Raw genomic sequence first — 57,671 nt, forward strand, 5'->3', positions numbered from 1 at the left:
GGCCACCCGCCCACACCCCCCCCCCCCCCCCCCCCCGCGGCGGGGGGGGGGGGGGGGGGGGGGGCGCCCCCCCGGGGGGGGGGGCCCCCCCCCACCCCCCCCCCCCGGCCGCGCCGGCGGCTATTCGCCCTGGCCGCCCGGCCAGTTCGAGGACTGCGCCGCCCAGCCCCGATGCCGCAGTTCCTGCGCGAGCGCGTGTTCCGTACCGGCGGCCACCGCGAGACTCGCCCGCCCGAGCAGCTGCTTCGCCGAGTGGTCGATGCCGATGTCCTCGATGTTGGCCCCGGCCGCCGCCACATCGGTGAACAGCCGGGCCAGTTCTCCGGGGCTGTCCCCCACGGAGACCTCCACCGCCGTGAACGCGGCATCGGGAACCCCGTGCTTGCCGGGGATCCTGGCCCGCCCGTCCACCCCGCGCTGCAACGCCTCGGACAGTTCCGGCTCACCGCCACGTCCCTCGGCGGACCGCCGCAGCGCCGCCACCGCTTCGAGCACATCGCCGGCGAAGGCCTCCAGCACATCGGCGACCGGCCCCGCGTTCGCCGACAGGATGTCCGTCCACAGCGCCGGGCTGCCCCCCGCGATGCGGGTGACATCGCGCAGCCCCTGCCCGGCCAGGCGCAGCGCCGACTCGTTCCCGTCCAGGAGACGGGCCGCGGCAAGGCTCGCGATCAGATGGGGGGCGTGCGACACGAGCGCCACCGCACGGTCGTGGTCCTCGGCGTCGAACAGCACGGGCGTGGCCCCGCACAACGCCGTCAGTTCCAAGGCGCAGTTGAGCGCCGAATCACTGGTGACGGCGGACGGCACCAGCACCCAGGGGCGCCCCTCGAAGAGATCGGCGCGCGCGGCCAGCGGCCCCGACCGCTCACCCCCGGCCAGCGGATGCCCGCCCACCATGGACGTCATGTCACATCCCAGCGCCTCGATCCGCTCGCCCGGCAGGCCTTTGACGCTCGCGACATCCGTGTAGAACCGGGCCGTTCCCCGCTTCTGCAGCATCGCGAGCACCGGCGCCACCTGGACCGGAGGCACCGCGAGGATCGCGATGTCCGCCACCTCGCGCGGCTCCTCGGCCCGCCCGGCGCCGAGCGCCTCGGCGGTCTGCAGCGCGGCGGGATCGGCGTCGGCCAGATACGTGGTGATGCCCCGCTCGCGCAGAGCGAGGGCGATGGACGTGCCGATCAGGCCGGTTCCGGCTATGACTGCGGTGCGCATGGGAAACGGGACTCCACTTCGAGACGTCGGGAATGCGGCCGGTCAGCCGTTGGGACGGTCCGCCACCAGCGCGGCGAACCTTTCGAGCCCTTCGTCGATCTGTTCCGGAGTGACCAGGCTGTACGACAGCCGGATCTGCCGTTCCGCCGTGTCCTCCGTGCTGAAGTACCGCATGGGCGTCCACAGCACGCCGTAGTCACGGGCCGATGTTTCGAGCAGCTTCTCGTCGGCGGGGAACGGCACGTCCAGCACGAGGAAGAAGCCACCGCGCGGCGTGTTCCAGCGCACTCCCGAACCGCCGTCCGCCGGGAAGTGCCGGCGCAGCCCCGCGAGGAGCCGCTCCAGGTTGCCCCGGTACACCGCGATCTCCCGCTCGTTGGCCTTCAGGAGACTGTTCCCGTACGTGAGCAGCTTGCCGGCGATGACCGCCTGGGCGATGGGCGAGGTGTTGACCGTGACCATGCTCTTGATCTTCGAGAGCTGGTCGGCGAACAGCCCCACTTCGCCGTCCGCGCCCGTCACGCTCTGATCGGCCACCGCGAACCCGATGCGGGCGCCCGGCAGACCGGTCTTGGCGAACGACCCCAGATAGACGACCCGGCGGTGCGTGTCGAGGGCCTTCAGCGTGGGCAGCCGTACGCCGTCCGCACTGAAGTAGCCGTACGGGTTGTCCTCCAGGAGCAGCAGGTCCTCCTGGACCGCGAAGGCCAGGACGGCCTGCCGGGTCTCCAGGTCCATGCTCGTGCCGGCCGGATTGGAGAAGTCGGGCACCAGGTAGCAGGCGCGTGGCCGCAGCCCGTTCGCGCGCGCCTCACGGACCGTGGCCGCGAGGCTGTCCAGGTCGACCCCGTGCGGGCCGCCCGCAACTTCGAGCACTGGCATGTCGACCAGCCGGGCCGCGCCCTTCAGACCGACGTAGCTCGGCGAGACGGCCAGCACGACGTCGCGGTCGTCCCTGCGCAGGGCGCGCAGCACCAGGAACATCGCCTCCTGGCAGCCCACCGTGACGACCACGGACCCGGCGGGCACCGAGATGTCCTCGTCCGCCCGGAGGTGGTCGGCGATCAGCTCGTGGATGATGCCGTTGGTGCGCCCGTACTGGAAGAAGGTGCGCCGCACCTCCTCGTCGCCGTAGCCCTTCTCCTCCCTCAGGTACTGCTCGAAGCGGCGCAGGTAGTCGTGGACCTGCCCGGTCTCGAAGAAGCCCTCGAAGGGCCGGCCCGGCGCGAACGAGATCGCGCCGGGGTGGAGATGGGCGATTTCGTTCAGGAAGTTCATGGACCCCAGCGCGGGGTCCTCCAGCGAGCCGTGCAGGTGCGCGGTGCTCAGCCGGGCGGCGCCCGCGTCAGCGTATTCGGTCGTCACGGTCGGCAGCGTGGTCACCGCGGGATCCCTTCGTCATGTTTCGTCGCCCGGCCCACCGGCAACGGGCCTCTGCCGGTACGCAGCCGGCCCGCGTCGCTCACGTTCGCGCAGCCCGCCAGACCGAGGGCGTCGCGCAGCTCCGCCGCCAGCAGACCCAGTACCGCGCGCGCCCCGGCCTCGCCGCCCGCCGCGAGCCCCCACAGCAGCGGCCGGCCCACGAGGACTCCGCTCGCGCCGAGCGCCAGCGCCTTCAGCACATCGACGCCGCTGCGGAATCCGCTGTCCACCAGTACCTCGATGCGCCCGTCGATCGCGGCACACACCGCTTCGAGCGCGTCGACGGCCGGGATCGCGCCGTCCAGCTGGCGCCCGCCGTGGTTGGACACCACTACGGCGTCCGCACCGCATTCGGCGGCGCGCACGGCGTCGTCCGGATCGAGGATGCCCTTCACGATCAGGGGCAACTCCGTCCGGGACCGCAGCTCCCGCACGTCCGCCCAGCTCAGTGACGGCGCGAACGCCGTGCTGGTGTGCGAGGCGAGGGCCGATGCGCCAGGAACCGCACGGTGCGCCTCGGAAGCCGTGTCCACGGCGAAGTTGGCGGCCCGGACCTCGGGAGGCAGCGAGAAGCCGTTGCGTACGTCCCGCAGCCGCCGGCCCATCCACGGCACATCGACCGTGAGGACCAGGGCCGAGCAGCCGGCGTCCTCGGCCCTGCGCACGAGCTCGTACGCCAGGGCGCGGTCGCGCAGCCAGTAGAGCTGGAACCACGTGGTGGCGCCCACCGCGGCGACCTGTTCCAACGGGAAACTGCTCAACGTCCCCACGGTGAACGGGATTCCGGCGTCCTTCGCCGCACGGGCCGCCGCCAGCTCGCCCTCGGGGTGGACCAGCTGGTGGTATCCGATCGGTGCCGTGGCCACCGGCATCGCCACGTCACGGCCCAGGAGCGTCGAGGCAGTCGAGCACGCCGAGACGTCCCGCAGGGCACGCGGAACCAGCCGGACGCGGTCCAGAGCCGTACGGTTGGCCGCGAGTGTCAGTTCGGCACCACTGCCACCGGACACGAAGTCCCAGACCGGCCGGGGGAGCACGGCGGCAGCGGCCTGCTCCACCTCACCGATGCTCACCGCTGCCGGAACCGTGCCACCGCTCGCCGTGCCACCGCTCACCGCGTCAGCCCGATCTCGCGCTGCCGCTCCACCTCGACCGCCTCGTACAGCGCCTTGATGTTGGAGCTGCCGAAGGTCTCGGCGCCGATCCGCTCGATGACCTCGAAGAACAGGGTGCGCCGGGCGTGCGTCGAGCGCGTGAAGATCTGGAACAGCTGGCCGCCGTGGTCCTCGTCGACGAGGAGGTTCAGCTCACGCAGCTCGTCCAGCGAGTGCTTCTGGAGCGAGAGCCGTTGCCCCAGCAGCTCGTAGTACGCGGCGGGTGTCTTCAGGAAGCCGACCTCACGCTCCGACAGTGTGCGGACCGTGAGGGGCGCGTCGTCGCTGGAGAACGCGATGTGCTGGATGCCCGCACCGTCGTGGTTCTTGAGGAACTCGTCGATCTGGCCGGCGTCGGCCGACGGGTCGGGCTGGATGATGGTGAAGGTGATCTCGCCGGACGGGCTCTGCACCACCTTCGACAGCATGGCCTGCGTACCGACGGCGATCCTCTCCTCGAAGATCTCCGAGAAGCCCAGGACGTCCTGGTAGAAGCGGACCGTCGGATCCAGCTCCCCGATGTTCACGCACACGGCGAAGTGGTCGATCTCCAGCAGCCCCACGCCGCGGTCGGACGCCTCCGCGTGCTCCACCGGCCGGAAGCCGGCCGGCAGCCCGGCGGTGTCGGAGGCCTCCCGCTCGACCAGCGGGTGCGTCAGATCTCCGAACGCCCCCACGGTCGCGGTCGCGAGGACCCCGCCTCCCTGGTGGCCGGCCACCCCGGCCAACGACCGCGCACCCCGCCCGACGGCCTCCGCGTGGGCGGCCGCGACATCATCCGTACGCAGGGCGATGGCGGAGACACCGTCCCCGTGGCTGAGCACGTACAGGGACGCGGGGTGCTCGTCGCTGACTCCCTCGGTCAGGACCAAGGAGATCCGGCCCTGACGCAGCGCGGCACTGCGGAACCCCTCCTCGGGGGAGCCCGCGGTGCCCACCACCGTGAATCCGTAGCTGTCGACCCAGTGACCGACCTTGGCGTCGAGGTCCTTGACGTACAGCTCGACGTGGTCGAGGCGCAGACCGTCGAGGTGGCCGGTGCCTGCGGTGCCGGGCGCCGCGGGGGCGGTCGATATCGCGTCGGAGGTCGGTTCGGAGGTCGGTTCCGAGGCCGGTGCTGAGGACATGGTGATCCTGTTCTCGTGTAGGGGAGCGGGGAGCAGGGGGTTCAGCAAGCAGGTCCGTGGCGTTCCGGGCCGGGCCCGCCGGGCCGGGCCCGCCGGGCCGGGCCCGCCGGCGGCGCGGCGGGCACCCGGGCCGTCAGTCGGACATGGCGACCAGAATCCGGCGGGGACCGGTGAACGGCCGACGCCCGTGGCCCACCAGCACGTTGTCGATGAGCAGGAGGTCACCGGTGTGCCAGTCGACGTCGACCGCCGCGTCGAGCCCCTTGTCCCGCACCTCGATCACGTACTCGTCCGGGATCGCGCTCCCGTCGGCGAACCGCACGGACTGCGGCAGCTCCTCCTCGGGCAGGATCTGCGCGAGCTCGGCCGCCATCTCGTCACCGAGCGCGGCCGGGTGCCACTGATCGGACTGGTTGAACCACACCTCGACTCCCGTCACCGGGTGCCGCACGGTCGACGGGCGCAGCTGCGTGACCCGCAGCCCGCCGTCCCCGCGCCATTCCCACTCGGCCTCCGTGCCCTTGAGGAAGGCCTCGACCTCCGCCCGGTCATCGGTCTCGAAGGTGTCCTGCCAGCTCTTGCCCAGCCCTCGGCCGCCGTGCAGGTTCTGCGAGTAGCGGACACCGCCCGCGAAGGCCTCACGGATCGCCGGATCCAGCGACTCCAGCCACAGCGTGCCGTCCACCACCGGCGTGGCCCCGCCCGTCGTCGGCTCGTGCGCCGCGAAGAACAGCAGCCGGGACGGCCATGCGTGCGCGTACGACAGCTCGTTGTGCATGGAGATCGTCAGCTCGGGCGGGTACTCCGTCGAGGTGTAGATGTTGCTGCCCACCTTGCTGCGCGGCGAGTTGCCGTGCACGTAGGCGAGCCGGTTGGGCAGCAGAAGGTCCATCGCCGGTTCGAGTGTGCTCTCCGAGACCTGGAAACCGCGGAACACCAGCGCCTTCTCGGCGATGAGCATGCTGCTGATCTTGTCGGTGTCGGCCAGGAACTCGGCCAGACCCGCCGGAGTCGATTCGACACCGGCCTCATCCGCGGTGATCTCCAGCGGCTTCCAGCCGTGCTGCTTACTCATGGGGACCTCAATTGGCTCAGGGAAGGAAAATGCGAAACACGCCACCGGCCCCCGGACGGGCGACCGGCCCGAACGATGACCGGACCGAACGATGACCGGACCGAACGGCGATCAGCACCGAACCGGGATCAGTGCCGAACCGGGATCAGTGCCGAACGGCGGTCGGCGCCGGACGATGACCAGCGCCGACGGTGATCAGCGCCGGACGGTCAGTCGGTCCGAGACGGTCCGGAAGAACTCGATGATGCCCTTGTTCACCGAGTCCGGATCCTCCAGATATCCGTAGTGACCGCATCCGGGAATGACCTCGAAGGAGGCCCCCGGAATCGCCTCGGCCACCTCACGCCCCAGCTCGGGCGGCGTGACCAGGTCGTCCTGGAACGCGATGACATGACACGGGACGGTGATGCTCCGGTACGCGGGCAGGCGCGACGGAGTCGGATCGAGGCCCAGCTGCGCACGCTCCCCGGCGACGTTCCCGGACGTGGCCTCCAGAACCTCCAGCCAATCGCTCACCTCCACGTCGTTCAGGAGCGAGCGCGGCGACAGATTCCGCATCACCTGGACCACCGCGTCGAACTTCGGAGGAAGCCGCACCCCGGAGTCGTACAGCTCGATCTCCGCCCGCGTCAGCGCCCGGCGCATGGCATCCACCCGCCCCCGGGTGGCAAGGAGCACGGCGCTCTGCACGAGATCAGGACGCCGCAGGGCCAGTTCCTGGACGACGTACGAACCCAGAGAGGTCCCCACGAGCCGGCAGCCCTCCAGACGGAGGTGCCCGATCAGGCAGACGACGTCGTTCACCATGTCTTGGATGGTGAACCCGTCGGCGCAGGGGCCACTGGGGGCGATCCCGCGGTTCTCGAAAGTGATGACCCGATAGCCCGCGTCGACCAGCGCGGGAACCTGGTGCAGGTGCCACGCCCGGCCGGTGGCGCCCGACCCCATCACCATGACGACGGGCTCGCCGGTACCACCGGAGTCCTCGTAACTCAGACGAATTCCGTTGACCGGAACGATTGGCATGGCGATCTCTTTCGCTCTGGGATGCGTAGGTGGTTGGTGCTGCCGTGGGGGGTGAGGGGTGGGGCGCGGGACGGGCGTCAGGGGGTGGAGTTCATCGCCTGCACGAGGCTGTTCGGCCGCATGTCGGTCCACTGCTCATTGATGAAGTCGAGGCAGGCCTGCCTGCCGCTGTCCGCGAGAGCGACCGTCCAGCCCTCCGGCACGTCGGCGAACACCGGCCACAGCGAGTGCTGCAGCTCGTCGTTGACCAGTACGTGGTACGTACCCTCGGGGTCCTCGAAGGGGTTGGACATCTCTTCTGCTCCCTGTTGCTTCGGTGGCTGGGACTGCTTGTCGGGTGAAGGCTGCCGGGAGGTCTACGACTCCCACTCGGCCTGGAGGAGGTCCAGCTCGTCCTGGCTCAGCCCGGTGAGTGAGGCGTCGGCGTCGTAATCCGCCGCAGGCGCGCCGGGCAGGGCGCCCACCTGCGCGATGGATGCGAGTCCGGCCACGGTGCGCTGCTCGAACACGTCCTTCACCGTGAAGACGATGCCTTCGCGGATGGCGTGGGAGACGAGCTGGAGCGACCGGATGCTGTCGCCGCCGAGGTCGAAGAAGCTGTCATCGATTCCGACCTGGGGAACGCCGAGGACCTGGGCGAAGGTTGCGCAGAGCAGCTCCTCTTGGGGGGTGCGGGGGGCGCGGCTCTGCGTGGTGGTGGTGAACTCGGGGTCGGGCAGGGCCTTGCGGTCGAGCTTGCCGTTGGCGGTGAGGGGGAGTGTGTCGAGGGTGACGAAGGCGGCGGGGACCATGTAGTCGGGGACGGCCCTGGACAGTTCGGCGCGTACCGCTGCGACATCTGGGGTGCCGGTGAGGTAGGCGATGAGGCGGTCGTCGCGGACGATGACGGCTGCCTGGGTGATGCCGGTCAGGGTGGTGAGGACGGTTTCGATTTCGCCGAGTTCGATGCGGTGTCCGCGGATCTTGACCTGGTCGTCGGCGCGGCGGAGGTATTGGAGGTTGCCGTTGTCGGTCCAGCGGACGATGTCGCCGGTGCGGTACATGCGTGTTCCGGCGGGGCCGTGGGGGTCGGCGACGAAGCGCTCTGCGGTGAGGCCTGCGCGCTTGAGGTAGCCGCGGGCGATGCCGTCGCCGGCGATGTAGAGCTCGCCGGGGACCCCGGCTGGGACGGGGCCGAGGTGGTCGTCGAGGACGTACACCTGGGTGTTGTTGAGCGGGCGGCCGATGTCGGGTGTGTCCTGGCCGGTGATGGGGGCGGTGGTGGACCAGATGGTGGTTTCGGTGGGTCCGTAGACGTTGAGGACCGATGCGGCTGCGGTGGTGAGTTGTGTGGCGAGGTCGGTGGGCAGGGCTTCACCGCCGACCAGGACGCGTACTGCGCGCAGTGAGTCGCCCGCGTCGGACACCACGGCACGCCAGAGGCTGGGGGTCGCCTGCATGACGGTGACCCGCTCGGTGTCCAGGGTCCGTCGTAGGGCGGCGGGGTCGTGGACGAGGCCGGGGGGTGCGAGGACCACGGTGGAGCCGGACACGAGCGGCGTGAAGAGTTCGAGTCCGGCGATGTCGAAGCCGACGGTGGTGACCGCCAGCAGACGGTCGTCCGGCGTGAATCCGACGCGCTCGGCCATGTCGGTGAGCAGGTTGGTCAGGTTGGCGCGGGAGACGACGACGCCCTTGGGGCGGCCGGTGGATCCGGAGGTGTAGAGCACGTACGCGGCCGTGTCCCCGGTGGTGTGGGTCGGCAGTGACACCTGAGCGGAGGGTTCTTGGGCGTTGAGGGAGGTGAGGAGCGTCTGGTCCAGGAGGAGGACGGGGTCGGTTTCGGCCTGCATGAAGGCGATGCGGTCGGTGGGGAAGTCCAGGTCGATGGGCAGGTAGGCGCTGCCGGTCTTGAGGACGGCGAGGAGTGCGACGACGAGGTCCACGGAACGGGGCAGTGCCACCGCGACGAACGTCTCCGGCTTCGCTCCGTTTTCCGCGAGGGCGCGGGCCAGGCGGTCCGCGCGGGCGTTCAGTTCCCGGTAGGTCAGACGGGTGTCCTGGAATACCAGTGCCACTGCGTCCGGAGTTGCGGCTGCCTGGGCCTCGAACAGCCCGATCACATCGGCGTCGGCCGTGCCGACTGCCGGGACAGGGCCCGTTCCCCACTCCTCGACGACCCGTGCGCGTTCGGCCTCCTCCAGTACGTCGATCCGCGACACCTGCGTGTCCGGTGCGGCGACGACCGCGTCCAGCACTCGCACGAACCGCTCGCACAGCACCTCGGCCGTCCGCACATCGAACAGATCCGCACTGAACTCCAGAGCCGCACCGATTCCGCCGGCCTGCTCCAACTCCGCGTAGGACAGAGAGAGATCGAAGCGTGAAGCCCCTGTTCCTCCCGGCTGCTGCTCCACCTTGAGGCCGCCGAACTCCAGCTCACCCACGACCGACTGCGAGGTCACGTTCGGGTTGAGCATGATCTGGAAGAGAGGGTGGCGTGCGCTGGAGCGTTCGGGGTTGAGGACTTCGACGAGCCGCTCGAAGGGGACGTCCTGGTTGCTGTAGGCGGCGAGGTCGGTCTGCCGGACCCGCCCCAGGAGTTCGGTGAAGGTCGGGTTGCCGGAGAGGTCGGTGCGCAGGACGAGGGTGTTGACGAAGAAGCCGACGAGGTCTTCGACGGCGTCGTCGGTGCGGCCGGCGATGGGTGAGCCGATGGGGATGTCGGTGCCTGCGCCGTGGCGGTTGAGGAGGATGCCGAGTGCGGCTTGCAGGACCATGAAGACGCTGGCTTGTTGTTCGCGCGCCAGGCGGGTGATCCCGGTGTGGAGTTCCTTGGGGATGTGGAACTCGATGGTGCCGCCGTGGTGTGTGGGGGTGGTGGGGCGGGGTCGGTCGGTGGGCAGTTCGAGTTCGGCCGGGAGGTCGGCCAGGGTGTTCTGCCAGTGGGCGAGCTGTTGTGCGATGGGGCTGGTGGGGTCGGTTTCCGATCCGAGGATGTCGCGTTGCCAGAGGGTGAAGTCGGCGTACTGGACGGGCAGGGGTGTCCAGGTGGGTGTGTTGCCTGTGGTGCGGGCGGTGTAGGCGGTGGTGAGGTCGCGGGCGAGTGGGGTGAGGGACCAGCCGTCGGCGGCGATGTGATGGACCAGGATCAGCAGCACGTGCTCATCCGGGGAGAGCGCGAACAAGGTCGCACGCAGAGGTACCTCCGCCGTCAGGTCGAACCCGTGGCGTGCGGCGGCGACGAGGTCGTCGTCGAGCTGGGCGACGGAGGTCGGTACGACAGCGAATCCTGGCCGCGCGGACGCTCCGTCGAGGATGACCTGGTAGGCGCCCTGGTCGCTGCCCGCGAAGACGGTGCGCAGGGATTCGTGGCGTTCCACGACGTCGGCCAGCGCAGCTTCGAGAGCGGTGGTGTCCAGGGCTCCGGTCAGGCGCAGGGCGACCGGAATGTTGTAGAGCGAGCTGCCGGGCTCGTACTGGTGGAGGAACCAGAGCCGCTGCTGGGCGAACGACATGGGGATCTGATCGGGGCGGGGTCCTGCGGTGATCGCGGTGCGGGCGGTGGAAGCGCCGGTGAGGGCTTCGGCGAGGCCGAGGACGGTGGGGGTCTCGAAGAGCTGGCGTACGGAGAGCTCGGCGTCGAGCGCGGTGCGGATGCGGGAGACGAGGCGGGTGGCGAGCAGGGAGTGTCCGCCGACGTCGAAGAAGCTGTCGTCGATCCCGACCTGTTCCAGGCCGAGGATGTCGGCGAACAGTCCGCAGAGGATTTCTTCCTGGGGGGTGCGGGGGGCGCGGCTCTGGGTGGTGGTGCTGAACTCGGGCTCCGGCAGGGCCTTGCGGTCGAGCTTGCCGTTCGCGGTGAGGGGCAGGGTGTCGAGGGTGACGAAGGCGGCCGGGACCATGTAGTCGGGGACGGCCCTGGACAGTTCGGCGCGTACCGCTGCGATATCTGGGGTGCCGGTGACGTAGGCGATGAGGCGGTCGTCGCGGACGATGACGGCCGCCTGGGCGACGCCGTCCAGGGTGGTGAGGACGGTTTCGATCTCGCCGAGTTCGATGCGGAACCCGCGGATCTTGACCTGGTCGTCGGCGCGGCGGAGGTATTGGAGGTTGCCGTTGTCGGTCCAGCGGACGATGTCGCCGGTGCGGTACATGCGTGTTCCGGCGGGGCCGTGGGGGTCGGCGACGAAGCGCTCTGCGGTGAGGCCTGCGCGCTTGAGGTAGCCGCGGGCGATGCCGTCGCCGGCGATGTAGAGCTCGCCGGGGACCCCGGCTGGGACGGGGCCGAGGTGGTCGTCGAGGACGTACACCTGGGTGTTGTTGAGCGGGCGGCCGATGTCGGGTGTGTCCTGGCCGGTGATGGGGGCGGTGGTGGACCAGATGGTGGTTTCGGTGGGTCCGTAGACGTTGAGGACCGATGCGGCTGCGGTGGTGAGTTGTGTGGCGAGGTCGGTGGGCAGGGCTTCACCGCCGACCAGGACGCGTACTGCGCGCAGTGAGTCGCCCGCGTCGGACACCACCGCACGCCAGAGGCTGGGGGTCGCCTGCATCACGGTGACCCCTTCCTGATCCAGGGTCCGTCGTAGGGCGGCGGGGTCGTGGACGAGGCCGGGGGGTGCGAGGACGACGGTGGAGCCGGACACGAGCGGCGTGAAGAGTTCGAGTCCGGCGATGTCGAAGCCGACGGTGGTGACCGCCAGCAGACGGTCGTCCGGCGTGAATCCGACGCGCTCGGCCATGTCGGTGAGCAGGTTGGTCAGGTTGGCGCGGGAGACGACGACGCCCTTGGGGCGGCCGGTGGATCCGGAGGTGTAGAGCACGTACGCGGCTGTCGTGCCGGTGGTGTGGGTTGGCAGTGACACCTGTGCGGAGGGTTCTTGGGCGTTGAGGGAGGTGAGGAGTGTCTGGTCCAGGAGGAGGACGGGTTCGGTTTCGGCCTGCATGAAGGCGATGCGGTCGGTGGGGAAGTCCAGGTCGATGGGCAGGTAGGCGCTGCCGGTCTTGAGGACGGCGAGGAGTGCGACGACGAGGTCCACGGAACGGGGCAGTGCCACCGCGACGAACGTCTCCGGCTTCGCTCCGTTTTCCGCGAGGGCGCGGGCCAGGCGGTCCGCGCGGGCGTTCAGTTCCCGGTAGGTCAGACGGGTGTCCTGGAATACCAGTGCCACTGCGTCCGGAGTTGCGGCTGCCTGGGCCTCGAACAGCCCGATCACATCGGCGTCGGCCGTGCCGGCTGCCGGGACGGGTCCCGTTCCCCACTCCTCGACGACCCGTGCGCGTTCGGCCTCTTCCAGTACGTCGATCCGCGACACCTGCGTGTCCGGTGCGGCGACGACCGTGTCCAGCACTCGCACGAACCGCTCGCACAGCACCTCGGCCGTCCGCACATCGAACAGATCCGCACTGAACTCCAGGACCGCCCGCATCCCGCCCGCATCGGCCTGGTCGGCAGCGTGCAACTCCTGCACCGCCAGCAGCAGATCGAACTTCGCCACCGCGCTGTCGGCGTTCATGGCGCTCACGCGCAGATCCGCGAACCGCCCGTCCCCGGTCGTCGCGGTCGGGTCGACGTTCTGCAGGGAGAGCATGGTCTGGAAGAGGGGGTGGCGTGCGGTGGAGCGTTCGGGGTTGAGGATTTCGACGAGTCGTTCGAAGGGGACGTCCTGGTTGCTGTAGGCGGCGAGGTCGGTCTGCCGGACCCGCCCCAGGAGTTCGGTGAAGGTCGGGTCGCCGGAGAGGTCGGTGCGCAGGACGAGGGTGTTGACGAAGAAGCCGACGAGGTCTTCGACGGCGTCGTCGGTGCGCCCCGCGATGGGTGAGCCGATGGGGATGTCGGTGCCTGCGCCGTGGCGGTTGAGGAGGATGCCGAGTGCGGCTTGCAGGACCATGAAGACGCTGGCTTGTTGTTCGCGCGCCAGGCGGGTGATCCCGGTGTGGAGTTCCTTGGGGATGTGGAACTCGATGGTGCCGCCCTGGTGCGTGGGGGCGGTGGGCCGGGGTCGGTCGGTGGGCAGTTCGAGTTCGGCCGGGAGATCGGCCAGGGTGTTCTGCCAGTGGGCGAGCTGTTGTGCGATGGGGCTGGTGGGGTCGGTTTCCGATCCGAGGATGTCGCGTTGCCAGAGGGTGAAGTCGGCGTACTGGACGGGCAGGGGTGTCCAGGTGGGTGTGTTGCCTGTGGTGCGGGCGGTGTAGGCGGTGGTGAGGTCGCGGGCGAGTGGGGTCAGTGACCAGCCGTCGGCGGCGATGTGGTGGATGACCAGGAGCAGGACGTGGGTGTCCGGTGCGGTGGTCAGGAGGGTGGCGCGGAGGGGGGTTTGGGTGGCGAGGTCGAATCCGTGGGTGACGGCTTCGGCGAGTTCGGCGTCGAGGTGTTCGGGGCTGGTGGTGATGTGGTGGAGCTGGGGCCGGGCGTCCTTGAGGATGACCTGGTAGCCGCCTTCGTCGTCCTGGGGGAAGACGGTGCGCAGGGATTCGTGGCGTTCCACGACGTCGGCCAGCGCAGCTTCGAGGGCGGTGGTGTCCAGGTTTCCGGTCAGGCGCAGGGCGACCGGGATGTTGTAGAGGGAGCTTCCGGGCTCGTACTGCTGGAGGAACCACAGGCGTCGCTGGGCGAACGACAGCGGGACCCGCTCAGGACGCGGACCCGACACCAGGCCCTGACCCGAGCGGCCCGCCACCGTCATCAGCTTGGCCAGCCCGGACACCGTCGGGTGGTCGAACATGTCGCGGACCGACAGCTCCATGCCGAGCACCGAACGTGCCCGCGCGAGCAGTCGGATGGCGAGGAGCGAGTGGCCGCCGAGGTCGAAGAAGCTGTCGTCGACGCCGACCCGCTCCAGGCCGAGCACATCGGCGAACAGCCCGCCGATGGCTTCTTCCCACGGGTTGTGCGAGCCGTGTGCGGCGAGCAGGTCCGGCGCCTCGGAGTCGGCGCCGTGCACCGGTTCGGGCAGGGCGCGCCGGTCCAGCTTGCCGTTGGGCGTGAGGGGCAGCGCGTCCAGCGGCATGAAAGCCGACGGCACCATGTAGTCCGGGAGCTGCCGCTCGGCGTACGCACGCAGCAGTCCCGGCGCCACGTCGGCCCCGGCCGCAGCGACCACGTACGCGACGAGGCTCCGGTCGCCCGCAGGGTCCTCGTGGACCACCACGACGGCCTCCCGGACGCCCTCGGCGGCGAGCAGCACAGCCTCGATCTCACCGAGTTCGAGCCGGAACCCGCGCAGCTTGACCTGCTGGTCGGCGCGGCCCGCGTACTGCAACTGTCCTTCGACGGCCCACAGGGCGAGGTCGCCCGTGCGGTACATCCGGGAGCCGGCCGCTCCGTACGGGTTGGCCACGAAGCGCTCGCCGGTCAGGTCGGGGCGTCCCAGGTAGCCACGGGCGAGGCCGGTGCCGGCGATGTAGAGCTCGCCCGTCACTCCGGGGGCCACGGGCTGGAGGCCCGCGTCGAGGACGTACGCCTGGGTGTTCCAGAACGGGCGGCCGATGGGCACGGCACCGGACGGGGTCGGCGCGCCCGGGGCGAGCGTGAAGTCCGTGCAGTTGACGGTGGCTTCCGTCGGACCGTACGCGTTGACGACCGTCGCGCCGGGGTGTCGCTCCCGCCACTCGGCGAGCTTCTCGCCGAGGAGCTGTTCACCTCCGAGGATCAGCGTGCCGGACGGCGACGCCGTGTCGGGCAGCGTGTCGAGCAGCGGCAGGTGGCTCGGGGTCGCCTTCATGAAGGCCGGGCGGGAAGCGGCACCGGCCGGCTCCTCGCTGAGCTCGGCGAGTCGTACGCAGCCGCCCGAGACGAGCGGCGTGTACAGCGCGGTGACGGTCAGGTCGAAGGCGATCCGCGAATGCAGCAGCGAGCCGCCCGCCGCGTCCGGATAGGCGTGCCGGGCCCGCTGGAGGTAGGCGCCCACCGAGCGGTGCTCGACGACCACGCCCTTGGGCCGGCCCGTCGAGCCCGAGGTGTAGATGACGTACGCGGGGTTCCGCGGCGACACCGGACCGGTCGGCCCCGCACCGTCCGCCGCAGCGGCCGACGGTGCCAGGGCGGCCTGCGTCTGCGCCGCGTCGAGGAACAGCGCCTCGACACCCGGCACCAGGCCGGACCACTCGTCATTGGTCAGGGCGAGGACGGGCGCGGTGTCCGCCAGCATGTAGCGCAGCCGCTCCGCCGGGTACTCCAGGTCGAGCGGCAGATAGGCGCCGCCCGCCTTCAGGACCGCGAGCAGGCTCACGATCAGTTCGGTGGACCGGGGCAGCGCCACCGCCACGAACCGCTCGGGGCCGACGCCGCGTTCGGCCAGGAGCCGGGCGAGACGGTCGCTGCGTGCGTCGAGTTCGGCGTACGTCAGGGACGTGCCGGCGTGGACGACCGCGGGGGCGTCCGGAGTACGGGAGGCCTGGGCCGCGAAGAGTGACACCACGCTCGCGGGTGCCACGTCATGTGCCGTGTCGTTCCACTCGTGCAGGACCTGGTGCCGCTCGGCCGGGGTCAGCACGTCCATCCGGCCGATGCGTCGGTCCTGATCGGCCAGTGCCGCGTCGAGCACCAGCAGGAGGCGCTCGCCGAGCGTCCGGGCCGTGGGGGCGTCGAACAGGTCGGCGCTGTATTCGAGTACGCCGCCCATGCCGCCCGTGGGCTTGTCGTAGAGCCGGAACAACAGGTCGAACTTGGCGCCCGCGTCCTCGGTCGGCACGGCGGACGCGGTGAGCCCGGGCAGGGCCAGGGCGCCGCCCACGGAACCGAGCGGATCCGCGTTCTGCACCACCAGCCGCACCTGGAAGAGCGGGTGCCGGGCGGCGGAACGCTCCGGGTTCAGCAGCTCGACGAGCCGCTCGAAGGGGACGTCCTGGTTGCTGTAGGCGGCGAGGTCGGTCTGCCGGACCCGCTCCAGGACTTCGGCGAAGGTCGGGTCGCCGGACAGGTCCGTACGCAGGACGAGCGTGTTGACGAAGAAGCCGACGAGGTCCTCGACCGCATCGTCCGTCCGGCCCGCGACGGGGGAGCCGATGGGAATGTCGGTGCCCGCGCCGAGGCGGGACAGGAGCACGGCGAGTGCGGCCTGCACGACCATGAAGGTGCTCGCGCGGTGCTCACGGGCCGCCGTCTCGATGCGTGCGCGCAGCGCCTGCGACACCTCGAACCCGACGGACCCGCCCCGATGGGACGGCGTGACAGGCCTGGCCCGGTCGGCCGGCAGCTCCAGCTCGGTCGGGAGGTCGGCCAACGCCTCCTCCCAGTAGTCCAGTTGGCGACGGGTGAGGCTGTCGGCGTCGTCCTCGGAGCCGAGCGCCTCGCCCTGCCAGAGGGTGAAGTCCGCGTACTGGACGGGCAGCGGCGGCAAGGCCGGTGCGTTCCCTGCCGCGCGGGCCGCGTAGGCGGCGGTCAGATCCCGGGCCAGCGGGCCGAACGACCACTCGTCGGCCGCGATGTGATGGATCAGGAGCAGGAGTACGTGATCGTCCTGCCCGGTCTCGAACAGCGTCACCCGGATCGGGAACTCCGCCGTGAGGTCGAACGTGTGGCCCGCCGCAGTGCGCAGGGCGTCCCGCAGCGCGTCGGGGGCGACCCGCTCGACCGTCAGCGGCGGCTCGGCGGCGGCCAGAACCACCTGATGGGCGCCCTCGCCGTCCTCGGCGATGACGGTACGCAGCACCTCGTGCCGGTCCACGACGTCGGCGAGCGCGTCGCGCAGCGCCGCGTGGTCGAGGGGGCCCGTGAGACGCAGGGCGACCGGAAGGTTGTACGTGGCGTTGGGGCCTTCGAGGCGGTGCAGGAACCACTGCCCCCGCTGGGCGAAGGAGAGCGGGACACGCGCCGGGCGCGGTCCGGCGGTCACCGCGTCACGGGCCGCGTCCGCGCCCCGCAGTGCCGTGGCGATCCCGGCGACCGTGGGCGCCTCGAAGAGCCGGCGCACGGGCAGTTCGACACCGAGTGCGGTGCGGATGCGGGAGGCGAGCCGGGTGGCGAGCAGCGAGTGCCCGCCCAGCGTGAAGAAGCTGTCATCGATCCCGATGCCGGAGACCCCGAGAACCTCGGTGAACAGTCCGCAGAGGATTTCTTCCTGAGGGGTGCGGGGGGCGCGGCTCTGTGGGGCGGTGGTGAACTCGGGGTCGGGCAGGGCCTTGCGGTCGAGCTTGCCGTTGGCGGTGAGGGGGAGTGCGTCGAGGGTGACGAAGGCGGCGGGGACCATGTAGTCGGGGACGGCGTCGGCTACGTGGTTGCGGATGGTGGTGGTATTGGGGGAGTCGCCGGTGAGGTAGGCGATGAGGCGGTCGTCGCGGACGATGACGGCTGCCTGGGCGACGCCGTCCAGGGTGGTGAGGACGGTTTCGATCTCGCCGAGTTCGATGCGGTGTCCGCGGATCTTGACCTGGTCGTCGGCGCGGCGAAGGTAGGTGAGGTCGCCGTTGTCGGTCCAGCGGACGATGTCGCCGGTGCGGTACATCCGTGTTCCGGCGGGGCCGTAGGGGTCGGCGACGAAGCGCTCTGCGGTGAGGCCTGCGCGGTCGAGGTAGCCGCGGGCGACGCCGTCCCCGGCGATGTACAGCTCGCCGGGGACCCCGGCGGGGACCGGGCCGAGGCCGTCGTCGAGGACGTATACCCGGGTGTTGGAGAGTGGGCGGCCGATGGTGACCGGGGTGTCGGGGGTGATGGGGGCGGTGGTGGACCAGATGGTGGTTTCGGTGGGTCCGTAGACGTTGAGGACCGATGCGGCAGCCGAGGTGAGTTGTGCGGCGAGGTCGGTGGGCAGGGCTTCGCCGCCGACCAGGACGCGTACTGCGCGCAGCGAGTCGCCCGCGTCGGACACCACCGCACGCCAGAGGCTGGGGGTCGCCTGCATCACGGAGATGCCCTGCCCCGTGACCGCGTCACGCAGCCCGGCCGGGTCGAGGACGAGGTCACGGCTCGCGAGGACCACGGTGGCGCCGGACACCAGCGGCGTGAAGAGTTCGAGTCCGGCGATGTCGAAGCCGACGGTGGTGACCGCCAGCAGACGGTCGTCCGGCGTGAATCCGACGCGCTCGGCCATGTCGAGCAGCAGGTTGGCCAGGTTGGCTCGGGAGACGACGACGCCCTTGGGGCGGCCGGTGGATCCGGAGGTGTAGATGACGTACGCGGCAGCGCGGGGATCCGCCGGGACGCTCGGGGCGCGCTCACCGTCGAGCAGTGCGGGCAGCGTCTGCGCGTCCAGGGTGAGGACGGGCCGGGTCGTGCTCAGCATGTGGGCGACCCGGTCGGCCGGGTACCCCAGGTCGAGCGGCAGGTAGGCGCCACCGGTCTTGAGTACGGCGAGGAGCGCGACGACGAGGTCCACGGAACGGGGCAGGGCGACCGCGACGTACTGCTCGGGGCCGACCCCCCGCTCGATCAGGGAGCCTGCGAGCCGGGCGGCCCGCTCCTCCAGCTCCGCGTAGGTGACGGCGGTGTCCTCGAAGACGACGGCCACCGCGTCCGGGGCCGCCTCCGCCCTCGCCTCGAAGAGGGTGACCACGTCCGCGTCACCCGCGAAGGACCGGGCGGTGGCGTTCCGTTCCTCCAGCAGCAGCCGGCGTGTGCCGGGCGCGAGAAGGGACACCTGTCCGACACGCGTCCCGGGCTCGGCGATCACGGTGCTCAGCACGCGGACGAACCGTTCGCAGAACGCCTCGGCCGTTCCCGCGTCGAAGAGATCCAGGCTGAACTCCAGGACCGCTCCGATACCCGCCTCGACGCCGTCCGGCCCGTGCTGCTCGCCCAGGTTGAAGGCGAGGTCGAACCGGGCCGCGTCGGAACCCATGGTCTGGTCCGAAACGCTGACCCCCGGCCACTCGCCCAGCGACGTGGCCGCTTCGCCCTGATCCTGGTTGTGCAGGGAGAGCATGGTCTGGAAGAGGGGGTGGCGTGCGGTGGAGCGTTCGGGGTTGAGGATTTCGACGAGTCGTTCGAAGGGGACGTCCTGGTTGCTGTAGGCGGCGAGGTCGGTCTGCCGGACCCGCCCCAGGAGTTCGGTGAAGGTGGGGTTGCCGGTGAGGTCGGTGCGCAGGACGAGGGTGTTGACGAAGAAGCCGACGAGGTCTTCGACGGCGTCGTCGGTGCGGCCGGCGATGGGTGAGCCGATGGGGATGTCGGTGCCTGCGCCGTGGCGGTTGAGGAGGATGCCGAGTGCGGCTTGGAGGACCATGAAGACGCTGGCTTGTTGTTCGCGGGCCAGGTGGGTGATGCCGGTGTGGAGTTCCTTGGGGATGTGGAACTCGATGGTGCCGCCGTGGTGTGTGGGGGTGGTGGGGCGGGGTCGGTCGGTGGGCAGTTCGAGTTCGGCCGGGAGATCGGCCAGGGTGTTCTGCCAGTGGGCGAGCTGTTGTGCGATGGGGCTGGTGGGGTCGGTTTCCGATCCGAGGATGTCGCGTTGCCAGAGGGTGAAGTCGGCGTACTGGACGGGCAGGGGTGTCCAGGTGGGTGCGTTGCCTGTGGTGCGGGCGGTGTAGGCGGTGGTGAGGTCGCGGGCGAGCGGGGTGAGGGACCAGCCGTCGGCGGCGATGTGGTGGATGACCAGGAGCAGGACGTGGGTGTCCGGTGCGGTGGTCAGGAGGGTGGCGCGGAGGGGGGTTTGGGTGGCGAGGTCGAATCCGTGGGTGACGGCTTCGGCGAGTTCGGCGTCGAGGTGGTCGGGGCTGGTGGTGATGTGGTGGAGCTGGGGCCGGGCGTCCTTGAGGATGACCTGGTAGCCGCCTTCGTCGTCCTGGGGGAAGACGGTGCGCAGGGATTCGTGGCGTTCCACGAGGTCGGCGAGTGCTGTTTCGAGGGCGGTGGTGTCCAGGTTTCCGGTCAGGCGCAGGGCGACCGGGATGTTGTAGAGGGAGCTGCCGGGCTCGTACTGCTGGAGGAACCACAGGCGTCGCTGGGCGAATGACAACGGGACCCGCTCAGGACGCGGACCCGACACCAGACCGGCCCGTGCCGTGCCGGCGGACGTGAGGCCCTCGGCCAGCGCAGCCGGGCTCGGGGCCTCGAACAGCCGCCGGACCGGGAGTTCCACGCCGAGTGCGGTGCGGACGCGGGAGACGAGACGGGTGGCGAGGAGCGAGTGGCCGCCGAGGTCGAAGAAGCTGTCGTCGACGCCGACCCGCTCCAGGCCGAGCACATCGGCGAACAGCCCGCACAGGATCTCCTCCTGCGGGGTGCGGGGCCGGCGGGCGGCCGCCGTCGAGGCCGCGTAGTCGGGGACGGGCAGGGCACGCCGGTCCAGCTTGCCCGTGGGCGTCAGCGGAAGCCGGGTGAGCTCGACCACGGCCGCCGGAACCATGTGGTTCGGCAACCGGTCCGCGAGGAACGCCCGCAGTTCGGCGGCATCCGCTGCCGCATCGCCCGAGGGCGCCACATAGGCGACGAGCCGCTTGTCGCCGGGCTGGTCCTCGCGGACGATCACGGCACACTGCGCCACCGACGCGTGCGCCCCGAGCAGCGACTCGATCTCGCCGAGCTCGATACGGAAACCGCGCACCTTGACCTGGTTGTCGGCGCGGCCGATGAACTCGATCAGCCCGGCGGCCGTCCAGCGGACCACATCGCCGGTGCGGTACATACGGGAGCCCGCCGGTCCGAACGGGTTCGCGACGAAGCGCTCGGCGGTCAGCCCGGGACGCCCCAGATAGCCGCGGGCCACACCCGCGCCGGCGACGTACAGCTCACCCGGCACACCGGCCGGCACCGGGCGCAGCGCCGAGTCGAGCACATAGACCTGCGCGTTGGACACGGGCGTGCCGATCTCGGCCGGGCTGCCCTCGCGGACGACACCGGTGACGCTGTCGGCGGTGCACTCGGTCGGACCGTAGAAGTTGAACCCCGTCAGGCCCTCGGTCGACGTCAGCTGCCCGCGCAGTGCCTCGCCGATGGCCTCGCCGCCGAGGACGATCAGGGCAGGGTGGTGCCGGCCGTCGTCCAGCAGGCCCGCTGCGATCAGGTGCTGGCACTCGGAGGGCGTCATGTCGACGACATCGATGCGGTGTTCGTCCACCTGGCGCGCGAACGCCTCGGGGTCGTGCCGGCCCTCGTCGTCGATCAGATGGAGTTCGTGGCCGTGGGCCGCCATCCAGAGGAAGAGCCCCCAGGAGGCGTCGAAGGAGAACGACGCGGTGTGCGCCATGCGCAGGCGTCTGCCGCCGACGGACTCCACCACCGGCGCGAGTACCTCGGCCTGGTGGTGGTGGAGCAGGTTGGTGAGACTGGAGTGGTTGATCAGCGCGGCCTTGGGCCGGCCCGTGGAACCGGAGGTGTAGAGGATGTACGCGCCGTTGTCGCGGGTCGCCCGGACAACCGGCAGGTCGGTGGCCGGCCGCGCCGCGAGTGCCGCCCGGAGTTCCGGGTCGTCGAGGCGGAGCACCGGTACGCCGGAGCCGTCGAGGACGCTCACCCGGGAGGCGGCCTCGCCGGAGGTCACCACGAGGGCGGGTGCCGAGTCGGTCAGCATGAACGAGGTGCGCTCGGCCGGGTAGGTGGGGTCGACCGGAAGATAGACGGCTCCGGCCTTCATGGCGGCGAGGAGCGCGACGACGGAGTCCACCGAGCGCGGCAGCACCACGGCCACGATGTCCTCGGGGCCGACCCCGTGCTCGACGAGCAGCCGGGCCAGCCGGTTGACCCGGCCGTTGAGCTCACGGTAGGTCACGGTGGTGTTCTGGAAGACGACGGCCGTCTCGTCCGGGGTACGGGCCACCTGGGCCTCGAAGAGCTCGGGCAGGAGCCCGGCCGGCATGTCCAGCTCGGTGCGGTTCCAGTCGACGAGCATGCGCCGGGTCTGCTCGGCGTCGAGTACGTCGATGCGGCCGACCGGCGTCTGCGGAGCGGTGAGGAGCAGCCGCAGCGTACGCAGCAGCTGCTCGCCGAGCGCGACCGCCGCCGCGGTGTCGAAGACGTCCGGGCGGTGGTCGAGCTGGAAGCGCAGGGTCGTGTCGGGCATCGCCACGAGACCGAGCGGATAGTGCGTGGCGTCGTAACCGACGGTCCGCAGGACCTTGAGGCCGCCGGACGCCTGGTTCATGTCCCCGGCGTCCAGCGGGTAGTTCTCGAACACCATGGACGTGTCGAAGAGTTCGCCGAGCCCGGCGATCCGCTGGATCTCCGAGAGCCCCAGATGCTGGTGGGCCAGCAGCAGGGCCTGCTCCTCCTGGAGCCTGCCGAGGAGCGCCGAGAAGGGCTCGTCGGGACGCAGCCGCAGCCGCAGGGGAAGGGTGTTGATGAAGAGGCCGACCATGTCCTCGACACCGTCGAGCTCCGGCGGACGGCCCGACACGGTCACGCCGAACACCACGTCGTCCAGGCCCGTCATCCTGGACAGCAGCAGCGACCAGGCGCCCTGCACCAGGGTGTTGAGGGTGAGCCCGTGCTCGCGGGCGAAGGCCGTCAGCGCCGCGGTCTCCCGCTCGTCGAGGCCGAACAGCACGTGCTCGGGCACCATCGGCGGATGCTCCACACCCAGTGAGGCGACGCGGGTGGGCTCCTCCAGCCCTGCCAGCGCGTCGGCCCAGGCCGCGCGCGCCTCGGTGGTGTCCTGCGCGCCGAGCCAGGTCAGGTGGTCGCGGTACGGGCGTACCCGGGGCAGCTCCGACGCGTCACCCTTGGCGAGGTAGAGCCCGAACAGCTCCCGCATCACGATCTGCATCGACCAGCCGTCGAGCAGGATGTGATGGTTGGTGAGGAGGAAGCGGTAGCGCTGCTCGCCGAGGCGGAGCAGTGTGAAGCGGACCAGCGGGGCCTGCCCGAGGTCGAACCGCCGGTCGCGGTCCTCCAGGGCCGCCTGCTCGGCCAGCGCCGCGCGCTCCTCGGCCGGAGCCGACCGGAGGTCGAGGGTCCGCCACGGCGCGGTGACATCACGGAGCACCAGCTGGGCCCACTCACCGGACTTGCGCTGGCGGAACGCGACCCGCAGGTTCGGGTGGCGCAGGAGCAGCGCGTCGGCGGCCGCGTGCAGGGCGTCGGGGTCGAGCGCGCCCTCGAAGTCCGTCGCCACCTGAGCCACGTACACATCGGTGGCATCGTCCGCGTCCGGTCCCGTCCCCTCGTCGAGGACGTTGTGGAAGAGCATGCCTTCCTGGAGGGGAGACAGCGGGTAGATGTCTTCGATCTTACGTGGCTGTCGCGTCACTGCCATGTCTCCCACCGGACCGCAATTTGTCTTTTATGCCGCCACCGGTAATAGAGCAGGCAGCAATAGCGACGAGCAACGTATTGCGCTGCCCGTGTTCCGTGCAACCAAAAGACGGGGTCATTAACTCTCAGCTTAAGAGTCATTGAGGTCTCCGTGCCCCGTGGCTGCGGTGTCGTGGTGACCCATATTCAGCCCCAGCTTAAAGAGGGTGCTCGCGATTCGGACCCGCGTGACCGGGTGCTACGGTCGCAAACCTTGTGTCGGAACGGAGGGGGTACGGTGCAGCGGAGTATCGAGGAGGAACTTGTCTCCTGGATAAATGGCGATGCCTTCACCTGCCTGGGGGCGCGCGCGGCAGTTCGTCAGGACCTTCTGGTCACGCATGTATATGAAGAGCTGGATTCTGACGACTGCACGGGTAAATTGCATCAGAATCTCATTGAATTCATTGATGCGAATATCTCCGCGGAGCATGATTTCGCCTCGTTCGTCGCCATATTCCGTACGCCCAGGGAGTGCGGAGAGGAAGAGTTCGAAGAGGCGCTGTGGGGGCAGCTGGGCCGGCTCCACCGGCTGGACGCGAAGTCCTATTCCTGGAGCGAGGGTTACTCGAGCGACACGGAATCGTCCGCGTTCGGATTCAGCGTCGGGGGCCGGCCGTTCTTCGTCGCCGGACTCAATCCCGGTTCCTCGCGGATCTCCCGGCGGTTCTCGTACCCCGCGCTGGTCTTCAACTCCCATGAACAGTTCGGCAGGCTGAAGGCCGACGGAACGTACTTCGGACTGCAGCGCAAGATTCGTGCCAAGGAACTGCGGCTGCAGGGAAGCGTCAATCCCATGCTGGCCGATCACGGCACCTCGTCGGAGGCGCGGCAGTACTCGGGGCGGGCCGTACCGGCCGACTGGAAGTGCCCGTTCCACCCGGAACCCGGGATGCACGCGCCGGCCGGATGACCGTCGGGCCGCGGACATCGGCCCCGGCCTTGCAGGGCCGTCCCCGCAGCGCACGACTGCGGGGACGGCCCGCTCTCACTTCTCGCGCAACTCGTCCTTGGCCACGAGCTGACCGTCCGTGAAGCACAGCCGGTACACCCCGGGCCCCATGGAGAAGAAGCCGCCGCCGTCGGCTCGGTAGTACCGGCAGGAGGCCTGCTCCGGGATCGCCGGACCCCGCAGCGCATCCCGCGGATTCACCTGCTGGTCGGGGAGCTGGGAGCGCAGGTCCTCCCATTTCTGGCCCTGTCGCAGACCCCGGTAGACGTCCTTGTCGAGCGTCATGCTCTCGTACGTCCGGGAGAAGTAGCCGATCATCAGCACGGCCACCGCGGCCGTCGCCGCGACCGGCACGGCCACCACGGCCACCAGACTGCGGCGCACCCGGCGTTCGGCCCGCTGCCGGGCCCTGACCGAGACGGGCGCACCCAGCAGCCCGCCGGCATCCGGGCCCGGGGACCGGTCGGTGCCGGTGCCCGAATGCGGCAACTGCGCCGCCACCTCGAAGCCGCCGTGTTCGAGGGGGTTCGCGGCCAGGGTGCCGCCCAGGACCCGGACCCGCTCGGCGAGCCCGACCAGCCCCATCCCGCTGCCGCTGGTGTCGTGGGGCGGACTGTCCGGCGCCTCGTTGGTGACGGTCACCCGGGTGAGGTCCGTCAAGCGCTCCAGCAGCACCTGGATCTCGGCACCCGGGGCGTGCTTGGCCGCATTGGTCAGCGCCTCCTTCACGACGCGCTGCACGGCCTCCTCGACGCCCCGCGGCGCCGGGAGGTCGAGGCCTCGCCGCTTCAACTCGATGAGCATGCCGGCGGTACGCGCCCGGTCCACGGTGCTCATCACGTCCTCGCGCAGCGACGGCGCCGGTTCCTGGGAGGCGTCCACGCGCAGCACGCCGATGATGTCGCCGAGCCTGGTGATCGCCTGGGCCGAGTTGACGCGCAGTTCACTGGCGGTGGACCTGGCCGCCTCGTCCAGGCGCGGGGAGACCTCGAGCGCGGCGGCCAGCATGGCGATGAGGGTGAGGTCATGGCCGAGCTGATCGTGCATGTCCTGTGCGATGCTGGCCCGTTCACGGATCCTGGCCCGGTCGACGCTGAGCTGCTGCTCCCGCTCCAGATGCTGGGCGCGCTGCCAGCCGGCCATTTCGAGCTCGCGGCGTTGGTGCCGGTGCCGGCCGGCCAGCCAGGCCGTCACGGCGCCGACGAGCAGGGGGGCGGCATTCAGCCACGTGGTGAGATGGCCGGACTTCATTCCGGTGGTGAGGACGGTCGCGGCGACCACCCCCGCCGCGATGGCGATTTCCAGGGGCCGTTCGCGCATCTTGCGCCGGCCCACGAGATAACTCATCGCGAACAGGGCGGGCGAGTACCAGGGATTGACCACACTGAGCGCCGCGCCGGCACCCCAGGCCAGCGGAAGGTGGCGTTCCCGGAAAGCGACGACCGGCACGAGGAGGACGAGCCCGCCCAGTCTCCACCAGGCCGTCGACGACGTCAGATCGGTGGGGGAGCCGAGCAGTGGCGGCACGGAGAGCCCGCACCACAGCGCTACGCTCCAGATAGCCTTACGTCGTTCGGCGTAAGCGGCAAGGAAGCGGGAACGGCCGGACCGCCGCTCGGGTTCACCGCTCCTTCGGGGACCCTTGACGCCTTTCACAGGGATTCCTGGCTGTGAACCGACACGGCACCGGCCGGGGCGAAGAGAGAATGGGTAATCAGGTGATTCGAGTTCTGCTCGCTGACGACGAACCGATGATGAGGGCGGGAGCCCGGGCGATTCTCTCGGCCGACCAGGAGATCGAGGTGGTGGCCGAGGCCGCCGACGGCCGTCAGGCCGTGGAGATGGTCCACCGTCACCAGCCGGATGTCGCCCTGCTGGATGTCCAGATGCCGCTGCTGGACGGGCTGGACGCGACGTCCGAGATCCTGAGGTCCTCCTCGCGCACCGCCGTGATCATCTTCACGACCTTCAGCAACGACGACTACATCGCGCGCGCCCTGAGCAACGGTGCGAGCGGCTTCCTGCTGAAGTCGGGTGACCCGCGTGAACTGATCGCGGGTGTGCACGCGGTGGCCGACGGCGCCGCCTATCTCTCCCCCGAAGCGGCGCACCGGGTGATCCGGGGCCTGTCCCTGGAGAACATGTCGCGGAAATCGGCCGCCCGCGAGCAGGCCGCCCGGCTCAGCGGCCGCGAGCGCGTCGTGCTGGGGCTGCTCGGCGCGGGCCTGTCGAACGCGCAGATCGCCCGTCGCCTGGACCTCGTGGAGGGCACGGTGAAAACTCATGTCAGTTCCATCCTCAGGAGACTGGACGTCGGCAACCGGGTACAGGCCGCGATCATCGCCCATGAGGCGGATCTGATCACAGCGGCCGACTGAGGACAGGTCCCGTACCCCGCAGAGGCGTCCGGCCGGCACCCGACGGGTCAGCCATGGCTCAGGACGTTGACGACGCGCCCGTTCGGATCGCGTACGAAGAAGCGGCGCACGCCCCACTCCTCGTCGGCCGGGCCGTACACGATCTCCGCGCCGCTGCGCACCGCCGCCGCGTACACCGCGTCCACGTCCTCCACCTCCACGCTCAGATCGGGAGTGAGCGGCGCGGTCCTGTCCGCGGTCATGATGCTGACCTGGGCCGTGGGGTGGGAGGGCGAGGCGAGCGTCATGATCCAGCCCTGGTTCATGACCTCTTCGAGGCCCAGGAGCCCGTAGAAGGCGGCGTTGGCCCGCATGACTCCGGAGGCGTCCCCGGTTCCGTCACCCGTGCCGGTCACGATGTTGGGGACGACGCGGCGGACGGACATCGGCGGCTCCTGTCGGTGGATGGCGCTGAGCCACCGAGCTTACGACCCGACCCCGGCCACGGTGCGCTCACGCCGCCGCTTGCGGACCGCGCGGTCTGGTTACGGCGGTCACGGGGCGCGCGCAGGAGGTCAGTTGGGGGCGCCGGCCTGGCTCGGTACGGTTTCGAGGCTGCGGAGCAGACGCTCACCGCGATCTTCGGCCATGTCCAGAGTGGCCAGAACGGCCGGGGTCGAGATGCTCGGGAGCACATAGTGCAGCAGGACCGAGATCCGCCGGCCGAGATCCTCGCGGTTGGACAGGACCTGGGACATCACCTGGATGCCCGAGAAGGATCCCGCCAGCATCTCGGCGGCCTCGCCCGGATCGACGTGCGGCAGCAGCTCGCCCTGCCCCTTGGCGGCCACCAGGAGATGTTCGAGCCGGTCTATCCAGCCGCGAAAGGGCGTGCCGCGGTCGAGGCCCTCCACGGCCTGGTCCATGGCCAGGCCGACGCTGGCGCGGACCAGTGGCTCATGGCGCAGCCGGTAGGCGAGGAGCATGCCCTGGTCCACCAGCTCCTGGAGCTTCGTGAGCTGGGGCGGCAGCGGATCGCTGTGCAGCTGTATGTCCATCACCCCGAGGGCGAGATCCTCCTTCGAGGCGAAGTGGAAATACAGCGCGCCCTTGGTCACTCCCGCACGTGCCAGGATCTCGCTGATGGTCGCGCTGCTGTACCCGCGCTCGTCGAACACGTCGGCGGCCGCCACCAGGATCGACCGGCGGGTCTGGATCGCGCGCGCCTGCTGTGCCATCAGCTTCTCTCTGACTGGTGGCGTGGTTGGTGCCACAGGGGGTTGGCTGGAAAGGAAAACCGGGCTGTCAGTATCTTACTGCGGGGCGGCTCGGCCCTTTGACTCGGATCCTCCTGGGGGAACTTCATGGTTCAGCTCACCTCACGCAGCGCTTCGATGTCGGTGGAGAGCGTAGAGCGGGCCGGGCACTCCACGGATGCCGGCCGCGCCGAGGCCTCCTCCGCCGGCCCGGAAGAGACCGGCGCCCCGGCCGGGGAGGGACCCGGCCGCAGAGACGGTTCACCCGACCGGCTGAGACAGCTGGTCCACCGGACCGACCCGCGCGACGTCTTTCCCACCGGGCTCACCCAGCTCACCGACACCCAGTTCTCCGTGCCGGCCCACTGGCCACGGGCCCACCGCTTCTTCGCCCCGGTCGGGGGCAGTCATCAGGACCCCCTGCTCATAGCCGAGACCATGCGGCAGACGACGATGCTGATCGCCCACGCCCAGTTCGGTGTGCCGGTCGGCGACGCCTTCGTGATGTGGGAGCTGCGGTACACCTCCGCGTCGGAACGGCTGGAGCTGGGCGAGGACCCGTGGGACATCACGGTGGACGTGTCCTGCTCCCGGATCCGCCGCCGGGGCCGGAGCCTCGGCTCCATGCACATCGAACTCCTCCTGCACCGCCGCGGCACCGTGCTCGCCACCGGCGGCGGCCGGATCAGCTGCACCTCGGCCGCGGCCTACCAGCGGCTGCGCGGCCACCGCGGCGCCGTCCTCGACGCCCCGATACCCCTCCTGCCCGCCGTCGCACCCCGCACGGTCGGCAGGACCTCCGAGAACGACGTCGTCCTGGCGCCCGGTACGGACCCCGGCACCTGGCTCCTGCGGCTCGACACCCGGCATCCGACGCTCTTCGGCCGCCCCAATGACCACGTACCGGGCATCCTGCTGCTGGAGGCGGCCCGGCAGGCCGCGCACGCGGCCACCGGCTCGGCCTTCCTGCCGACGGCGCTGGAGGCCGACTTCCTCCAGTACGTCGAGCTGGACCGTCCCTGCCGGATCGAGGCCACGGTGCTCCCGGCCGACGGGGAGGACCCACTCGCGCCCGCCGGAGTGCTCATACGGGCCGTTCAGGACGGCAAACCGGCTTTCACCTGCACCCTCCGCTCGCCGGAACTCCACCCGGCCGGGCCCGGCGATGTCAGAACGGACCTCTCATGACCCCCCGCATCCTCATCACCGGCGCGACCGGTTTCATCGGCAGCCGGGTGGCCGCCGCCGCCCGCGCGACGCCCGGGATCCGGCCGCGTCTGATGACCCACCGGACCGCCCTCGACACCCCGGCGGACGGGCTCAGCTGCGAGACGGTGTACGGGGACCTCGCCGACCCCGGATCGCTGCGCGGCAGCTGCGACGGCGTCGACGCCGTGATCCACTGCGCCTCACGGGTCGGCTCCGACGAGCAGACCGCCCGGACCGTCAACGACCACGGCACCCGCGCGCTGGTCGACGAGGCCGTACGCGGCGGAGTGGGCCGGATCGTCCTGCTGAGCACCGCGTCCGTCTACGGCCGGGGCCCCTTCACCGCGCTGCTTCCCGGAGTGGCCGAGCCCGCCCCCGTCTCCGCCACCAGCCTGACCCGGGTCGCCGCCGAGCAGCACGTCCTGGCCGCCGGCGGAGCCGTCCTGCGCCCGCACATCGTGCACGGGGCGGGGGACCGGTGGGCGATCCCCGGACTGGTCGCCCTGCTGAGGTACCTGTCGGCGGCACCGGCCGGCTGCGACGCCCGTCACTCGCTGATCGACGTGGAGACGCTGGGCCGCGCACTGCTCGGGGCGGCACTGGCCCCGAAGCCGCCGTCCGGCATCTACCACGTCAACCACCCCGAGCCGGTGACCTGCTCGGACCTGCTGTCCACGGTGCTCGGCGAACTCGGGCTGCCCTGGGCGGGCACGGAGATCGCACTGGACGAGGCCCGTGCCCGGCTGGCGGGCGTCCCGTACGCCACGCACCACTTCGACATGCTCACCGTGGACCACTGGTTCGCCGACGAACGGCTGGGCGAGGACCTCGGCTGCGCCCCGGGCCCGGACTTCCGGACGTCCTTCGCGCAGCACGCTCCCTGGTACCGGGAGTTCCTCAGCCGCTGAAGCCGCTGAAGCCGCTGAAGCCGGCCGGGCCGCTGAGGCCGCCACGGCCGCCGAGGCCGGGCCTCACGCGCCCGCCGGGTCCGGGATGCGGGTCCCCGTCCCGCTCACCCGCACCCGCGCGTCGCCCGCCCGCAGGGTCACCGTCAGCGTGCCGGGGCGGCCCATGTCCTCGCCCTGGTGCAGGGTCAGCACGGCGGCCTCCGGGACCAGCGACAGGGTGCGCAGGTACGCGCCGAACGCGGCGGCCGCCGCGCCCGTCGCCGGGTCCTCGACCACCCCGCCGACCGGGAACGGGTCGCGGACGTGGAAGACGGTGTCCGAAGCGCGCCACACCAGCTGGACCGTGGTGAGGTCCAGCCGGTGCATCAGCGCTTCGAGGCGCGCGAAGTCGTAGGAGAGCGCCGCCAGCCGCTCACGGCTCGCGGCCGCCAGCACCAGATGACGGGCGCCCGCGTACGCGATCCGGGGCGGCAGGGCCGGGTCGAGATCGGCGGCCGGCCACGCCAGCGCGGCCAGCGCCTCCGCGACGTCCTCGGCGGCGGCGTCCGTGACGTGCGGCTCCACGCTGGTGAGGGTCGCCCGCAGCGCGGTCCCCTCGCGGACGACGGCGACCGGCACCGGGCCCGCCGCCGTGGCGAACTCCAGGTCCCCGGGGCCGTCCCGCTCGGCGAGCGCCAGGGCCGTGGCCACGGTGGCGTGACCGCAGAACGGGACCTCGGCCTTCGGGCTGAAGTAGCGGATCGCGTAGCCGCGGGCACCGGTCTCCGACGCCTCGGTCCGGCCGGTCAGGAACGCCGACTCGCTGTACCCGAGCTCCGCCGCGACGGCGAGCATGCCCGCCTCGTCCATGCCGGAGGCGTCCAGCACGACGCCGGCGGGATTTCCGCCCGCGGGGTCGGCGGAGAAGGCGGTGTAGCGCAGGACGGCGGACTGCGGAAGATCGCTCATGCGCACGACAACCGCGCCGGGCCCGGGACCATTCCCGGGCCGCGGCACGGTGTGCGCCCCGCTCCCCGCTCCCGTCAGCCCCGGCCCACGTACGGCATCCCCGTCGCCATCACGGTGACGGACTGGACGTTCGCCTCCAGCGGCAGCTCCGCCATGTGGAGCACCGTCCGCGCCACGTCCGAGGCGGCCATCACGGGCTCCACGGCCAGCTCGCCGTTGGCCTGGAGGATCCCGGTCCGCATCCGTTCGGTCATCTCGGTCGCGGCGTTGCCGATGTCGATCTGCCCGCAGGCGATCCGGTACGGGCGGCCGTCCAGCGACAGCGACTTCGTCAGGCCGGTCATCGCGTGCTTGGTCGCGGTGTAGGCGACCGAGTGCGGGCGCGGCGCGTGCGCGGAGATCGAGCCGTTGTTGATGATCCGGCCGCCCTGCGGGTCCTGGTCCTTCATCTGGCGGTACGCCGCCTGCGCGCACAGGAACGCCCCCGTCAGGTTCACGTCGACCACCGTGCGCCAGTCGTCGTACGCGATGTCCTCGACCGGCACGGCGCGCGGCCCGAAGGTGCCCGCGTTGTTGAAGAGCAGATCGAGGCGGCCGAAGCACTCCCGTACGGAGGAGAACAGGGCGTCCACGTCGTCCGGGCGCGACACGTCGGCGGGCACGGTGATCACCCGGGCGTCCGGCCCGGCCAGCGCGGCTGTCTCGGCCAGGGGTTCCGGGCGGCGGCCCGCGAGCGCCACCGACCAGCCGGCGCCGCACAGTGCCAGCGCCACCGCGCGGCCGATTCCGGAGCCCGCGCCCGTGACCACGGCCGTCCTCGTCGTGGAGTTCAACAGTTTGTTGCTCATGGTGCGGCAGCGTACGCCGCCCGTTCCGCGGGACGCGGCCGGGGGCAAACGGCGCGTCCGGGTGGGGTGTTCGCCTCCCGTGGGTGATTCCCGCGCGCCGTCCCGGCGATTTCCCGGCCGCCGCGGCCGAAGTTAATGATCATGGTTTTGCCGCGAACGCGGAGTTTGCCCCCGGGGATCCATTCCTGCCGCGTTCCTCATCCGGGCGACGCCCGTGCGACGCGAGCACGACAACCGCCCGATGTGTCGGGCCGGTGGACTTCCCCCACATCACCAGTCAGGGGAGGGACAGATGACGCTCTCATCGCACCAGCAGGAGCTGCGCGACGCGGTCCGGAACACCGGCCGCCGCCGCTTCCTCACCGTCACCGGAGCCGCCGCCGCACTCGCGTTCTCCGTCGGGCTGCCGGCCGCGGGAGCGGCGAGCGCCGCCGAGCTCGACACCCGGCAGATCGGCGAGGACCCGTTCACCCTCGGCGTCGCCTCGGGCGACCCGCTGCCCGAATCCGTCCTCCTGTGGACGAGACTCGCGCCCCGCCCGTTCGAGCCCGACAGCGGACTGCCCGCAGCCCGTATCGAGGTGCGCTGGGAAGTGGCCCGCGACGAGCGCTTCCGGCACATCGTCCGGCGCGGCACCGCCACCGCCCACCCGGAGTTCCACCACAGCGTCCACGTGGAGGTCAAGGGCCTCGGACCGGACCGCGTGCTCTACTACCGCTTCCGCGCCGGACAGTGGACCAGCCCCGTCGGCCGGACCCGTACCGCCCCCGCGCCCGGCGCCCACAAGCGCGAACTGTCCCTGGCCGCGGTCTCCTGCCAGGCCTACCACGACGGCTACTTCACCGCGTACAAGCACCTCGCCCAGGAGGACGTGGACGTCGTCTTCCACCTCGGCGACTACCTGTACGAGTACGCCGTCACCGCGACCGGCGGAGCCCGCAACTACACCGACCGGACCCTGCCCGCCCTCTTCAACCGGGAGACGACCACGCTGGAGGACTACCGGCTGCGGTACGCCCTCTACAAGTCGGACCCGGACCTGCGCGCCGCCCATGCCGCGCACCCCTTCGTCGTCACCTGGGACGACCACGAGACCGAGAACAACTACGCGGGCGAGACCCCCGAGAACAGCGTGCCGCCCGAGGAGTTCCTGATCCGCCGGGCCGCCGCCTACCGCGCGTACTGGGAGAACCAGCCGCTGCGCGCCCCGCAGCTGCCCGACGGCCCGGACATGAAGCTCTACCGGCGCCTGCAGTTCGGCCGGCTCGCCCAGTTCGACATCCTCGACACCCGCCAGTACCGCAGCGACCAGGCGTACGGCGACGGCTGGCAGACCCCCGGACCCGAGTCCGAGGACCCGTCGCGCACCCTGACCGGCGCCGCCCAGGAACGCTGGCTCATCGACGGCTGGCGCCACTCGAAGGCCACCTGGAACGTCGTCCCGCAGCAGGTCACCTTCGCCCAGCGCCGCGACGTCCCGACCGACGCCTACAAGCTCTCCATGGACTCCTGGGACGGCTACCCTGCGTCCCGCGACCGCGTCCTGAGGGGTGCCGAGGCCGCGGGCGTGGACAACCTGATGGTGCTGACCGGCGACGTGCACGTCGGTTACGCCTTCGACCTGAAGCGGGACTTCGCCGACCCCGCCTCCCGTACCGTCGGCACCGAGATCGTCGCCACCTCCGTCGCCAGCGGCAAGAACGGCTCGGAGAAGCCCGCCAACTGGGCCAACCTCATGGCCGCCAACCCGCACATGAAGTTCTACAACGGGCGCCGCGGGTACGCCCTCGTCACGCTCCAGGAGGGCCAGGCGCGCGCCGACTACCGCACGGTGTCCGCCGTCACCACGCCCGGCGCCCCCGTGACGACGGCCGCCTCGTTCGTCACGGAGGCCGGCAACCCGGGCCTGACCCCGGCCTGACCCGGGCCGGACGCCCTACGGCACCAGGCCGTCCACGGGGTAGCGGACGCCGATGCGCTCACGTACCGCATCGAGCGTCCGCATGACCGCGAGCGAACCGTCCAGCGGCACCAGCGGGGACTCCGTCTCGCCCGCCCGGACCGCCCGCATCACCTCGGCCGCCTCGAACTGCATGCCCGACAGACCCTGTGGCCCCGGGCCGGAGGTGATCTCCTCCGGCTCCCGGCCCGCCCGGTGCAGCACGAAGCTCTGCGGATAGAAGAAGCTCTGCGGGAAGTCGATCCGGCCCGCCGTCCCGATCACCGTGGCGGCCGTCGGATGGTGCCCGACGAGCGAGCAGGACAGCAGCGCGTTCGCCCCCGACTCCCAGCCCAGCAGCATGCCCGTGTTCAGGTCCACGCCCTCCGGCGACAGCAGCGCATCGGCCTGCACCCGGTCCGGCTCGCCCAGCAGCAGCTGCGCGAACGACACCGGATAGACCCCGAGGTCCAGCAGCGCGCCGCCGCCCAGCGCGGGGTCGCGCAGCCGGTGCCCGGCGTCGAAGTCGCCCGCGAAGCCGAAGTCGGCCTGCACGGTGCGGATCTCGCCGATCGCCCCGTCGCGCACCAGCTCCGTCATCCGCCGGATGACCGGGTTGCAGTACGTCCACATCGCTTCCATCAGGAAGAGGCCGCGGTCCCGGGCGAGCTTCACCAGCTCCCGGGCCTCGCGCTCGTTGATCGTGAACGCCTTCTCGCACAGCACGTGCTTCCCGGCCTCCAGGGCCAGGGCGGCCGCCTCCCGGTGCGCGGAGTGCGGCGTGGCCACGTACACCACGTCGACCTCCTCGTCGGCGACGAGCGCGGCCCAGCTGCCGTACGCCCGCGGTATCCCGAACCGCTCCGCGAAGGCCTGTGCCGAGGCGTCCGTCCGGGAGGCCACGGCCACCACCTCCGCATCGGGCATCGCCTGCAGGTCGGCGGTGAAGGTCGCCGCGATCCCACCTGTCGCCAGCACGCCCCAACGGACAGTCCTGCTCATGCACGCTCCCAAAAAGGTGTCGACCATTCCGGCTGAGCTGAGAGCATAGAGGCGGATTCAACAAGTATGGAGATGAGAATGCCGGACAGCGGCCTCAGCCGGGCCCAGCGGATACCCACGACCGACACCGGGGCCATACGCCCCCCACTCACCCCTCCACCCGGCTCCGCCGCCACCGCGGCAGCCCGGCGCACCGGAATCCTCGTCACCCTGGTCCTCGGCGGTCTGACCGCACTGCCGCCGCTGTCCATGGACATGTACCTCCCGGCGCTCCCCGCCGTCACCGACTCGCTGCACGCACCGGCCGCGACCGTCCAGCTCACCCTGACCGCCTGCCTCACCGGCATGGCACTCGGCCAGGTCGTCGTCGGCCCGATGAGCGACCGCTGGGGCAGGCGCCGCCCGCTGCTCCTCGGGATGATCGTCTACGTGTTCGCCACCGCGATCTGCGTCTTCGCGCCGACCGCCGAACTCCTCATCGGCTTCCGTCTCCTCCAGGGCCTCGCGGGCGCGGCCGGAATCGTCATCGCCCGGGCCGTCGTGCGCGACATGTACGACGGCGTGGAGATGGCCAGGTTCTTCTCGACCCTGATGCTGATCTCCGGAGTCGCCCCCGTCATCGCCCCGGTCATCGGCGGACAGGTCCTGCGGATCACCGACTGGCGGGGCATCTTCGCCGTCCTGACCGTCGTCGGCGTCCTGCTCACCCTCGTCGTCTGGAAGTGGCTGCACGAGACCCTGCCGCCCGCCGACCGCCACACCGGCGGCGTCGGCGACGCGCTGCGCACCATGCGCGGGCTGCTCGCCGACCGTGTCTTCAGCGGCTACATGATCGCCGGCAGCCTCGCCTTCGCCGCACTCTTCGCCTACGTGAGCGCGTCCCCCTTCGTCATCCAGGAGATCTACGGCGCCTCGCCGCAGACCTTCAGCCTGCTCTTCGGCATCAACTCGGTCGGGCTGATCGCCGTGGGCCAGATCAACGGCAAGGTCCTCGTCGGCCGGATCAGCCTCGACAAGGCGCTCGGCTTCGGGCTCTCGGTCATCGTGCTGGCCGCGACGGCGCTGCTGCTGATGACGTCCGGGGTCTTCGGGGACGTCGGACTCGTACCGGTGGCGACCGGACTCTTCGTGCTGATGTCGGCGATGGGCCTGGCCATGCCGAACACCAACGCCCAGGCGCTCATGCGTACCAAGCACGCGGCGGGTTCCGCCTCGGCGCTGCTCGGTACGTCCTCGTTCCTGATCGGCGCGGTGGCTTCGCCGCTCGTCGGGATCGCGGGCGAGGCCACGGCCGTGCCGATGGCCGTCGTGCAGCTGGTGTGCGCGGTGGGCGCGATGGTCTGCTTCCTGGTGATGTGCCGGCCCTGGCAGCAGCTGGCCGCCCGGCCCTGAGGGCCGCGTCGCGGTCAGCCGGCCCGGGGGTAGCCGATCAGGTGCAGCCGGTCGTTGTCGTCGGTCCAGCGGAACAGCCCGACGCCCTCGGCACCCTCCGAGCCGGGGATCCGGGCGTTCGGTGACAGCAGATCCGTCGCCCCCGTCGAGAGGTCGGCCTCAAGGGGGAAGCCGCCGCCGGTCAGCGCGTCCGCCGCGTTGCGCACGTTCGTCGCCCCGTACGCCTTGCCGTCATCGGTCACCGAGGCCAGGGCGAGCGTCCTGGACCCCTCGGTGTCCTCGAAGCAGAAGCCCTTGCCGGCCTCCAGGTCGAAGGCGAGGTTCCCGGCCACCAGATAGCCGCCCGACGGCGAGACGACGGCCTGCGGGTACTGGCCCGGCTCGATCGCCGGCTTGTGGCACCGTACGGAGACCAGTGCCTTGCCCGTCTCCGTGTCGTGCACCGTCCACAGGTCATGGGTCGCGGCGAGCTTCGCGCCCTTGGCCAGCTGCCACTTCACCAGCATCACCCCGGGGACCACGGACGCCGGGACGCCGCTCTGCCGGTCGGCGCCCTTGGGCGCCACGTTCCGGCTGAACCAGCCGCCCTGCACCCAGAACTCCCGGGCCCCGCTCACCAGCAGGCCCTTCGACGTCAGGCCGCGCACCTCGGTGAGCTGCTTGCAGGACGCACAGCCCTTCGGGTACTTCAGCGCCTTGGCGGGAACCCTGGTGATCCTGCCCGTCGCCGGGTCGACGACCGCGCTCGTGGCCCCGCCGTTGCCGATCACGATGCCGGGACCGGTGCCGGTGACGGTCGGAGCCGTGGCCCACGGCACGTCCACGCGCTGCCGGCCACCGTCCTCCACGGTGTAGATGTCGAGGGAGACGATCCGGTCGGCGGGCGCCGGTGCCTCCTGGCCGACCTTCCCGTACGACCAGGTCACGAAGTACTCCTGGTCGTCCGTGGTCACGGTGAGCAGCTTCGGGAAGTGCGAGGCCGCCGGCGGGCGCCAGGCGTCCCCGCTCCAGCCGGCCCGCCCGGTCTCCGAGTCGATCGTGCGCAGCCGGTACTCGCCCTCGGCCGTCCGCACCAGAAAGGCGAGCCGTCCGGTCGTCCGGGAGACCGCGTAGTCCGGAGAGATGTCGGCCAGCTCCCAGCCGCGCCCCGTCGTGTACGAGGCCGGGACGGTCAGCTGCGTGGCGGGGCCCGTGCTCTTCCTCACCGGCGTCTTCGGCTTGCCGTCGTCCTTCTTCTTGCCGCCGCCACCGCAGGTGGCCAGCAGGAGCAGCAGCGCCAGCACCAGCAGCCCGCCGACCAGAGCCAGACGCACGACGCGCTGCCTCGTGGTCCCTCCGCCGGCCGGAGCCAGGCGCCCGAACTGCAGTCTCATGGTCCCCCCGATGAGCAATCCCCGACCCGGGCCTTCGCGCGAGCAATTCCCGCCCGGGGCCTCAGAGCCTTCGCGCCGGTCAGCGTAGCAACTGGTCCGTACGCCTTCGCAGTTCGGTTCCGTCCCCGTTCCGTCCCGATTCGGCACGGAGTCCGGGCCGTTCGCGGCCGCCTACAATTCCTCGGTGAACGCCACCCTCCCCACCGCGGAAGCCCTGCGCGCGGCCCTGGCCGGACTCCTCGACGGGCTGCCGCCCAAGCAGGCCGCCCAGGCCGTCGACCGGCTCATCGCCAACTACCGGGGGAAGACTCCCACCGACGCCCCGCTGCTCCGCGACCGCTCGGACGTCGCCGCGTACGCCGCGTACCGGATGCCCGCGACGTTCGAGGCCATACGGTCCGCCCTCGACGCCCTGCGCGACGCCGCCCCGGACTGGGCCCCGGCCACGCACACCGACGTCGGCGGCGGCACCGGCGCGGCGAGCTGGGCCGTCGCCGGGGCCTGGGACGGGCCGCGGACCACCGTCCTGGACTGGGCCGAGCCGGCCCTCGCGCTCGGCCGTGAGCTGGCCGGGGCCTCCGGCCTCCCGGGGCTGCGCGCCGCCGCGTGGCAGCGGGCCCGCATCGGGGAGGACCTGGCACTGGACGCCGCCGACCTGGTGACCGTCTCCTATGTGCTGGGCGAACTCACGCCCGGGGCCCGGACCGCCCTCGTCGACGCCGCGGCCCGTGCGGCCCAGGCCGTCGTGATCGTCGAGCCCGGCACTCCCGACGGCTACGCCCGCGTCATCGAGGCCCGCGACCGGCTGATCGCCGCAGGGCTCACCGTCGCCGCGCCCTGCCCGCACAGCGACGCCTGCCCCATCGAGCCGGGCACGGACTGGTGCCACTTCTCGGCCCGGGTCAGCCGCTCGTCGCTGCACCGGAAGGTGAAGGGCGGCTCGCTGCCGTACGAGGACGAGAAGTTCAGCTACGTCGTCGCGACCCGCTTCGCCGCGGCGCCCGTGGAGGCGCGGGTCACCCGCCGGCCGCAGATCCGCAAGGGCCAGGTGCTGCTGGAGCTCTGCACCCGGGACGAGGCGCTGCAACGCGCCACGGTCACCAAGCGGCACGGCGCGCTCTACCGCGCCGCCCGGGACACCGACTGGGGCGACGCGTGGCCGCCCCCGGAGGACGCGGGACAGTCGTAGCCCCCCGGGGGCGCGGGATAGTCGTAGCCCCCGGGGGACGGGGGCCGGCCGTGGCCCCCGGAGGGCGCGGGACAGTCGCAGCCCCCGGGGACCGCCGCTACGCCCGCAGCTCCTGGGTGCAGCACTTCACGCTGCCGCCGCCCTTGAGCAGCTCGCCCAGGTCCATCGGCACCGGTTCGAAGCCGCGGTCGCGCAGCGGGTCGAACAGGCCCGTGGCGGCCTGCGGCAGCACGACGTGGAGCCCGTCGCTCACCGCGTTCAGCCCGAGAGCGGCGGCATCCGCCTCGCCGGCGATCAGCGCGTCCGGGAAGAGCCGTGCCAGCACGGCCCGGCTGCCCGGTGAGAAGGCGTCCGGGTAGTACATGATCTCGTCGGCCGCGTCGTCGAGGACGCTCAGCGCCGTGTCCAGGTGGTAGTAGCGCGGGTCGACCAGGTCGAGGCCGATCACGGGTCGCCCGAAGAACTCCTGCGCCTCGCCGTGCGAGAGCGGACTGGACCGGAAGCCGCGCCCCGCCAGGACGTACGAGGAGGTCACCGCGAAGTCGCCCTCGCCCTCGTTGATGTGGACGGGGTCGTGGATCTCGGTGAAGCCGTGGCCGCGGAACCAGTCGCGGTGGGCGGCCGCCTCCGGGAACCGTTCCCGGTACGCGAACCGGGCCCCCAGCACCCGGCCGTCGATGACGGTCGCCCCGTTGGCGGCGAAGACCATGTCCGGCAGGTCCGGGTCGGGCGTGAGCAGCTCCACGGTGTGGCCGAGGGCGCGGTAGCGGGCCAGCAGGTCCTCCCACTGGGTCTGCGCCAGGGGGAGGTCGACGGGCTTGGTGGGGTCCATCCACGGGTTGATGGAGTACGTCACCCTGAAGTGGGCCGGGGCGCACATCAGGTAGCGGCGGGGTGTGGCCCGACGGCTGCAGGGGCGGCGCGAAGCGCCTCCGTGAGGGGTGGAGGTCGGGTGACGAGTGGGCAACGGGGGCTCCTCACGAACGTCGCGGCGGCATTGGTGGCCGCGCGGCCGGTGCGTCGCACGGGTGTGTGCGTGAGCCCATGGTGCGCCGTCCCGGGCCGTCGGCACAGTGGACCGATCGGGTGGTTCCGTACAGCTGTGTGACGTGTGACCGACTCGTCCATGTCGGGGGTGGCGGGCACCCCGTTCCGGGCCTCCGATCACCTGAAATTCATCTGCCATTTCATGACAATCAGCATGATATCGGGCACTGCGGCGCGTCAGTCGGCGTACCCCGCTTCAGGACTCTGGCCACCCGGAGCGCAGGATGGTGGGACCATGGGCAGGGGCAACGCTTGAGGTAAGGGGATAGATGGGCGCCGATTTCAGCCGTGCTCGCGGCTCAGAGAGCAGGTTTTCCCACTGGCTGCGCCGTCGGCCCAAAGCGCAGCAGGGCGATGCCGACGGCAGCGCACGGGTGGCGCTGCTCCTGGCCGTCGCCGAGGCCGGGATGCCGATCGCGCCCGCCGCCCATCCGGTCGGCTACCGATGTTCGTGCGAACGCGTCGGCTGCCCCACCCCCGCCCGGCACCCGGTCTCCTTCGCCTGGCAGACCCAGTCCACGACCGACCGCGCCCAGATCGAGCGCTGGGCGCTCAGCCAGCCGCAGGCCAACTTCATCACCGCGACCGGCATGATCCACGACGTTCTCGACGTTCCGCTGTCGGCCGGTACGCAGGCGCTGGAACGGCTGCTCGCCGCCGGCATCGACGTGGGCCCCGTGGCCCGGTCCGGCGACGACCGGATGCTCTTCTTCACCGCGACGCGCGGGACGCCGGAGGACGAGGACGAGTGGTGGCCGTGCGAGCTGGACAGCCACCCCGAGACGATGGACGAGCACCCCGGACTGCGGTGGCACTGCCGGGGCAGCTATGTGCTGCTGCCGCCGGCCATGCTCCCCGGTGAGCTGGACGTCCGCTGGGTGCGGGGGCCGGAGAATCCGCTGCCGGACCCGCTGACCCTGCTGGAGACGCTGACGGACGCGTGCGCCCGGTTCGTGGGATCCGCGGAGCAGAGCGACGTCGATCACGAGTCGGTGGCCTGGCCGATGGGCCGGTAGGAGAAGGGGCCTGGGGCGACGCGAAAGCCCCAGGACCGCTCGACGCGGCCCGGGTCGTGCCCGCGGAGTCCCGTCCGGTCGCGCGGGCGGACGAGGGTACGTGGCGGACACGCCCTCGGGGGCAGAGCCTTAGGAACCCTTCGCCGACGTCAGCCCCGGCACCCGGTTCAGCACGATCACCTTGCCGGTTCCGGCACCCTTCTTCGGGACGTACACCAGCTGGCCGGAGACCCGCTCCTTCGTGAGCGTGCTCCGCACCTCGCCGGTCATCAGCGCCGCGACGTCCGGGGACACCGTCGGACGCAGTCCCTGCGCCGCGGTCTGCCGCTCGAAGTGCTTGCTGCTGAAGAAGACCAGCGCACCGCCGTCGGCCGTCTCCAGGCCGACCGGCGCGAACGTCCCGCTGTTCAGCGGCTGATCGATGTACTGGTACGAGAATCCGGCCCGCCGGGTGTTCAGGCGTGAGGTGCGCCAGACCGAGGTGGCCGCACCCGGGGCGAACACGTCCGGCGTGCCGTTCTGCAGGTACCCGCTGTACTGCGCGCCCAGGTCCTTCGGCGCCACCGCCAGTGCGGTACTGTCCGCCGCCACCGGGTCGGCCCATCCATCGCCGTCCTTCGCGAAGTCGGGGAGCTGGGACGGGGTGACGACCGCCAGATAGGCGGCCTTCCACCCCGCTTCCGGCCCGGACCTGACGAAGACGAACAGCCAGCGGGTGTCCTGCTTCCCGCTGTCCTGATCACGGTTGGAGTCGGTGTCCGCGACGAACCACCTCGGCCAGCCGGCCTTCTTCGGGATGATGTAGTGCGCGTCCGTCAACTCCAGCGGCCGGTGGTTCGCGTTGCCGCCGGGGTTGTTCTTCTGCCGGGCCCGCAGACCCGCCTGGTTGATCGCGCCGAGCGCACCGGTGACCCGGTCCGCGTCCTGTGCGGGGTCGTAGGCCTTGTCCGCCGCGTTGTACGCGGCGGTGAAGTCGGCCAGCGCCTGCGCGGCTTCAGACCGCGTCGCCGCCCGGACGACTTCCAGCTCGCCGTGCACCGTCACGCACCCGCTCGCCGTCATGCTCAGCACCGTCGCTGTCGCGAGCCCCGTCGCCAGCCGAACCGGCCTCAGGCTTCTCATCCGTTGCTTTCCGCGCCTTCTGATCCGTCGCACCCGCTGCGGGGGCCTCTGACCGTCCGAACCCTACCGGGGAGAGGAACAGCGCGAGTGTGGGGATCAGATACAGCGCCCACACCGTGATCTGGAGCACGGTCGGATCGGGCTGGAAGTTGAACGTGCCCTTCAGCAGCGTGCCGTACCAGCTGTCCGGCGGGATCGTGGTGCTGATGTCGAACGCCCGGTTCCGCAGCCCGCCGAGGAACTCGGCCTCCTGCAGGTCGTGGACGCCGTACGCGAGCACACCCGCCGCGACGACCACCAGCATGCCGCCCGTCCAGGTGAAGAACTTCGCCAGATTGATCCTCAACGCGCCCCGGTAGAACAGCCACCCGAGCACGACAGCCGTGGCGATGCCCAGCACCGCGCCGATCATCGGATGCCAGCCGTCGTCCGCCGCGTGCACCGCGCGCCACACGAACAGCGAGGTCTCCAGGCCCTCACGACCCACCGCGAGCAGCGCCGTGGCGACCAGGGCGCCGGTGCCCATCGCGAGCGCCGCGTCGAGCTTTCCGTGCAGCTCCGACTTCAGGTGGCGCGCGGTGCGGCGCATCCAGAAGACCATCCAGGTGACCAGGCCGACCGAGACAATGGACAGCGAACCGCCCAGCGCCTCCTGGGCCTTGAACGTCATCTCCTGCGATCCGAATTCGAGACCGGCGCCGAAGGCCAGGCTGACGACGACGGCGATGGCGACACCGATCCAGATCGGCAGCAGCTTGTGCCGGTTGCCGGTCTTCACCAGGTACGCGATGAGAATGCAGACGACCAGGCTGGCCTCAAGGCCTTCGCGCAGGCCGATCAGGAAGTTGCTGAACACGTTTCGGTTCCCTTTCCGCTTCGAGTCCCGTTACGAGAACAGCGCCCGGCCCCACCAGTCGTCCTTGTCGCGGACGCCCGGCGGGACGGCGAAGTGCGCCGAACCCACGTGCTGGATGTACTCGTTGAGTGCGTCGTGTGCCGCCAGGCGCCGCTGCAGCGGGACGAACGCCGTGCGGGTGTCGCGCTGGTAGGCGAGGAAGAACAGCCCGGCGTCGAGCCGGCCCAGGCCGTCCGTGCCGTCGGTGAAGGAGTAGCCGCGCCGCAGGATCGTCGCCCCGTCGTTGGTGTCGGGGTGCGCCAGCCGCACGTGGGCCGTCGGCAGCATCGCCTTCAGGAACGGCTCGTCGCGCTCCTTCGCCTTGCCGACCGGTGCGCCCTCGCCCTTGTCGCGGCCGAACACGTCCTCCTGCTCCTGCAGCCCGGTCCGGTCCCACGTCTCGATGTGCATCCGGATGCGCCGGGCCACGAGGTACGAACCCCCGGTCATCCAGCCGGCGTTGTCCTTCCGGCCGACCCACACGTGTGCGTCGAGGGCGGCGGTGTCGGTGCCGGAGATGTTCCGGGTGCCGTCCTTGAACCCCATCATGTTGCGCGGGGTCTGGGCGTCCGGTGTCGTCGAGGAGGTCTTGCCGAAACCCAGCTGCGACCAGCGGATCGCGGTGCGGCCCATGCCGATCCTGGCGAGGTTGCGGATGGCGTGCACCGCCACCTGCGGGTCGTCCGCACAGGCCTGGACGCACAGGTCGCCGCCGCTGCGCGCCCGGTCGAGGTTGTCGCCCGGGAACTTCGGCAGATCCACGAGCGCGTCCGGGCGCCGGTCCTCCAGGCCGAACCGCCCCTTGGCGAAGAGCGAGGGGCCGAAGCCGATCGTCAGCGTCAGCCGGGACGGCTTGAGCCCCAGGGCCTCGCCGGTGTCGTCCGGCGGCGCCTCGGCCGGACCCCCGTAGGCGCCGTCGCCGACCGCGTGACCGGCCGTCATCCGCTCGGCCGCCCGCGTCCACTCCTTGAGCAGCGCGACCAGTTCCGCCCGGTCCTCGGTCGTCACGTCGAACGCGGCGAAGTGCAGCCGGTCCTGGACCGCCGTGGCGATCCCGGCCTGATGCGCGCCGTGGAACGGCACCGCCGCACCGCTGTCGGCGGCCGTGACGGCGGTGTCCCCGGAACGCACGGCGGCCACGGTGCCGCCCGCCACGGCCGCGCCGAGCGCCAGCCCGGCGCCGCCCCAGCCGAGCAGAGCGCGCCGCGAGGGGGTGCCCGCGGCCGCCTGCTGGTTCTCCCCGGCCTGCTCGGCCATGTCCGCCACCTCTTTCCGGCCGGTTACTTCGTCACCGCGGCGGCGAGCCGCGAGAGCGGCTCGGCCAGCGCGTTGACCGCGTCCGAGAGCTCCTTGCGGTCCGCCTTGCCGACCTTCTCGTACGAGGTGAACACGTAGGAGCTCTTGTCGGTGCGGTACTTGTCCAGCAGCGTGTTCAGCGCAGCGAACCGCTTGTCCAGGGTGGAGGTCAGGGCCGCGTCGTTCTTCGCGGCGATCGCCTTCAGCAGCTGGTAGGACTTCTCCGCGCCCTCGACGTTGGCCTTGAAGTCGACCAGGTCGGTGTGGCTGTAGCGCTCCTCCTCGCCGGTGACCTTGCCGGTCGCGACCTCGTCGAGGAGCTCCTTGGCGCCGTTGGCCATCGAGGTCGGGGTGATCTCCGCCGTGCCGACGCGCTTCTGCCAGTCGAGCAGGTCCTTGTGGAGGACCGGCGCGAGGGCCTTCTCCTCGGCGCCCAGCTTCTTGTCCTGCCACAGCGCCTTCTCCAGGCGGTGCCAGCCGGTCCACTTCTGGCCGTCCTCCAGGCCGTCCTCGCGGACGTCGACCTTCGGGTCGATGTCGCCGAACGACTCGGCGACCGGCTCGGTGCGCTCCCAGCCGATACGGGAGTCGGCGTACGCCTTCTTCGCGGCCTCGATGTCACCGGCGGCGACGGCGTCCGTGAAGACCTTGACCTTCGGCAGCGTCTCGTCGGCCTGTGCCTGGACGTAGGTGCGGTACGCGGCGACGGCCCGGTCCATCTCCGGGCTGCGCTTGGCCGTCTTGCCGCCGCTGACGTCGATCTTCTGCCGGATGCCGTGGCCCTTCATGCCGGGCTTGCAGGCGATCTCGTACGAACCGGCCTTGATCTCGGCGGTGATGGTGGCCTTGGTGCCCGGGCCGATGTTCTCGCGCTCGGCGACGATGCGGTCGTCGGGGAACAGGACGTAGACCTCGGTGACCTTGGAACCCTTGTTCTCCACGGCCAGCTCGACGTGCCCGGCCGGCAGCTTCGTCTTCGAGACGTCGCAGGAGTCGTCCTTGGCGACGACCTGGACCGCACCCTCGCCCTTGCCGTCGCTCTTCTCGGCGCAGCCCGTGACGGCGGTCAGGGCTGCCACGGTGGCGGCAGCGGTGACGACGGAGAGACGAACGGCTCGCATGGGGGCTCCACTTGGGGACGTAGGAAGAGGACGGAAGGGCCGGACAAAGGTGGGTGAGGCGGACCTAACTTAACCGAGGCTTACCTGACCGATACCCACCCGTGCAGTGATTCAGCTCTCACTGGAGACGCACAGGAACGGAAGCATCACAGCCGACCCATGAGCGAACCCCTGACAGGTCAAGCAGTGGTCAAGGAAGCCCTTTCCGGAACGACGAGGGGCACCCCGGTCCGCGGATGCGGGAACACCTCGACCGGCTGCCGGTAGACCCCGCTGAGCAACGCACTCGTGAACACCTCGCCCGGCGGGCCGGCCACCGCGATCCGCCCGTCATGCAGTACGGCGGCCCGGTCCGCGTACGCGGCCGCGAGGCCCAGATCGTGCAGCACCACGACGACGGCGTCCCCGGCTGCGGCCCGCTCCCGGCAGACCCGCAGCACCAGTTCCTGGTGGCGCAGGTCCAGCGCGGCGGTCGGCTCGTCGAGCAGCAGCAGCGGGGCGCGCTGCGCCAGCACCCGGGCCAGTGCCACCCTGGCCCGCTCGCCGCCCGACAGCGCGGAGAAGGGACGGGCGGCGAACCCGGTCACCTCGGTGGCCGCCATCGCGGCACGGACCGCCGGATCGTCCTCGTCCGCCCGGTCCGTCCCGGCCCAGGGCGCCCGCCCCATCCGTACGACGTCCTCGACCGGGAACGGGAAGGACAGCGCCGCGGACTGCGGCAGCACGGCCCGGCGCAGCGCCAGTTCGGGCGCGGACCATGCGGTGGCCGGCCGCCCGTCGATCCGTACCTCGCCGTCCTCGGGCGGCAGGTCCGCGGCGAGCGCGGCCAGCAGCGTCGACTTGCCGGCCCCGTTCGGCCCGACCAGCGCCAGCACCTCGCCCGCGTGCGCCGTCAGGTCGACGGAGTCGAGCACCGCCCGCCCGCCCAGGCGCACCCGCAGCCCGCGGGCCTCGGCGACCGGGTCGCCCGGCGAGACGGGCGCGGGCAGCTGCCGGCCCCGTGCCGTGAAGAGGTTCCGCAGCGTCCTCATGCCCAACCACCTTGCTTGCGACGGGTCCTGCGCAGCAGCCAGAAGAAGAACGGGCTGCCGAACAGCGCGGTCAGTACACCGAGCGGCAGCTCGGCCGGATCGGCGACGGTACGGGCCGCGAGGTCGCCCGCGACCAGCACCAGCGCGCCGCCGAGCGCGCTGCCGGGTACGAGGAAGCGGTGCCCGGGGCCGTTCGCCATCCGCAGCAGGTGCGGCACCAGCAGCCCGACGAACGAGATGATCCCGGCGACCGCCACCGCGGCCGCGGTCAGCAGCGCCACGACGAGCACCAGCACCATGCGGAGCCGCTCGACATCGACACCGAGGTGCCGGGCGGGCCGCTCGCCGAGCGCCAGCAGGTCCAGCTTGCGGGCGTAGAAGGGTGCGAGGACGAGGCCGAGCACCGCGCAGGGCAGTACGGCCAGCACCTTCGGCCAGGTGGCCTGGGCCAGGGACCCGAGCTGCCAGAAGGTGATCTGGGTGATCTGCGCGTTGTCGGCGAAGAAGATGAACAGACCGATCAGCGCGCCCGCGAAGGCGTTCACGGCGATGCCCGTGAGGATCAGCGTCACCACCTCCGTCCGGCCGCCCGACCGCGACAGCGCGTACACCAGCAGCACGGTCAGCAGACCGGCGACGAACGCGCAGACGGTGATGGTCCAGTTGCCGAAGAAGCTCAGCCCGAGCGCGATCGAGGCGACCGCGCCGACCGCCGCCCCCGCGGAGATCCCGATGACGCCCGGCTCGGCGAGCGGATTGCCGAACACGCCCTGCATCAGGGCCCCCGCACAGCCGAGCGAGGCGCCGACCAGCAGCGCGAGGACGACCCTCGGCAGCCGTACGTTCCACAGGACGCTCTCGCCGACCCGGTCCAGGGCGTGACCGCCGAGGCCGATCCGGTGCTGGGCGGAGGCGAGGACATCGCCGAGCGGGATGCCGTACGCGCCGAGTCCGGCGGACAGCAGGCAGCACAGGAGCAGGGCGGCGAGCAGCCCGGCGGTCAGGGTGGCGGCCGTGGAGCGGCGGGTGCGGCGGACCGCCGGCCGGGCGGACGCCTCGTGCGTGGTGGTCACCGGGCCGTACCGCCCTCGGGGTGGAGCTGGGCGATCAGTTCGCTCAGCACCCGGTCCGTGCGCGGCCCGTAGTTCAGCAGCATCCCGTCATCGATCGAGACGATCCGCCGGTCCAGGCCCGCAGGGGTCTCGGCGACGCCCGGGATCTTCACCAGCCCGTCGACGCCGCCGACCGAGTCGAGCCCCTTCGCCATCACGAGGATCGCGTCGGGCGCCGCCTTGGCCAGGGCCTCGCTGGTGATCGCGGTGAAGTCCTTCTTCAGCCCGGACGCCTTGCCCGCGTCGACGGCACCCGCCGCCTCCAGCAGTGAACTCGCCCCGGATTCCCGGCCGCCCAGCAGGTAGACGGAGGCGGAGCCGCGCAGATAGAGGAAGGCGACCCGGGGCTTCTCCGCCCCGTCGGCCGGTGCGGGTATCGACTCGCGGACCGCGTCGATGCGGTCCTGGGTGCGCTTGTCGAGTTCGTCGCCGGAGCCCGGTACGCCGAGGGCGGCGGCCACCGTTCCGATCCGGCGGCCCACGTCGGCGAGCTCCTTGGCGGGCTCGACGACGACGAGCGGAATCCCGGCGTCGCGGATCTGGCCGATGGCCTCGGCCGGACCCGTCGTGGTCTCGGCGAGGACGAGGGTGGGCCTCAGGGACAGGACGCTCTCCGCCGAGACGTCGTGGGCCCGGGTCACCACGGGCAGCTCCGCGGCCTGTTCGAAGGTGGTGGTGATGTCGCGGGCCACGACCTGCCTGCCGAGGCCGAGGGTGAAGACGATCTCGCTCAGGCCGCCGGTCAGCGGCACGATCCGGTCCGCCGAGGTGACCGTGGTCCGCTCGCCGTCCGCCGAGGTGACGGTGACGGGCAGCCGCGGTGCCGGTGTCGTGGTCAGCGGTTCGATCCGGTCCGCCTCCGGTGCCGTGGAGGCCCCGGCACCCGCGGCCTTCGCCGCGGGAGTCCCCGTACCGCCGCAGCCCGTCAGCGCCAGGGCTGCCGCCAGGGCGATGACGGCCGTGGTGACGCCGGTGCGCCTGCGCCCCGGTCGTGCGGCGCTCCGTCCCGGCGGGGCGAAGTCCTGATGGAAGCGCACTGGGGCACCGTCCTGTCGTTCTGCGGCGTGCAGTTGGTAAGGGATTGCGAGCAATGTGACGGAAGGGGGTACCGGCACGGGATGTCCATAGCTTAGGTTAGCCTTACCTCAGTTTCCAGACCTCGGAGGGGTCCTCATGTCCTCGTTCAGACCTGCCCGCGCGCTTGCCGTCGCGCTTCTCGCGGTACTGCCGGCAGCGCTGCTCCCGGCCACGTCCGCCAGTGCGGCGGACCGCACGGTGCGGGGCGGACGGCTGGACTGGGGCATCAAGTCCTCCTTCCAGAGTTACGTCACCGGCCCGATCGCCCAGGGAAGTTGGGGCCTGACCGGCGGCGCGGCAACGGTCGGCGGCAGTCAGTTCCGCTTCCACTCCGCGACCGGTTCCTACGACCCGGCGGGCGGTGCGTTCCGGGCCGGCTTCTCGGGCGGCGTCCACTTCACCGGCCACCGGAAGTCCGACGGCTCCTACGAACTCGACCTCACCATCAGCCGCCCCACGGTCCGGATCCAGGGCGGCGGCGGCACGGTGTACGCGGACATGGTCAGCAAGGACCGGAGCAGCGGCCGGGTCACCTCCGCCGCGCAGGTCCCGCTGGCCACGCTCGGCCTCTCCGGGATCGACATGACGGGCGGCACCACCCCCGTCGCCCTCGACAACATCCCGGCGACGCTCACCGCACAGGGCGCCAAGGCCTTCGCCGGCTACTACACCGCCGGCACCCCGCTGGACCCGGTCAGCCTCTCCGTCGACACCTCGGCCCCCGCGGGCAGGCCCGCCGCGTCGAAGACGCCCGAGAAGCCGGCGAGCAGCGCGAAACCGAAGGTCACGCCCGGCCGCTTCGAGGACGCAGCCGTCGACTGGGGCGTGCGCCGCACCTTCCGTGAGTACGTCACCGGGTCGATCGGCCAGGGGAAGTGGACCCTGGCCGGGGGCGCGCAGGACGGCGGGGCGCTCTTCCGCTTCCCGAAGGGCACGGGCACGTACGACCCGGAGAAGCGGTCCCTGGCGGCGGACTTCGCGGGCAGCGTCCGCTTCACCGGGTCCGGCGGCCTGGATCTGACGCTCTCCCGGTTCGCGGTACGGCTGGACGCGGGCAAGGGCACGCTCCGCGCCGATGTCCGCGGCGACGGCGCCACCCGCAAGGCCGTTCCCCTGGTCACGTTCACGGCGAAGGACTTCGCCCCGAAGGACGGCCTGGCGGTCCTCACGGAAGCCCCCGCCACCCTGACCGCCGACGGCGCCAAGGCTTTCGGCTCCCTGTACACGGCGGGTACCGCAATGGACCCGGTCTCGCTCGCCGTGGCCGTCGACGCGGCGGCGAAGCTGCCCGCGCTCCCCGACCTGGGCAGCGAGGCCGCGCCCTCGGCGCAGCCCTCCGGCGCCCCCGCGTCGAAGGCCTCCGCCCCCGCTGCCCCCGTGGCGGACGAGGACTCCCGTACGGGGCTGTTCCTGGTTCTCGGCGGCGTCGGCGTACTCGCCGCGGCCGGGGCCGGCGTGCTCGTTCTCGTACGCCGCAACCGCCCCGCGCCGGGCACCCCCTCCTGACCCCCCGCATCCCTTTCCCCACCTCCCTTCCCCACCCCCCTTCCCCACCCCCGCTGATCCCGCACATCCCCTGAGGAGACCCCCGACCATGGCAGCAACCCGCCGCCCCGTAGTCCTTGCCGCAGCCGTCGCCACGGCCGCCGCCCTGGGCGCCGCCTTCGCTCTTCCGGCGCTCGCGGCCGAACGGACCGCACCGAGCGCCACCGCGGCCGCTCCCGCGATGGAGCTGAAGGACGGCACGCTGGACTGGGGCTTCAAGGAGTCCTTCCGCAGGTACATCGGCGGCGCCGGAAAGATCACGGTCAAGGACGGCGCGACCCAGGCCGCGGGCAACGGTGCGTTCACCTTTGTCAACGGCAAGGGCACGTACGACATGACCACGCACGGCACCGACACCGCCTTCGAGGGAGGCGTCAACTTCTTCGCGCACGGCGGCGTCCTGGACATCACGCTCTCGGACGTCAAGCTCTCCACGGCCGGCACGGGCGGCGCGATCACCGCCGACGTGGCGACCCCGGCCGGTACCGCGAACGACGTGGCGGTGGCCGACCTCGACCTGTCGGCCGTCCGGCCGGGGCAGGGCGCGGGCGGGGCGATGGTCTTCAAGGACATCCCCGCCAAGCTGACGAAGGCGGGCTCCGAGGCCTTCAACGGCCAGTACAAGGAAGGGGAGATACTCGACCCCGCCACGCTGACCGTGAAGGCGGTCGCCACCCCGACCGAGAAGCCCACCGAGAAGCCCACTGAGAAGCCGACCGAGAAGCCGACGGAGAAGCCCACCGAGAAGCCGACGGCCAAGCCCACGACGAAGCCGACGGAGTCGGCGCCGAAGCCGTCCCCGACCACCACGGTCACCGACAAGCCGGCCGCCGACCCGGGCGCGATCGTCGACGGCACCCTGAACTGGGGCGTGAAGGCCTCCTTCCGCTCGTACGTCACGGGCCCCATCGCCCACGGCAAGGTCGAGACGACCGCCGGTGCCACCGCGACGGGCAGCGGCTACCGCTTCCCCGACGCCACCGGCCGCTTCGACGCCGCGAAGCAGACCCTCAGCGCCGCCTTCGACGGCAAGGTCCGCTTCCTGGGCCACGAGGAGAACGGCGCGTACACCCTGGACCTGTCCCTGACCAACCTGCGGATCCAGGCGGACGGGACCAGCGGCAAGCTCGTCGCCGACGTGTCCACCAAGGACCGTGGGACGAAGAAGGTCACCACCTACAGCGGTCTGGCCGTCGCCGACCTACGGCTGCCCGCGGGCGGACTCACCGCCAAGGACGGCGTGCTGACCCTCTCCGCCGTGCCGGCCACCCTGACCGCCGCCGGCACCAAGGCCTTCGGCGGGATGTACGAGGCGGGCGCGCAGCTCGACGCGCTGACGGTCGCGGTGGCCCTCGACAAGGACGCCGAACTCCCGTCCACGGGCGGCTCGTCCACCACGGGCGGCTCGTCCGCGGCCGGCACCGTGGGCGGCGCCGGTACCGTCGGCGGTGCGGGCGCCCTGGCCTCCACCGGCTCCGACCTCCCGGCCGGCGCCCTGTTCGCCGCCTCGGGCGTCATCGTCGCGGCCGGAGCGGGCGCGGTCGTCGTGGCCCGCCGTCGCCGTACCGCCTGATCGCCGGCGCACCGCCCGGGTACCGGCCTCTCGCGGGGCGGGTGCCCGGGCGGGTGCTTGAATGCGCGTGTGAATGACTACGACGTACCCGCCGGCATCGACGTCCTGCACGTGTTCTGCGGCCCCGACGGCCGGCACGGCAACGCGCTCGGTGTCGTACGCGATGGACGCGACCACCCCGACGAGGTGTCCCGGCAGGAACTCGCCCGGAAGCTCGGCTTCAGCGAGACCGTGTTCGTGGACGACCCCGAGCGCGGCCATCTGGACATCTACACACCGGGTCTCCGGCTGCCGTTCGCCGGGCACCCCGTGGTCGGCGCCGCCTGGCTGCTCGACCTGGGGGTCCTGGAACTGGGTGTGGGGGAGGTCTTCGCCCGCCAGGACGGGGAGTTCAGCTGGATCACCGCCCGCCCCGAGTGGGCGCCGCCGCGCACGCTTCAGCAGTACGCCTCGGTCGCCGAGGTCGACGCGCTGCCGGCCCCGCCGCCCGGAGAGGGCTGGCTCTACGCCTGGGCGTGGGAGGACGAGGCCGCGGGCCGGGTGCGGGCGCGGGCGTTTCCGCGCAGGGACGACGGGATCGTGGAGGACGAGGCGACGGGGGCGGCCGCACTGCTGCTCAGCGCACAGCTGGGCCGCGCCCTGAACATCAGGCAGGGTCGCGGCTCCCAGCTCCTCACGGCCCCGGCCCCGGACGGCACGTTGGAGATCGGCGGCCGGGTCATGCTGGCGCAAGCGGCCCTATAGCAGCGCGTTCGAGCCCGCAGCGGCACAACCAGTCCCGCAGCGGCACAACCGGTCCCGCAGCGCGGAACAAACCTGTCCCGCAGCGGAACAGCCGATCCCTCCGGCAATCGAGGACATGAAGAGGCGGCGGGGCACCCGAGCCCAGGCACCCCGCCGCCTCCCGCCCGATCCAGGACCTGGCGTCCGGATCAGGTCCTACGCGCTGAGCGGGAACACCTCACCCAGCTCCCGGAACACCGCGGTGTTCAGCGCGAACGCGCGCTTGCACTCGTCCACGATCCGCTGCTTCTCCAGGTCGTCCGCGTTCACCGCGTCCAGCAGCTCCCGGTAACCCCGCTTGAAGGCGGCCGGGTTGGCTATCTCCTCGAAGACGTAGAACCGCACGCCGTCACCCCTGCGCGCGAAGCCCCATGTCCTCTCCGCCTTGTCGCGGATGATCTGACCGCCCGACAGGTCGCCCAGGTAGCGCGTGTAGTGGTGGGCGATGTACCCGGCGGGCCAGGTGCGGGCGCACTCGGCGACCCGTGCGGCGTACGCGGCCGTGGCCGGGAGCGGCTCCAGGCCCTCACGCCAGTCCGCACCCCGCAGATGGGCCAGATCCCGCTCCAGCTCGGCGGTGCGCATCAGCTCGGGCTGGATGAACGGCCCGGCGACCGGGTCGCCGGCCAGCGCCTGCGCACCGTCCTCCAGTGCCCGGTACACGAACCACAGCTGCTCGGTGTAGCGCGTGTACGCGTCCACCCCGAGGCGCCCGCCGAGCAGATCGCTCATGAAGGTCGAGGTCTCGGCCTCGGTGTGCTGCTCGTGCGACGCGGTGCGGATCAGCGTCGAGAAGGGCGTGGCGGTGACGGTTGCGTCCAAGGCGGGCCTCCGGGGACCGAGGGGACGGGAAGTCCAGAAAGAGACGGAAATATCGGCCTGCCGAGGCTGCTCGCCCCGGCGTCTGCCGATGCGTCGATCTTCCTACTTAGGCTTACCTAAGTCAACTGTTTCCCGACGCCCTGTCGGTAAATGGGGGCAGGGGAAACGGGAACGGCCGCCCACGAGGGGCGGCCGTCGGGCGACGTGGCGGGCAGCGGGGCTAAGGGAGCGTCAGGATCTCCGCGCCCGTCTCCGTCACCACGAGCGTGTGCTCGAACTGCGCGGTGCGCCTGCGGTCCTTCGTGACCACGGTCCAGCCGTCGTCCCACATGTCGTAGTCGTGGGACCCGAGCGTCAGCATCGGCTCGATCGTGAACGTCATTCCGGGCTGCATCACGGTGGTGGCGTGCGGGCTGTCGTAGTGCGGAATGATCAGCCCGGAGTGGAACGAGGAGTTGATCCCGTGCCCCGTGAAGTCCCGCACCACCCCGTACCCGAAGCGCTTCGCGTACGACTCGATGACCCGGCCGATCACGTTGATCTGGCGGCCCGGCCGCACTGCCTTGATCGCCCGCCGCAGCGACTCCTCCGTGCGCTCCACGAGCAGCCGCGACTCCTCGTCCACGTCGCCGCAGAGGTAGGTGGCGTTGTTGTCGCCGTGCACCCCGTTGATGTACGCGGTCACGTCGAGGTTCACGATGTCGCCGTCGCGCAGCACCGTGGAGTCCGGGATGCCGTGGCAGATCACCTCGTTGAGCGAGGTGCAGAGCGACTTGGGGAATCCCCGGTACCCCAGCGTCGACGGGTACGCGCCGTGGTCGCACATGAACTCATGGGCGACCCGGTCGAGTTCGTCCGTCGTGACGCCCGGGGCGATACGCTTCGCCGCCTCACCCATCGCCTGTGCGGCGATGCGCCCCGCGATGCGCATGCGCTCGACGGTGTCGGCGTCCTGGACCTCCGGGCCGCTGTACGGCGTCGGGGCCGGCTTGCCCACATACTCGGGGCGCCGGATGTTTCCGGGCACGGAACGGACGGGAGTGAGCTCCCCTGGTACAAGCAGCGACTGGCCAGACATGCCAGCGAGTCTAACCAGCGCGGCTGGGGCAGCATGGCACAGACGAAAGGAGCTCGTGATGGCCCTGTTCAAGAAGCGCACGGTCGGCAAGCCGGGCGAGTGGTTCTACTGCCTGGAGCACAAGAAGGTCGAGGAGGGCCCCGAGTGCCCGGCCAAGGACCGCTTCGGCCCGTACACCTCCCGCCAGGAGGCGCAGCGCGCGATGGAGACCGCGCAGGAGCGGAATCTGGAGTGGGAGACCGACCCCAAATGGCACGACCGGCCGAACCCGGACGATAACGCGGGCGGCTGAGGGCGCAACCGGCCGGGGCGGGGGCCCGGGGTCCCCGCCCCGGGCTCAGCCCGTCGGCGCCGCCTTCAGGGTCTCCTCGCTCCGCGCCCGCCTGCGCAGGGCGTCCTCGTCCGTCTCCGAGTCGTACGTCAGGAGCTTCGGCAGGGCCGCCGCCAGCAGCGCCACCGAGGCGACACAGGCGACGCCCCCGGACCAGACCGCGGTCCTGGTGCCCGTCCACCCGGCCATGCCGCCGGCCCGGACCTGGCCCAGCTGCGGGCCCACGCTGTACGAGAGCACCTCTATGCCCGCGAGCCGGCCCCGCAGCTCCTCCGGGATCGTCTGGTTCCAGATGGTCGAACGGCCGAGGCCGCTGAGCATGTCGCCCGCGCCGGCGACCGTCAGGCAGGCCAGCACCAGCCATACGTCGCCGAACCAGCCCGCTGCCGCGATGGCCAGCCCCCAGACGGCCGCACCGGACACCACGAACAGCCCGTGCCGCCGTACCCGTGAGGTCCAGCCGCTGGTCAGGCCGAGCACAAGAGAGCCGACCGAGCCCGCCGCGTACATCAGCCCCAGCGACCACTCGGCGTCCAGCTCGTCGGCGAGGAACGGGAAGATCGTGTTCGGGAAGGCGAAGAACATCGCCGCCATGTCGATCGCGTACGTCCCGAGCAGCACCGGCCGGCTCCACGCGTAGCGCGCCCCCTCCACGATCCCGCGCAGCGACGGCTTCGTCCCCTGCTCCGCGGGCGGCGCGGGCGCCAGCCTGCGGCACAGCACGACGGAGACGGCGAACGTGACCACGGTGACCCCGTACGCCGCGGCGTGCCCGGCATAGGCCACCACCAGGCCCGCCAGCGCCGGCCCCATGATCGCGCCGGCCTGCCAGCGCAGCGAGTTCAGCGCGGCGGCGGCGCCCAACTGGTCGTGCGACACGATGCGGGCCATCAGCGAGTCCAGCGCGGGCCGCTGGAGCCCGGCCAGTGCGGAGACACCGCCCGCCACCACGTACAGCGGCCACAGCATCGGATCGGGCAGGGCCGCGTTCACCAGCAGGACCAGCGCGAGCAGACCGAGCCCCGCCTCGGTGGCCAGGATGACCTTCCGGCGGTCCGCCGCGTCGGCGAGCGCACCGCCGTAGAGCCCGAACACCACCAGGGGCACCAGCTCGACCGCGCCCATCGCGCCGACCGCGAGCGGAGAACCGGTGAGGTCCTTGATCTGGAGCGGCAGCGCGATCAGGGCCATGAAGCTGCCGAAGTAGGTGACGATGCCCTGCACCCACAGCAGCCGGAAGTCGGCCGAGGAACGCCAGGGGGACAGGTCGGGAAGCAGTGCGGCCAGCCTGGCGGCGAGGGAGGTGCGAGAGGTCACGAGGAGACATGGTCCGTCCCGGTGCGTGCCTGGTGCAAACAGATTTCACGCCGGGCGGCGGGTGCGGGGGTGTTCCCGGTCACCACCGCGCCGGAGGCGGCGCCGTCAGCCGGTCGGCCAGCCGGGACAGCCGGTCCCGAAACCTCAGCCGGCCGCGCTGCACGGGCGCGCCGTTCTCGCCCGCCGCCGCGCTGACCAGGTGCTGGACCGTGTCCAGGTCCACATCGTCGCCGCCCGTCACGGACAGCGCCTCGTGGGCGAGCCCCCGCACCTCCGGATCCCCGTTGTCCAGCGACAGGACCGTGGCCCCGGCCCGGCGGGCATCGTGCACCCGCTCCAGCAGACCGTCGCCCGGCCGCTCCGGCACCACCACGAGGAGCGTCTCGCCCCGCCCGGCCGCCTCGATCCGCCCGAGCCCCACGGACAGATGGGCCGGGTCGCCCGGCTCCACGCGGTGGCGCACCAGCGTGGGCGTCAGCTCGGGCAGCCCGGACCAGGTGGACTCGTCGACCAGATGGGCCGCCAGGTGCCACGGCTCGTACACCTCGGTCCCCACCAGCAGCAGCCCCCCGCCGTGCGGCACGACGGACGAGCGCAGCGTCCCGGCGAACCGCCGGGTCGCCGCCGGCCACTGGGTCTTCGCCAGCACCTCACGCAGCAGCGCCACACGTACGGCATCCATGGCCCGGCATCATGCACCACGTCCGGGCCCCCGCACCGGCGAACGGCGGCGGGACCACCCGTACGAGTCCCCGCGCGCACGGCAGTCCCAGTGGCCGAGGACGCACCGTCCCGCCCCCGTACCTGGCAGTAGTGTCGGGGCCATGACTACGAATGACAGCGGCAGCGCACCCAAGCCCCCCGCCAAGGACCCCTGGGACCTCCCCGACGTGTCCGGCCTGACCATCGGCGTCCTCGGCGGCACCGGTCCGCAGGGCCGCGGACTCGCCTACCGGTTCGCCCGTGCCGGACAGTCCGTGATCATCGGCTCCCGCGCGGCGGACCGCGCCCAGGCCGCGGCCGACGAGCTGGGACACGGTGTGCGCGGCGCCGACAACGCCGCCTGCGCGCGCGACAGCGACGTCGTGATCGTCGCCGTGCCGTGGGACGGGCACGCCAAGACCCTGGAGTCCCTGCAGGGCGAGCTCGTCGGCAAGCTCGTCATCGACTGCGTCAACCCGCTCGGCTTCGACAAGAAGGGCGCCTACGCGCTGAAGCCCGAGGAGGGCAGCGCCGCCGAGCAGGCCGCCGCCCTGCTGCCGGAGTCCCGCGTCACCGCCGCCTTCCACCACCTTTCGGCGGTCCTGCTCCAGGACGAGGCGATCGAGGAGATCGACACCGATGTGCTGGTGCTGGGCGAGGCCCGCGCCGACACCGACCTCGTCCAGGCACTGGCCGGCCGGATCCCCGGGATGCGCGGCATCTTCGCGGGCCGGCTCCGCAACGCCCACCAGGTCGAGTCGCTCGTCGCCAATCTGATCTCGGTCAACCGCCGCTACAAGGCACACGCCGGGCTGCGCACCACCGACGTCTGAGCCGCGTCCCCGCACCCTGCTCCCGGTGCCCGGGGGCATGGGGGACACTGGACGGGACCGCGCACCATCCCCCGACAGGAGCCACCCCCATGCCCCGCCTCGCTCTCTACGCCGTCGCCGTCTGCCTCCTCGCCGTCGCAGCCGCCGTGATCTCCTTCGTACAGGGCAGCTGGCTCCTCGGGATCGTCTGGGTGCTGCTGGTCGGCCTCTCGTCCAACATGGCCTGGTACTACGTACGCCGGCAGCGCGCCGTGGACGCCCAGGGCGCTTAGGACCTCGGGACGCCTACCCGGCCATCTCACAGACCGGATTCGGCGTCTGCCAGAACCGGTATGCGTCGAGACCGCAGTACGTCTCGAACTCGCTGACGCCCAGCGACCGCAGAATCGCGTCGACCGCGTCGAAGAAGGCCGCGTTCACTTCAGGGACCC

42 protein-coding genes (1 of these 42 running past the window's edge) are annotated in these 57,671 nt (G+C 71.4%); 14 read left to right on the plus strand and 28 right to left on the minus strand.

The genetic code is table 11. The features are described from left to right. Nucleotides 1-120: 120 nt before the first annotated feature. The 8 genes from ACIQMX_RS35860 to ACIQMX_RS35895 all read right to left on the minus strand — a co-directional run bounded on the left by ACIQMX_RS35860 (nucleotide 121) and on the right by ACIQMX_RS35895 (nucleotide 23,128). Nucleotides 121-1,218 carry a prephenate dehydrogenase gene (locus ACIQMX_RS35860; RefSeq protein ID WP_363078523.1) on the minus strand — a complete coding sequence of 366 codons (1,098 nt, stop codon included), beginning with the start codon at nucleotides 1,216-1,218 and terminating at the stop codon, nucleotides 121-123. Between the two features lie 42 nt (nucleotides 1,219-1,260). Further along, on the minus strand, nucleotides 1,261-2,583 hold the full coding sequence (locus ACIQMX_RS35865; RefSeq protein WP_402484382.1) for a PLP-dependent aminotransferase family protein: 1,323 nt from the start codon (nucleotides 2,581-2,583) through the stop codon (nucleotides 1,261-1,263). A 14-nt stretch (nucleotides 2,584-2,597) separates the two neighbouring features. Continuing rightward, nucleotides 2,598-3,713, minus strand: coding sequence for an alpha-hydroxy acid oxidase (locus ACIQMX_RS35870; protein ID WP_402484384.1), 1,116 nt, complete (start codon nucleotides 3,711-3,713; stop codon nucleotides 2,598-2,600). A gap of 38 nt (nucleotides 3,714-3,751) precedes the next feature. Further along, nucleotides 3,752-4,921, minus strand: a complete 1,170-nt coding sequence (hppD, locus tag ACIQMX_RS35875) for a 4-hydroxyphenylpyruvate dioxygenase (RefSeq protein ID WP_402484386.1) — start codon at nucleotides 4,919-4,921, stop codon at nucleotides 3,752-3,754. A gap of 133 nt (nucleotides 4,922-5,054) precedes the next feature. After that, on the minus strand, nucleotides 5,055-5,996 hold the full coding sequence (locus ACIQMX_RS35880; protein WP_363078515.1) for a TauD/TfdA family dioxygenase: 942 nt from the start codon (nucleotides 5,994-5,996) through the stop codon (nucleotides 5,055-5,057). A 195-nt stretch (nucleotides 5,997-6,191) separates the two neighbouring features. Beyond that, complete coding sequence (locus tag ACIQMX_RS35885) at nucleotides 6,192-7,022, minus strand: alpha/beta hydrolase (RefSeq protein WP_363078513.1); 831 nt, start codon at nucleotides 7,020-7,022, stop codon at nucleotides 6,192-6,194. 77 nt (nucleotides 7,023-7,099) lie between these two features. Next, nucleotides 7,100-7,315 carry an MbtH family protein gene (locus ACIQMX_RS35890; RefSeq protein ID WP_363078511.1) on the minus strand — a complete coding sequence of 72 codons (216 nt, stop codon included), beginning with the start codon at nucleotides 7,313-7,315 and terminating at the stop codon, nucleotides 7,100-7,102. A gap of 63 nt (nucleotides 7,316-7,378) precedes the next feature. Beyond that, nucleotides 7,379-23,128, minus strand: coding sequence for a non-ribosomal peptide synthase/polyketide synthase (locus tag ACIQMX_RS35895; protein WP_402484389.1), 15,750 nt, complete (start codon nucleotides 23,126-23,128; stop codon nucleotides 7,379-7,381). Nucleotides 23,129-23,404: 276 nt separating this feature from the next. Here ACIQMX_RS35895 and gntA point away from each other — a divergent pair, with 276 nt between their 5' ends. After that, on the plus strand, nucleotides 23,405-24,079 hold the full coding sequence (gene gntA / locus ACIQMX_RS35900) for a guanitoxin biosynthesis heme-dependent pre-guanitoxin N-hydroxylase GntA (RefSeq protein WP_363073069.1): 675 nt from the start codon (nucleotides 23,405-23,407) through the stop codon (nucleotides 24,077-24,079). Between the two features lie 75 nt (nucleotides 24,080-24,154). On the opposite strand, the gene ACIQMX_RS35905 is transcribed toward gntA, so the two are convergent. Continuing rightward, entirely contained in the window at nucleotides 24,155-25,645 is a 1,491-nt protein-coding gene (locus tag ACIQMX_RS35905) for a sensor histidine kinase (RefSeq protein ID WP_402484392.1), read from the minus strand. 179 nt (nucleotides 25,646-25,824) lie between these two features. Here ACIQMX_RS35905 and ACIQMX_RS35910 point away from each other — a divergent pair, with 179 nt between their 5' ends. Next, on the plus strand, nucleotides 25,825-26,496 hold the full coding sequence (locus tag ACIQMX_RS35910) for a response regulator (protein WP_402484394.1): 672 nt from the start codon (nucleotides 25,825-25,827) through the stop codon (nucleotides 26,494-26,496). Between the two features lie 47 nt (nucleotides 26,497-26,543). Here the strand turns inward: ACIQMX_RS35910 and ACIQMX_RS35915 are convergent, their stop codons facing one another. Then, the gene (locus tag ACIQMX_RS35915; protein WP_402484396.1) at nucleotides 26,544-26,921 is read right to left on the minus strand and encodes a VOC family protein; all 378 of its coding nucleotides are present in this window, start codon (nucleotides 26,919-26,921) and stop codon (nucleotides 26,544-26,546) included. Between the two features lie 129 nt (nucleotides 26,922-27,050). Continuing rightward, the gene (locus ACIQMX_RS35920) at nucleotides 27,051-27,713 is read right to left on the minus strand and encodes a ScbR family autoregulator-binding transcription factor (protein WP_148017576.1); all 663 of its coding nucleotides are present in this window, start codon (nucleotides 27,711-27,713) and stop codon (nucleotides 27,051-27,053) included. A 126-nt stretch (nucleotides 27,714-27,839) separates the two neighbouring features. On the opposite strand from ACIQMX_RS35920, the gene ACIQMX_RS35925 reads away from it, so the two are divergent. Both ACIQMX_RS35925 and ACIQMX_RS35930 read left to right on the plus strand, forming a co-directional pair. Then, entirely contained in the window at nucleotides 27,840-28,919 is a 1,080-nt protein-coding gene (locus ACIQMX_RS35925) for a ScbA/BarX family gamma-butyrolactone biosynthesis protein (RefSeq protein ID WP_402484398.1), read from the plus strand. Further along, nucleotides 28,916-29,848, plus strand: coding sequence for an NAD-dependent epimerase/dehydratase family protein (locus ACIQMX_RS35930; RefSeq protein WP_363073059.1), 933 nt, complete (start codon nucleotides 28,916-28,918; stop codon nucleotides 29,846-29,848). The genes ACIQMX_RS35925 and ACIQMX_RS35930 overlap by 4 nt, the downstream gene beginning before the upstream one ends. Nucleotides 29,849-29,911: 63 nt before the next feature. On the opposite strand, the gene ACIQMX_RS35935 is transcribed toward ACIQMX_RS35930, so the two are convergent. Beyond that, nucleotides 29,912-30,796, minus strand: coding sequence for a PhzF family phenazine biosynthesis protein (locus tag ACIQMX_RS35935; protein ID WP_402484401.1), 885 nt, complete (start codon nucleotides 30,794-30,796; stop codon nucleotides 29,912-29,914). 74 nt (nucleotides 30,797-30,870) lie between these two features. Continuing rightward, a complete protein-coding gene (locus ACIQMX_RS35940; RefSeq protein WP_402484403.1) occupies nucleotides 30,871-31,644 on the minus strand; it encodes an SDR family oxidoreductase in 774 nt (257 codons plus the stop codon). Between the two features lie 292 nt (nucleotides 31,645-31,936). Between ACIQMX_RS35940 and ACIQMX_RS35945 the strand changes: the two genes are divergently transcribed. Next, the gene (locus ACIQMX_RS35945; RefSeq protein WP_402484405.1) at nucleotides 31,937-33,565 is read left to right on the plus strand and encodes an alkaline phosphatase D family protein; all 1,629 of its coding nucleotides are present in this window, start codon (nucleotides 31,937-31,939) and stop codon (nucleotides 33,563-33,565) included. 15 nt (nucleotides 33,566-33,580) lie between these two features. On the opposite strand, the gene ACIQMX_RS35950 is transcribed toward ACIQMX_RS35945, so the two are convergent. After that, entirely contained in the window at nucleotides 33,581-34,585 is a 1,005-nt protein-coding gene (locus ACIQMX_RS35950) for a Gfo/Idh/MocA family protein (RefSeq protein WP_402484407.1), read from the minus strand. 78 nt (nucleotides 34,586-34,663) lie between these two features. Here ACIQMX_RS35950 and ACIQMX_RS35955 point away from each other — a divergent pair, with 78 nt between their 5' ends. After that, entirely contained in the window at nucleotides 34,664-35,977 is a 1,314-nt protein-coding gene (locus ACIQMX_RS35955; RefSeq protein ID WP_363073049.1) for a multidrug effflux MFS transporter, read from the plus strand. A 14-nt stretch (nucleotides 35,978-35,991) separates the two neighbouring features. Here ACIQMX_RS35955 and ACIQMX_RS35960 read toward each other — a convergent pair whose 3' ends face one another. Further along, nucleotides 35,992-37,290, minus strand: a complete 1,299-nt coding sequence (locus ACIQMX_RS35960; RefSeq protein WP_402484409.1) for a hypothetical protein — start codon at nucleotides 37,288-37,290, stop codon at nucleotides 35,992-35,994. A gap of 244 nt (nucleotides 37,291-37,534) precedes the next feature. On the opposite strand from ACIQMX_RS35960, the gene ACIQMX_RS35965 reads away from it, so the two are divergent. Beyond that, nucleotides 37,535-38,539, plus strand: coding sequence for a small ribosomal subunit Rsm22 family protein (locus ACIQMX_RS35965; RefSeq protein ID WP_402484411.1), 1,005 nt, complete (start codon nucleotides 37,535-37,537; stop codon nucleotides 38,537-38,539). A gap of 97 nt (nucleotides 38,540-38,636) precedes the next feature. Here ACIQMX_RS35965 and ddaH read toward each other — a convergent pair whose 3' ends face one another. Further along, nucleotides 38,637-39,506: a dimethylargininase gene (gene ddaH / locus ACIQMX_RS35970; RefSeq protein ID WP_363073043.1), complete on the minus strand. Its 870-nt coding sequence runs from the start codon at nucleotides 39,504-39,506 to the stop codon at nucleotides 38,637-38,639. A gap of 349 nt (nucleotides 39,507-39,855) precedes the next feature. Here ddaH and ACIQMX_RS35975 point away from each other — a divergent pair, with 349 nt between their 5' ends. Further along, nucleotides 39,856-40,602 (plus strand): bifunctional DNA primase/polymerase, encoded by a 747-nt coding sequence (locus ACIQMX_RS35975; protein WP_363073041.1) that lies wholly within the window; start codon nucleotides 39,856-39,858, stop codon nucleotides 40,600-40,602. 129 nt (nucleotides 40,603-40,731) lie between these two features. Here ACIQMX_RS35975 and ACIQMX_RS35980 read toward each other — a convergent pair whose 3' ends face one another. From ACIQMX_RS35980 to ACIQMX_RS36010, 7 genes are all read right to left on the minus strand, one after another. Beyond that, nucleotides 40,732-41,664 carry a hypothetical protein gene (locus tag ACIQMX_RS35980; protein WP_363073039.1) on the minus strand — a complete coding sequence of 311 codons (933 nt, stop codon included), beginning with the start codon at nucleotides 41,662-41,664 and terminating at the stop codon, nucleotides 40,732-40,734. Further along, complete coding sequence (efeU, locus tag ACIQMX_RS35985; RefSeq protein WP_363073037.1) at nucleotides 41,597-42,580, minus strand: iron uptake transporter permease EfeU; 984 nt, start codon at nucleotides 42,578-42,580, stop codon at nucleotides 41,597-41,599. The genes ACIQMX_RS35980 and efeU overlap by 68 nt, the downstream gene beginning before the upstream one ends. 30 nt (nucleotides 42,581-42,610) lie before the next feature. Beyond that, nucleotides 42,611-43,876: an iron uptake transporter deferrochelatase/peroxidase subunit gene (efeB, locus tag ACIQMX_RS35990; protein ID WP_363073035.1), complete on the minus strand. Its 1,266-nt coding sequence runs from the start codon at nucleotides 43,874-43,876 to the stop codon at nucleotides 42,611-42,613. Nucleotides 43,877-43,899: 23 nt separating this feature from the next. After that, the gene (efeO, locus tag ACIQMX_RS35995) at nucleotides 43,900-45,036 is read right to left on the minus strand and encodes an iron uptake system protein EfeO (RefSeq protein WP_402484415.1); all 1,137 of its coding nucleotides are present in this window, start codon (nucleotides 45,034-45,036) and stop codon (nucleotides 43,900-43,902) included. Between the two features lie 179 nt (nucleotides 45,037-45,215). Then, nucleotides 45,216-46,067, minus strand: coding sequence for a heme ABC transporter ATP-binding protein (locus ACIQMX_RS36000; RefSeq protein ID WP_402484417.1), 852 nt, complete (start codon nucleotides 46,065-46,067; stop codon nucleotides 45,216-45,218). Continuing rightward, complete coding sequence (locus ACIQMX_RS36005; RefSeq protein ID WP_363073029.1) at nucleotides 46,064-47,140, minus strand: iron ABC transporter permease; 1,077 nt, start codon at nucleotides 47,138-47,140, stop codon at nucleotides 46,064-46,066. Before ACIQMX_RS36005 ends, ACIQMX_RS36000 begins: the two co-directional genes overlap by 4 nt. Further along, nucleotides 47,137-48,216 carry a hemin ABC transporter substrate-binding protein gene (locus tag ACIQMX_RS36010; RefSeq protein ID WP_402484420.1) on the minus strand — a complete coding sequence of 360 codons (1,080 nt, stop codon included), beginning with the start codon at nucleotides 48,214-48,216 and terminating at the stop codon, nucleotides 47,137-47,139. The genes ACIQMX_RS36005 and ACIQMX_RS36010 overlap by 4 nt, the downstream gene beginning before the upstream one ends. A gap of 136 nt (nucleotides 48,217-48,352) precedes the next feature. Between ACIQMX_RS36010 and ACIQMX_RS36015 the strand changes: the two genes are divergently transcribed. The 3 genes from ACIQMX_RS36015 to ACIQMX_RS36025 all read left to right on the plus strand — a co-directional run bounded on the left by ACIQMX_RS36015 (nucleotide 48,353) and on the right by ACIQMX_RS36025 (nucleotide 52,118). Next, entirely contained in the window at nucleotides 48,353-49,762 is a 1,410-nt protein-coding gene (locus tag ACIQMX_RS36015; protein WP_402484422.1) for an HtaA domain-containing protein, read from the plus strand. Nucleotides 49,763-49,850: 88 nt separating this feature from the next. Continuing rightward, complete coding sequence (locus ACIQMX_RS36020; RefSeq protein WP_402484424.1) at nucleotides 49,851-51,374, plus strand: HtaA domain-containing protein; 1,524 nt, start codon at nucleotides 49,851-49,853, stop codon at nucleotides 51,372-51,374. Nucleotides 51,375-51,443: 69 nt separating this feature from the next. Next, nucleotides 51,444-52,118 (plus strand): PhzF family phenazine biosynthesis protein, encoded by a 675-nt coding sequence (locus ACIQMX_RS36025; RefSeq protein ID WP_363073021.1) that lies wholly within the window; start codon nucleotides 51,444-51,446, stop codon nucleotides 52,116-52,118. A gap of 195 nt (nucleotides 52,119-52,313) precedes the next feature. On the opposite strand, the gene ACIQMX_RS36030 is transcribed toward ACIQMX_RS36025, so the two are convergent. Further along, the gene (locus tag ACIQMX_RS36030; RefSeq protein ID WP_363073019.1) at nucleotides 52,314-52,979 is read right to left on the minus strand and encodes a biliverdin-producing heme oxygenase; all 666 of its coding nucleotides are present in this window, start codon (nucleotides 52,977-52,979) and stop codon (nucleotides 52,314-52,316) included. 220 nt (nucleotides 52,980-53,199) lie between these two features. Continuing rightward, nucleotides 53,200-54,057, minus strand: a complete 858-nt coding sequence (gene map / locus ACIQMX_RS36035; protein ID WP_402484427.1) for a type I methionyl aminopeptidase — start codon at nucleotides 54,055-54,057, stop codon at nucleotides 53,200-53,202. Between the two features lie 58 nt (nucleotides 54,058-54,115). Here map and ACIQMX_RS36040 point away from each other — a divergent pair, with 58 nt between their 5' ends. After that, entirely contained in the window at nucleotides 54,116-54,349 is a 234-nt protein-coding gene (locus ACIQMX_RS36040) for a hypothetical protein (protein WP_402484429.1), read from the plus strand. Nucleotides 54,350-54,394: 45 nt separating this feature from the next. On the opposite strand, the gene ACIQMX_RS36045 is transcribed toward ACIQMX_RS36040, so the two are convergent. Together ACIQMX_RS36045 and ACIQMX_RS36050 are read right to left on the minus strand one after the other, a co-directional pair. After that, nucleotides 54,395-55,705 (minus strand): MFS transporter, encoded by a 1,311-nt coding sequence (locus ACIQMX_RS36045; RefSeq protein WP_402484431.1) that lies wholly within the window; start codon nucleotides 55,703-55,705, stop codon nucleotides 54,395-54,397. Between the two features lie 79 nt (nucleotides 55,706-55,784). Continuing rightward, nucleotides 55,785-56,387: a hypothetical protein gene (locus ACIQMX_RS36050; RefSeq protein WP_402484433.1), complete on the minus strand. Its 603-nt coding sequence runs from the start codon at nucleotides 56,385-56,387 to the stop codon at nucleotides 55,785-55,787. 142 nt (nucleotides 56,388-56,529) lie between these two features. Between ACIQMX_RS36050 and npdG the strand changes: the two genes are divergently transcribed. Further along, nucleotides 56,530-57,240 (plus strand): NADPH-dependent F420 reductase, encoded by a 711-nt coding sequence (gene npdG, locus ACIQMX_RS36055; RefSeq protein WP_363073009.1) that lies wholly within the window; start codon nucleotides 56,530-56,532, stop codon nucleotides 57,238-57,240. An 89-nt stretch (nucleotides 57,241-57,329) separates the two neighbouring features. Beyond that, on the plus strand, nucleotides 57,330-57,512 hold the full coding sequence (locus ACIQMX_RS36060; RefSeq protein ID WP_363073007.1) for a hypothetical protein: 183 nt from the start codon (nucleotides 57,330-57,332) through the stop codon (nucleotides 57,510-57,512). A 13-nt stretch (nucleotides 57,513-57,525) separates the two neighbouring features. On the opposite strand, the gene ACIQMX_RS36065 is transcribed toward ACIQMX_RS36060, so the two are convergent. After that, nucleotides 57,526-57,671: the 3' portion of a site-2 protease family protein gene (locus ACIQMX_RS36065; RefSeq protein WP_402484435.1), read on the minus strand. 652 nt of this gene lie beyond the right edge of the window; only the last 146 of its 798 coding nucleotides appear in the window; the start codon falls outside the window, past its right edge — the gene reads right to left on this strand; it ends in the stop codon at nucleotides 57,526-57,528.

Source organism: Streptomyces sp. NPDC091416 (genome assembly GCF_044756845.1).
Classification (GTDB): domain Bacteria; phylum Actinomycetota; class Actinomycetes; order Streptomycetales; family Streptomycetaceae; genus Streptomyces.

Excerpts from the sequence above, each read along its gene's own strand:
- ACIQMX_RS36020 (WP_402484424.1), top strand. The coding sequence starts at position 49,851 with ATGGCAGCAACCCGCCGCCCCGTAGTCCTTGCCGCAGCCGTCGCCACG.
- ACIQMX_RS36000 (WP_402484417.1), bottom strand. The coding sequence starts at position 46,067 with ATGAGGACGCTGCGGAACCTCTTCACGGCACGGGGCCGGCAGCTGCCC.
- ACIQMX_RS36040 (WP_402484429.1), top strand. The coding sequence starts at position 54,116 with ATGGCCCTGTTCAAGAAGCGCACGGTCGGCAAGCCGGGCGAGTGGTTC.
- ACIQMX_RS36050 (WP_402484433.1), bottom strand. The coding sequence starts at position 56,387 with ATGGATGCCGTACGTGTGGCGCTGCTGCGTGAGGTGCTGGCGAAGACC.
- ACIQMX_RS35895 (WP_402484389.1), bottom strand. The coding sequence starts at position 23,128 with ATGGCAGTGACGCGACAGCCACGTAAGATCGAAGACATCTACCCGCTG.
- ACIQMX_RS35925 (WP_402484398.1), top strand. The coding sequence starts at position 27,840 with ATGGTTCAGCTCACCTCACGCAGCGCTTCGATGTCGGTGGAGAGCGTA.
- ACIQMX_RS35955 (WP_363073049.1), top strand. The coding sequence starts at position 34,664 with ATGCCGGACAGCGGCCTCAGCCGGGCCCAGCGGATACCCACGACCGAC.
- ACIQMX_RS35880 (WP_363078515.1), bottom strand. The coding sequence starts at position 5,996 with ATGAGTAAGCAGCACGGCTGGAAGCCGCTGGAGATCACCGCGGATGAG.
- ACIQMX_RS36015 (WP_402484422.1), top strand. The coding sequence starts at position 48,353 with ATGTCCTCGTTCAGACCTGCCCGCGCGCTTGCCGTCGCGCTTCTCGCG.
- ACIQMX_RS35860 (WP_363078523.1), bottom strand. The coding sequence starts at position 1,218 with ATGCGCACCGCAGTCATAGCCGGAACCGGCCTGATCGGCACGTCCATC.
- efeB (WP_363073035.1), bottom strand. The coding sequence starts at position 43,876 with ATGGCCGAGCAGGCCGGGGAGAACCAGCAGGCGGCCGCGGGCACCCCC.
- efeO (WP_402484415.1), bottom strand. The coding sequence starts at position 45,036 with ATGCGAGCCGTTCGTCTCTCCGTCGTCACCGCTGCCGCCACCGTGGCA.
- ACIQMX_RS35890 (WP_363078511.1), bottom strand. The coding sequence starts at position 7,315 with ATGTCCAACCCCTTCGAGGACCCCGAGGGTACGTACCACGTACTGGTC.
- ACIQMX_RS35940 (WP_402484403.1), bottom strand. The coding sequence starts at position 31,644 with ATGAGCAACAAACTGTTGAACTCCACGACGAGGACGGCCGTGGTCACG.
- ACIQMX_RS35930 (WP_363073059.1), top strand. The coding sequence starts at position 28,916 with ATGACCCCCCGCATCCTCATCACCGGCGCGACCGGTTTCATCGGCAGC.
- ACIQMX_RS35975 (WP_363073041.1), top strand. The coding sequence starts at position 39,856 with ATGGGCGCCGATTTCAGCCGTGCTCGCGGCTCAGAGAGCAGGTTTTCC.
- ACIQMX_RS35945 (WP_402484405.1), top strand. The coding sequence starts at position 31,937 with ATGACGCTCTCATCGCACCAGCAGGAGCTGCGCGACGCGGTCCGGAAC.
- hppD (WP_402484386.1), bottom strand. The coding sequence starts at position 4,921 with ATGTCCTCAGCACCGGCCTCGGAACCGACCTCCGAACCGACCTCCGAC.
- ACIQMX_RS36060 (WP_363073007.1), top strand. The coding sequence starts at position 57,330 with ATGCCCCGCCTCGCTCTCTACGCCGTCGCCGTCTGCCTCCTCGCCGTC.
- ACIQMX_RS35885 (WP_363078513.1), bottom strand. The coding sequence starts at position 7,022 with ATGCCAATCGTTCCGGTCAACGGAATTCGTCTGAGTTACGAGGACTCC.
- ACIQMX_RS35920 (WP_148017576.1), bottom strand. The coding sequence starts at position 27,713 with ATGGCACAGCAGGCGCGCGCGATCCAGACCCGCCGGTCGATCCTGGTG.
- ACIQMX_RS35910 (WP_402484394.1), top strand. The coding sequence starts at position 25,825 with ATGGGTAATCAGGTGATTCGAGTTCTGCTCGCTGACGACGAACCGATG.
- npdG (WP_363073009.1), top strand. The coding sequence starts at position 56,530 with ATGACTACGAATGACAGCGGCAGCGCACCCAAGCCCCCCGCCAAGGAC.
- map (WP_402484427.1), bottom strand. The coding sequence starts at position 54,057 with ATGTCTGGCCAGTCGCTGCTTGTACCAGGGGAGCTCACTCCCGTCCGT.
- ACIQMX_RS35980 (WP_363073039.1), bottom strand. The coding sequence starts at position 41,664 with ATGACGGCGAGCGGGTGCGTGACGGTGCACGGCGAGCTGGAAGTCGTC.
- ACIQMX_RS35950 (WP_402484407.1), bottom strand. The coding sequence starts at position 34,585 with ATGAGCAGGACTGTCCGTTGGGGCGTGCTGGCGACAGGTGGGATCGCG.
- ACIQMX_RS35915 (WP_402484396.1), bottom strand. The coding sequence starts at position 26,921 with ATGTCCGTCCGCCGCGTCGTCCCCAACATCGTGACCGGCACGGGTGAC.
- ACIQMX_RS35935 (WP_402484401.1), bottom strand. The coding sequence starts at position 30,796 with ATGAGCGATCTTCCGCAGTCCGCCGTCCTGCGCTACACCGCCTTCTCC.